Raw genomic sequence first — 57671 nt, forward strand, 5'->3', positions numbered from 1 at the left:
TGACTCTCATGGTGAAGGCCGAGGGCGTCCACAAGTCCTACGGCCCCGCACACATCCTCCGCGGCATCGACCTGGAGGTGAACAACGGCGAGGTGTTCTGCCTCATCGGCCCCTCCGGCTCCGGCAAATCCACCTTCCTGCGGTGCATCAACCACCTCGAGAAGATCAACGCCGGCCGCCTCTACGTCGACGGCGAACTGGTCGGCTACCGGCAGAAGGGCGACAAGCTCTACGAACTGAAGGACAGCGAGGTCGCCGCCCAGCGCCGCGACATCGGCATGGTCTTCCAGCGCTTCAACCTCTTCCCCCACATGACCGCCCTCGCCAACGTCATGGAAGCCCCCATCCAGGTCAAGGGCGAGACCAAGGCCGTCGCCCGCGAACGCGCCGAACGGCTCCTGGACCGGGTCGGGCTGGCCGACAAGGCCGGGAACTACCCCTCCCAGCTCTCCGGCGGCCAGCAGCAGCGCGTCGCCATCGCCCGAGCCCTGGCGATGGAACCCAAGCTGATGCTCTTCGACGAGCCCACCTCCGCCCTCGACCCCGAGCTTGTCGGTGACGTCCTCGACGTCATGCGCGACCTCGCCGAGACCGGCATGACCATGATCGTCGTCACCCACGAAATGGGCTTCGCCCGCGAAGTCGGCGACAACCTCGTCTTCATGGACGGCGGCGTCGTCGTCGAATCCGGCCACCCCCGCGAAGTCCTCACCAACCCCCAGCACGACCGCACCAAGGCATTCCTCTCCAAGGTGCTCTAGCCACACGCAGGAGTGAGGGGCGGTACGGAGAAGACTCCGCACCGCCCCTCACCCATGGCAGGCCCCGGTCGGCCGAACGGCGGCATGTCGCCTTGCGTCGGCCCGGCCGGCGCCGGAGCGTTTTCTCGCCGCGACCGTGCGCCTGATCGGAGACCCGCTGTGGACGCCCCGCCGATGCTGTTCGGTCCGGACCGGTCGGCCGATCGTGTGGTGCGGCCACGGCGCGCGCTCCGCGCGGGGGTCACCCAGGTCGTCGCGGCGGCCGTGGGCTTCGTCCTGGGACTGCTGCTGCCGGAGATCGACGGTGGCTACCAGGTGGCGGCGGAGCGGGTCGTCGACGTGCTGAAGGTCGTCGGGCTGGGCGTGCTGAGCGTCGCGACGCTGATCTTCTCGGTGCTGTTCCTGGTCGTCCAGTGGGCGGCGGGGAACTTCAGTCACCGGCTCCAGCTGTTCCGGACCGATCCGATGGTCTGGCGGCTGTTCGCCCTGGTGGTGGGTGTCCTGGCGTTCTCGGTGACGGCGACGCTGGCGATCGGCACCCACCGCACCGCGTCCGTCGCCGTCCCCGCGACCGCCCTGGTCCTTGCCGCGACGGCCCTCGTACAGGTGCGGCGGCTGCAGCTGAGGGCCCTGAGGTCCATTCAGCTGGCGCACGTCCTCGCCGACCTGCGCGATCGGGGGCGGGAGGTCCTGCGGGCCATGTACCCGCTGCCGGACGGCGGGGACGGTCACGATGTCGTCCCCGGCTCCGGCCCGGCGCGTCCTCTGCCGGACGTGACGTCCACCGTTGTCTGGGCCGGCGACACGACCCTCGTCGCGCAGGTGGACTGGCTGCGGTTGGTACGGGTGGCGGAGCGGGCGGACGCGGTGGTGGTCGTGAAGGTTCCGGTGGGGACCACGCTCTACGCGGGTGACGCGGTGGCCCAGGTCTGCGGTGGCTCGGTGCCCGACGCGGAGGTGCTGCGGGCGGTCGTCGGGGACATGGAGCGCACCTTCCACCAGGATCCGTCCCTCGCCTTCCGGCTCCTTGCCGACATCGGGCTCCGCGCCCTCTCCCCCGCGATCAACGACCCCGCGACGGCCGTCCAGGTCCTCGACGCCGTCGAGGACCTGCTCCGGCCGCTCGCGGGGGCCGAGCTGGGAGACAGGTCGATCGCCGACGCGACGGGCGCGGTGCGGGTGGTGATGCGCCTGCCGCCCTGGGAGGACTTCCTGCGGACCGGGTTCGACGACGTGTGCCGTGCCGCCTCGGACGCGCCGATGGTGCTGTCCCGCGCCCGGCACCTGCTCCTTCGGGTTCGGGAGGTCGCGCGGGAGGAACGCCGTCCGGACCTGGAGGAGCGGCTGGCCTGGGTGGACGCGGAACTCTCCGTCAGGCATCCGGCGTTCCTGCGCGGGGCCGCCGACCGCTGACACGCGGCCCGCCCCGTCCTAGGGCCTGTCCGGTGGATCAGGGCCGGACAGGCCCTAGTCCGCGGGCTTGTCCAGGCGGCCGAGGCGTCGGCGGCCCGTGACCTCCGGGACGGTCCTGCTCTCGCGGAGCCCCTCGGGGGCGGTCTCGTCGGCGCGCCGGTACCAGCGGCCGTACCGCTCGGCGAAGGCCGGGGCGGAGACGCCGTGCAGCAGCACGCTGAGCGCGACCGTGACGGCGACGACCCGGCCCATCAGTTCCGTACCGGGAACGTGCTCCTCCACCATGAGCAGCCCCAGCACGACCGAGGCGAGTCCGCGTGGCCCGAACCATCCGATGTACGCGACCGTCGGGGCCCGCAGCCCGCTGCCGAGGAGGGACAGGGCGACGGGCACCATGCGGACGACGGTCAGGCTGAGCAGGGCGTAGACGACGATCTGCCAGGTCAGGTGCTCCAATGCCGGTCCGAGCAGCACGGCTCCGAAGAGCAGGAGGCTGATCGAGGCCAGCAACCCGCCGAGGTTCTCCGCGAACTCGGGCGTGTCGTCCCGGCCCGCCCGTTCCTCCGCGCGCTCTTCCGCGGCGGCCGGGGCGTGCCGGAGGGCGTGTCCGCAGGCGAAGCCGGCGACCCAGGCGGCGATGAAGCCGCTGCCGTCGACCACGACGGCCAGTTCGTAGGAGGCGACGGCCACGGCGAGGACGTAGACCTGTCGCCACTCCTTCGTGACCCAGCCGCGTGCGCGGGCCGCTCCCAGCAGGCGGCCGCCGATTCCGCCGACGAGCAGTCCCAGCACCGTGCTGAGCACCAGGGCCCGCCAGAAGGTGCCTGCCGCGCCCTCGGCGGCGTAGGAGGTGCCGGGGATCGCGGCGAGGGCGACGACGAAGAACGGGAGCACCATGCCGTCGTTGAGTCCGCTCTCCACGTTGAGTCCCTGCCGGACGAGCGCCGGTACGCGGGGGTCGGACATGGCGCTCTTGCCCAGGGCGGCGTCCGTCGGGGCGAGGATCACGCCCAGGAGGGCGAGTTCCGCCATCGTGAGCCCGGGCAGCAGGGGCCAGGCCAGCAGCCAGCCCGCGACGATGCTGAGCAGCAGTCCGATCCCGAGCAGCCGTCGGGGCAGGAAACCCCCGGAGGTGAGGTCGCGCCGGCGGACGGTCATGGCGTCGGTGAACAGCACGAGGGTCAGGGCGGCTTCGAGCAGCACCATGATCGGCTCGGCGTCCGGTCCGAGGCTCACCAGGTCGAGGACGGCGGGCCCGAGGAGGATGCCGCAGCCCGTGAACACGATCGCCGACGAGACCGGCGTCGGCGCCAGGCGTCGCGATACGAGGGCGTACGCGGCGGTGACACCCGCCACCGCCGCGACCGTCCACGCGCCGCCGCTCATCGCTCCCCTTCCGTCAGGACGCCCGGGCGCCCGTCGTTCACGTTCCGGACGATGCCGCCCCGGCGGCGGCAGGCTGGTCGGTGTCGCCGTGCCAGGTGGGCCAGCCGAGCAGCCGGGGGCGTTCGGTCACCCAGGCGCGGGTGTCCGTGCCGATCTCCGCGGAGATGAGCGCCTCCAGGAGCCGGGAGCAGCGCAGCACGAGGTCGCGGTGGGCCGGGTCGGAGGCGAGGTTGCGGAGCTCGGCCGGGTCCTCCTGCCGGTCGTAGAGGACGACGTCGTTGTCGGCGAACAGTGCGTCGAGGTCCACCGGGCGGTTGGGGCGCAGGGGGGAGAAGTAGCGGCCGAAGGTGTAGCGCTCGTCGGTGTAGCCGCGGAGGAATCCCCGCTTGGTCCAGTCGGGACGCAAGTCCCCCGACTGGATCCGTTCGCCGGCCTCGGGGTCGGCGAACTCGAACCAGAAGTCGGCGTCCAGGGTCGTGATCGACTCGACCGCGGTCAGCACGCCTTCGCGTACCCGGGCCCCCTCGAGGACCGGGAGCAGGGAGTGGCCCCTGAGTCCGGGGTACCGGTCGGCGATCTGCTCCTGGCCCACGCCCGCGCAGGAGAGCAGGGTCGGGACGAGGTCCACCGAGGACGCGAGCGCCTCGGTCCGGCCGCCTCCGGGGACATCGGGGTGGGAGAGGAGGAAGGGCACGTGGAAGTTCTCGTCGTAGACCAGGTTCCCCTTCTGCCGCAGGCCGTGGGAGCCGGCCATCTCGCCGTGGTCGGCCGTGAAGACGACGACGGTGTCGTCGGCCTGCCCGGTGGCTTCGAGGGCGTCGAGCACGAGTTCGACGCTACGGTCGACGTCGCGCAGAGCGTTGAGGTAGAAGTTCAGGCCGTCGTACCAGTGGGTGTCGTCGGCGACGGGTCCGAAGACGGTCTCCAGCATCCGCGCGAACTCGGCCACGGCGGGGGCCGCGCCGGACAGGTCGTCGTGCAGGCTGGCCGGCAGCGGGAAGTCCCAGCGCTTGCGGTAGACGGGGATGTCGGCCGCCGCCTTCGCGACCACCGCGTGGGCGAGCCCGAACGGCAGCCGGACCTGGGGAGAGCCGCCGTAGTCGAAGCTCATGATGTCGTGCGGGTTCACGAAGTTGACGGCCATGAACCACGGCCGGTCCTCGGCCACCACCGGTGCGCGGTTGCGCAGCCACTTCACGGCCTGTCCCGCGATGACCGGGTCGACCTTCAGACCGGCCCAGGCACCGCCGTCGATGTCGCCCCAGTCGTTGAACTCGCTGAACCCGTACGGCTCCAGGGCGTCCGTGGTCGGCCCGGGGCGGTCCGGGGTGATGTACGCGTTCGAGAGGTGCCACTTGCCCTGGTAGGTGCAGTAGTAGCCGGCCGAGCGCAGCATCGTGCCGAGGGTGCCGAGGGCGGGATCGAGCGGGCGGATGTACGGCATGTTGTCGTTGTCGTAGATCTCGGTGATCGGCAGGTGCCGCCCGGTGTACAGCACGGAACGGGCCGAGCTGCACATCGCCGAGGCCGAGTAGAAGCGGTCGAATGCCGTGCCCCGCGCGGCCAGCCGCTCCCGGGCGGGGAGGGAGAAGCCGTCGGGGCGCGGGACGACGGCCCGCTCCTCGTCGGTGACGATCAACAGGATGTTGGGGCGACGTTCCATGGCCACCAGCCCTCCGGCGTGTTCCGCACCGGTGCGCCCTGGACGGACGGGTGCGGAGGCTCGATCAGTGCCCTCGCCCGAATCTACGGCGGGCCGCCGTCCACCGCTCGCGGGGCGGCGCCCGTCCGGCCCCGTACGGGTGACGCTGTCCCTAGGAGCGCAACTCCCGCTCCGCGACGGAACGGAAATCGCGTGCGGGGTGGCCGGTGAGTCGCAGGACGGTGTCGGTGACCCGGTCCTCGGCCCCCCGGGCGATGTTCCGGTCCATGTCGGCGAGCATCGTGGCGAACTCTTCGGGCATCAGGGCGGTGAGCCGTTCGCGCAGTTCCCGGTACGACACCCCCCGGTGGGCCACGGGCCGTCCGGTGACCTCCGCGACGATCCTGGCGATGTCGTCGTAGCCGAGGGCCTCGGGGCCGGTGAGGACGAGATCGGTGTCGGGGGCGTGCGGGTCGGTCAGGGCGCGGACGGCGACGGCCGCGATGTCCTCGGCGTCGACGAAGCCGACCCGGCCGGTTCCGGTGGCGGTGCTGATGACGCCGTCGGTACGGATTCCCTGGGCGTGCACATGGTCGCCGGTGAAGTTCTGCATGAACCAGGACGGCCGCAGCACCGCCCATTCGTCGAAGACGCCCGGCAGCTCCTTGTGCACCTGGCCCACGGCCGGTCCGCCCTCGGGGACGGCGGAGGAACTCAGCAGCACCGCGCGCCGCACGCCGGCGGCGCGGGCCCTGCGCAGGAAGGGCAGGACGACGACTGCGGGATCGGGGTCGCCGACCGGCGGGATCACGTAGACGCGCTCGGCGCCGTCGAGGGCGGCGGTGTGGCTCGCGGGGTCGTACCAGTCGAAGCGGACCGCCTCGGCTCCGGCGACGGGCGTGCCCCGGCGGCCGGCCGCCCTGACGGCGTGGCCCGCGGCGGCCAGCTGCGCGCAGGTGCGGCTGCCCGTGGTCCCGGTGGCGCCGATGACGAGGGTGGTTCCGGCGGTGGTCATCGGCTGCTCCCGGCGAGGTCGACGCCGGCGTCGAGGACGGCGAGGGGGTTCCAGTAGTCGCGGTACGAGGTGAAGCGCCCGTCCTCGGCGGTGACGACGGCGATGTACGTCATGTCGAAGGGCCGGTCGCCGTCGACGAGCCGGCCGATGCCGCGCATCTCGACGACGACGGTGCGCGGGTCGGTGGTCTCGTGGATCCGCAGGTCGGCCTCGGGGAAGTCGTGGAGGTCGATGGTGGCCGGGTAGGGGCGCATGTAGGCGGCGATCGCCTCGCGTCCGTCGAGTCGTGACGGCATGCCCGGGGGCGCGAAGGGGAACTCCATCACGCCGTCCTCTGCCCAGAGGCCGACCCAGCCGGGGATGTCCTTGTCGAGCAGGAGCCGCAGGCTGTGGCGGTAGAGCTCCGCGGGTGGGGTCGACGGGGATACGGACATGGGTATGCTCCGTTCACAGAGAATACGGACCGGCGGTCCGCTTACGAGAACGATACGGACCCCGGGTCCGCTTTTCAATCGGAGGAGTTCGTGACCCTGCCTCAGCCCGAGCGGAGGACCCGCAAGGACGCGGCGCGCAACCGACAGGCCGTCCTGGAGGCCGCCGACGCCCTCTACGCCCGCTCCGAGCACCCCGAGGACCTGACGATGGCCGACATCGCCGCGGCGGCCGGCGTCGGCAAGGGCACGCTCTTCCGCGCCTTCGGTGACCGCGCGGGCCTGCTCCGCGCGCTGTACGAGGCCCGCCTCGAGCCGCTCCGCGAGGCCGTCGAGACGGGCCCGCCACCTCTGGGCCCCGCCACGCCGCCCCAGGACCGCGTCCCGGCCCTGCTCGACGCCCTCGTCCGCTTCAAGCTCGACAACCGCCCGCTCGCCCTGGCCCTGGAGGAGAGCGGGAGCACGACCGGCCCGTACCAGGCCGCGCACTACGACCACTGGCACGACCGCCTGCGGTCCGTCCTGGAGGAGATCCCCGGCCTCCCCCACCCCGGCTTCACGGCCCACGCCCTCCTGGCCGCCACGCGCGCGGACCTCGTCGAACGCCTGGCGACCGAGGACGGCCTCCCGCGCGATGCCCTCCGCGCCCAACTGGCCGCTTACGCCCGCAGGGTCGTGGGCACGCAGGCGTAGCGGCCAGGGCGTCGGCGCCAGGGCCTGTCCGGCCCTGATCCACCGGACAGGCCCTAGAGGCCGATGTCGCGGCGGTTCATGTCGTCGAGGGACTCGCGGCGGACCAGCGTGCGGGCCGTGCCGTCCTTCACGGCGACGACGGGCGGGCGGCCCACCAGGTTGTACCCGGAGGCCATGGACAGGTGGTACGCGCCGGCCACCGGCACGGCGAGCAGGTCGCCCGGGTGGACGTCCTCGGGCAGCGGGACCTCCTCCGCCAGCACGTCCCCGGCCTCGCAGTGGCGGCCGACGACGGTGACGAGGCGTGGCGCGGCCGTCGAGTGACGGCCGATCAGGCGGGGTGTGTAGCGCACCCCGTAGAGCGCGGGCCGGGGGTTGTCGCTCATGCCGCCGTCGACGGCGACGAAGGTGTGCGACCCGGTGCGCTTGACCGAGAGGACCCGGTAGACACAGACCCCGGCCGGACCCACGACCGCCCGGCCCGGCTCGATCGTCAGGCGTGGCACGGCGAGCTTCGCCCTGCCGCAGCCCTCGTGCAGTTCGGCCAGGACGCGGCCCGCGAGCACCCGCACGTCGAGGACGGCCTCGCCGGGCCGGTAGGCGATGCCGTGGCCGCCGCCGATGTTCAGCTGCGGCAGCTCGACACCGTACTGCTCCCTGATCCGCGCCATCAGGCCGATCAGGCGCCGCACCGCGGCGACGTACGGCTTGACCGAGGTGATCTGCGAGCCGATGTGGCAGTGCAGTCCGACGAGTTCGAGCCGGGGCTGGTCGAGCGTCCGGGCGACCGCGTGCTGCGCGGAGCCGTCCGTGATGGAGAGACCGAACTTCTGGTCCTCCGTCCCGGTCCTGACCTTGGCATGACCGCCCGCCGCGACGCCGGGCACGACGCGCAGCATGACCCGCTGGCGGGAGCCCCGCGGCACGATCGCGGCGAGGCGGGCGAGCTCCGAGGTGCTGTCGACGACGATCCGGCCGACACCGAGGCGTACGGCGGTCTCGAGGTCCTCGGGGCTCTTGGCGTTGCCGTGCAGCACGATCCTCTCGGGCGGGAATCCGGTGGTGACGGCGAGCGTCAGCTCCCCCGCCGAGCACACGTCGAGGCCCAGGCCCTCCTCCTGGACCCAGTGGACCATGGCCCGGCACAGGAACGCCTTCGCGGCGTAGACGACGTCGGCCTCGGGGAAGGCCGTGCGGTACGTACGGCAGCGCTCCCTGACCTCGTCCTCGTCCAGGACATAGACGGGGGTGTCGAACCGGGCGGCGGTCTCGGCGAGCGACACACCGGCGACGCTGACGTCCCCGCCGTGCTCGGGACGCGTGGAGCGGGGCCAGACGGACAGGCCGTCGGTCTCGGTCTCGCGCGCGGCGGGGGCCGGCACGAGGGACGACGTCGAGGACGACGTGGTGGAAACGGACACGACGCCTCCTCAGCCGATCAGCAGGTGGACGCAGGAGACGAGGGCGGCGGCGCCCGTCACGGGCAGGACGCCGACGTGCCGCGGGTCCCACGTCCGCCAGGAGTCCTCGGCGTCGCGGGACTTCGGCACCCTGGGGGCGCAGAGCTGCGGGTCGACGGTGAGCGCGGTGACGCCGAGGGGCGCCACGAGCGCGCGCAGCGCGGGCTCCGAGAGCCGTACGCGCGCGTGGTCCGGGCCGAGCGTGGCGGCGAGCCTGGCCTCGGACGTGAAGGCGACGGCCGTGCGGTCGCCCAGAGGAGTACGGAAGAGACGGGCACTCAAGCCCGCGGGTCCCGACCGGACGGGGACGAGCAGAGGTCCGGCCGGGACGCGTTCGAAAGGCTCGGGATCCTCGGAGTGTTCGGTGTCAGACATGGCAGTGCCTCTCGAAGAAGGTGTCGGAGACGGGGTGCCGCCCGGCCGGTCGGCCGCGCGTGCTCCGAGACGAAGCTATGCCCGCCGGGCCGGGGGCCTGCCACCCCGCTGACGCGCGCTTGACGCGATTCCCCACTCCCGTAACGCGCTCCTGACGGGGCCCGGACCGGCTCGACGCCGCGCCCCCGGCGGGGCCCGGTCGGGCCGCACGCCAGGAGCCCGCCTCCGCCTCAGTGCTCGTGCGCACCGCCGGTGGTCTTCGCGGCCGCCGCGCCGTGGGACCCGTGGTCGCCGTGGCCGGGGACCGTTCCGTCCGGCTTGGCGACCAGGAAGAGACCGGCCATGCCCATGTCGGAATGGCTCTGGACGTGGCAGTGGTACATCCAGGCGCCGGCCCCGACATGCTCCCCCGCGACGACCTGGAAGCCGAAGGAGTCCGCCGGGCCGGTGATCTTGTTGTCGATCACCCGGCTCACGTCCTCCGGGCCGGCCAGGAGTCCCGTGCGGTTGTCGGCCCAGCGGTGACCGTGCATGTGGAAGGTGTGGTAGTACTCGCCGTGGGTGATCATGATGATCTCCACCCGGTCCCCCACCGTGGCGAGGAAGTTCGGCGGGTCGGCCGCGGGCCGGTTGTTGATCGTCATGTCGTTGAAGACGATCGTGAACTGCTTGTCCGGCAGGACATCGCCCTTGCGGCGCACCACCAGGCCGCCGTACAGACCCTTGCGGATGCCTCCGGTGCCGTGGTCCGTGCCCACGACGTGGTCGTGGTAGTGCCAGTACCCGGCGCTGCCGGGACGCCAGGTCCCGTCGGGGCGGCGGCCGGGCGTGTGGGTGCGCCAGGTGTACGTGCGGGTGGCGCCCGGCTCGACGTGGCTACCGCCCATCCGCGTGCCGTCGTTGTCGATGTCGTAGTCCACGCCGTGCGGGTGGAGGCTGACGGCGACGTCCATCAGGTTCTCGAACTCGATGTGCAGGGTGTCGCCCTCGACGATCTCGATCAGCGGACCCGGCACGGTGGCCTTGCCCTTCTCCAGGCCGTACGCCATACGGCCGTCGGCCAACTTCTCGGCGTACAGCTTGAGATGGCGTATCTGGCCGCCCGCCGGGGCAGTTCTGGGTGGGGCGGCCGGTGCGGCGCTGGAGGCGGAGGCGAGAGACAACGATGTCACGCCGGTCGCGGCGACGGCCCCGCCGGCGAGCAGGCGGCGGTTGAAGCTACGTCTGTCCATGTCGAATTCTCCGGTCTTCGGGGGAGATTGACGGGTGCGGAGCCCCTGGGGACGGCCCACACGGTAGCGGGGCGGCTGTCGTTTATCCACATCCAGGACAAAGTCGGTCCGGTTGCGGTCATAGCCCTTGGCGAACCGCGCAAAGAGGTCTAGCTTCAACGGCTGTTGTCGTGACCTCAGAGGGATGGGTGACCCATGATGCGCACACCACATCACCGCGCGAGATCAAGAACAGGCTTCGCCGTGGCGGCACTTGGGGCAGGCGTGCTGACCGCCTCCCTGCTCGGCACGGACCCCGCCTCGGCCAGACCGTATCCCGACCCACCGTCGGCCATGGCGCCGACAACGTTGTCTCTCCCCTCGCCACCGGGCGGGGCGAACGTACGGGTGCTCGTCTTCCACGCCTCGGCGACCGCCGAGTCCCCGACGGTCGACGCGGGGATAGCGGCCGTCGAGTCCATCGGCCTGTCCGGCCCGACGGCCGGGCGCTTCCGTACGGAGGCCACCGACGACCCGGCCGTGTTCACCGACGCGAAGCGGCTCGGCCGCTTCAACGCGGTGGTGTTCCTGACCGGCGGCGGCGATGTGCTCGACCCGGAGCAGGAGGCCGGTCTGGAGGCGTACATGGAGGCGGGCGGCGGGTTCGTCGGCGTCCACGAGGCCGCCCGCACCGAGCCGTACTCCTCCTGGTTCACCGGGCTGGTCGGCGCACGGCCGACCGGCGCGCCGAGCAGCACGCAGCGCGCGGTGGTGGAGGTCGGCGACCGGCAGCATCCGGCCACCAAGTCCCTTCCGCTGGAGTGGAAGCGGCCCGACAAGTGGTTCAACTGGGACCGCAACCCGTCCGGCACCGTGCACACCGTGGCACGGGTCCGGGAGGGCTCGTACCAGCCGGCCGCCAAGCCGAACGGCTGGGACCACCCGGTGTCCTGGTGCCGTGACTACGACGGCGGCCGCTCCTTCTACACCGCGATGGGCGGCACCGTCGACAGCTACGCCGAGACGGACTTCCGCGACCATCTGCGCGGCGCGATCGCCTGGACGGCCCGCGTCTCCCAGGCGGACTGCAAGGCGACGATCGACGCCAACTACACCGCAGAACGCGTCACCCAGCCGAACAAGCCCGGCCAGAACGACCAGATCGGCGAGCCGCACGGCCTGGTCGCCGCGCCCGACGGACGGATCCTGTACATCGGCCGCGGCGGCGCCGACGCCGGCGTGCCGGTGGTCACCGACTGGAACAACCCGGACATCGGCAAGGGCAACGGCGAGGTCCACGTCTACGACCCGAGGACCAAGCTGGTCACCAAGGCCGGCGCGCTCACCGTCTTCGGCAACAAGGGCGGCGGGGACGAGCTGATCAAGAACGAGGAGGGGCTGCTCGGCATCGAGCTCGACCCCGACTTCATGACCAACGGCTGGGTCTACCTGCACTACACCCCGCACTCCCGCATCGACCGCGCCGCCCACATGGGCGAGCGCAGGGTCTCCCGCTTCACCCTCGACCTCGCGACCAACAGGCTCGACCTGGCGAGCGAGAAGGTGCTGCTGAGCTGGCCGGTGCAGATCCACAGCTGCTGCCACGCGGGCGGCGGGATGGCCTGGGACTCGAAGGGCAATCTCTACATCGCCACCGGAGACACCAACTCGTCCGGTTCCAGTGGTGGTTACTCGGGCAACAACCCGGCGCCGAACTTCCAGGGCGTCTCCTTCGCGGACGCCCGGCGCACCGCGGGGAACACCAACAACCTCAACGGCAAGATCCTGCGGATCCACCCCGAGGACGACGGCACCTACACCCTGCCCGCCGGCAACCTCTTCACCGGTGAGGAGACCGAGGAGGGCGGCGGGAAGACCCGCGGCGAGATCTACGTGATGGGCGTGCGCAACCCGGCGCGGATCTCCGTCGACAAGAAGACCGACATCCTCTACGCGGGCTGGGTCGGCCCCGACGCGGGCGCGCCGTCGACGACCTGGGGCCCGGCGAAGTACGACACGTTCGCCGCGATCACCAAGGCGGGCAACCACGGCTGGCCGTACTGCATGGGCAACAAGCAGCCCTACCGGGACCGCGGCCCGGCCGATCCGAGCAAGCCGCTGGGCTGGTACGACTGCGACGCGCCGAAGAACGAGTCGCCGAACAACGACGGCCTGGTGAACCTGCCGCCGGTGACGTCCAACACGATCTGGTACTCGCCGCAGGGCGGCGGCGTGGACTACCCGCGGGACGCGAACGGCGTCCCGAGCTACAAGCAGGAGGAGCAGAAGCTGCTGCTGCCGTGGCTCAAGGGCGGTGGGCAGGCCACCATGAACGGTCCGCTCTACCGCTACGACGCCGCGAGCGGGTCGACGGTGAAGTGGCCGTCGTACTGGGACGGCAAGTGGTTCGTCGGTGACTTCTACGACGGGGACCAGCCGCGGCACGCCGTGCTGACCGATCCGAGGACGGTCGGCAGGGGCGGACTGCCGGTGCACGCCGAGTCGTTGAAGAAGATCGTGCCCGTGGGTCAGGGCGGCATCCGCAACCTGATGGACTGGAAGTTCGCCCCGGACGGCTCGCTGTACGTCCTCGACTACGGGCGGGGCTTCTTCACCTCGCACGCCGACTCCGCGCTGTGGCGCGTGACCTACAAGGGCGGCGGGCCCACCCCGGCCGCGGACCAGCTGGCACGGAAGGCGGCGGTGCAGTGACCAGGAGACCGAGTTCGAGACACCGGGGACCGAGCCTGTGGGCGGCGCTCCTCGCGGCCCTGGCGATGGTCGTGGGGCTGACGTCGGCGACCGCCTACGGCCGGAGCGACGACGGCCGCAGGTCGGCCGCGGCGCAGGTGCTGACCTGGAAGGCGGGCGATCCGATCGACCGCTACCTGGAGTTCCCGACCACGGCGGTGGCGGGCGCGACGACCATCGTCTTCGAGAACAGCACGGCCAGCGGCAACACCACCGGCATGCCGCACACCCTGACGTTCGACGTCTCCGACCCCGAGTACAACAACGACGTCCCGCTGAACATCCTGGCCAACCCGAGCGACGCGAACGGCGGCCGGCACACCGCCGAGGTGACGCTGACACCGGGCCGGTACCTCTTCAAGTGCACGATCCCGGGCCACGGCCAGATGCAGGGCATCCTCACGGTCACGGAGGGCGGCGGAGAGGACACCACCGCGCCGGAGACGACCGCGAAGGTCGAGGGCGACCGCAACGGCGACGGCGCGTACGTCGGGCAGGCGACGGTCACCCTCGGCGCGACGGACGCCGGTTCGGGGGTCGACAAGGTCGAGTTCGCGGTCGGCGCGGACGGCCCGTGGCAGCCGTACACCGTCCCGGTCGTCGTCGACCGGGTCGGGGCGCACACGATCCGCTACCGGGCGAGCGACAAGGCGGGCAACACGGCCGCCGAGAAGACCGCCGCGTTCACGGTCGTCGCCCCGCCCACCGACGACACCACCGCGCCGGAGACCTCGGCGACCGTGACGGGCGAACAGGACGACCAGGGCCGCTACCTCGACATGGCCACCGTGACGGTGACCGCGTCCGACACCGGCTCGGGCGTCAACACCATCGAGTACGCGATCGGCGACGGGGCCTGGCAGCCGTACACCGCGCCCGTGATGGTGCACGAGGCGGGCACGCACACCGTCCGCTACAAGGCGACCGACAAGGCGGGCAACGCCGCCGCCGCGAAGACGGTGAGCTTCGCGGTCGTGCCCACGCCCGATCCCGACACGACCGCACCCGAGGTCTCCGCCACGGTCTCCGGGCAGCGCGACTCCGACGGCGCGTACATCACGAGCGCCATCGTGACGCTGTCGGCGACCGACGCGGGCTCGGGCGTCGAGCGGATCGAGTACTCGCTCGACGGCGGCCCCTATCTCGCCTACACCGCACCGGTGTTCGTCGACCGCGTCGGCCGTCACACGGTGCTGCACCGGGCGACGGACAAGGCGGGGAACACGTCCGCGGCCGGCAGTGTCGCGTTCACCGTCGCCGAGGGCGGCGGGGTGCCCGCGCCCCAGTGCCCCGAGTTCGACGAGCGGTCGACGGTCATCGTCGGGACGGTCGACACCGGTGTCCCCAACCGGATGACGAACCGGCGCTGCACCATCAACGAACTCATCGAGGACGAGAAGGACTGGTCCTCGCACGCGCTGTTCCTCAAGCACGTCGACACGGTGGTCGACCGGCTGCTCGCCGACGGTGTCATCGACACCCGCGAGCACAGGAAGATCTACCGTGCCGCCAAGCAGTCGGGCATCGGCAAGCCGGGCCAGACCGAGGGGTACCGCGATCTGTTCGACGGCACGCCCGGCTCCTTCTCCCAGTGGCAGCACGTCGGCGGCGGACGGTTCGACCTGTCCGCGGACGGCGCCATGACCAGCAGCACCACGGTGCCGGGCATGGGCATGCTGTGGTTCCCGCAGCGGCAGTACGGCGACTTCTCGCTCAAGCTCCAGTGGCGCGACGACGCCCCGGGCGCCGCGAACGCCAACGGCGGTGTCTTCGTGCGCTTCCCGTACGTCCACGACAACCCTGAGGAGCCGCGCCCGGAGTGGGTCGCCATCAAGTACGGCCATGAGATCCAGGTTCTCGACCGGCCCGACGGCGACATGTACAAGTCGGGTTCGATCTACGGCTTCGACCGCGTGGGCCTGGCCGGCGCGGGCGTGACGCCCAAGGGCACCTGGAACGACTACGAGATCAGGGTGGAGGGCCAGCACTACTCGGTCTTCCGCAACGGCAAGCTGATCAACGAGTTCGACAACACCGGTGGTCAGCTCTTCCAGCCGCCGCGTGGCGACGACCCGGGCACGGACGGCCGGCGGTACGCCTCCGGCTACATCGGCCTCCAGGTCCACGGCACCACGGACGTCATCTCGTACCGCAACATCCGGGTGAAGCAGCTCTAACCCGGGCCGCACCACGCGGCCCCCTCCCCCGACGGGGAGGGGGCCGCGCCATGCCCGCGCTCAGGAGGGCAGGTTCTGCTCCGCCCAGACGACCTTGCCCACCTCGGTACGACAGGTGCCCCAGCGGCGGCAGAGCATGTTGATGAGCTGGAGGCCCCTTCCGCCCTCGTCGCTGAGGTCCGCGTGCTGGATCTGGGGCAGGTCGGGGCCGGTGTCCGACACCTCCACGACGAGCCGTTCGCCCCGCAGCAGTCGCAGCCGACCGGGGCCGTTGCCGTACCGCAAGGCGTTGCCCACGAGTTCCGACACGACGAGTTCGCAGACGTCGGCGAGCTCGGTCAGCTCCCACTCGGTCAGCTGGTCCGTGACCAGGCGCCGGGCGACGGACGCGGCGCGCCCCTCCCTCGGCAGCTCCCACTCGCGCAGCTCGTCCGGGGTGCCCAGGGTGGTCGTCGCGCCCAGGAGGACGGCCTCGTCGAAGCGGGGTGCGTCGGCCGGGGCGCGCTCGAGGAGACCGCCGCGTTCGAGTGCCTCGGGCGTCAGGCCGCGCGCCGCGGCCCGCAGGCGCTCCAGCTGGTGGTCCAGGTCCGCCCGCCGGGACTTGACGAGACCGTCGCTGTAGAGCACGAGACGGCCGCCCTCCGGCACCTTCAGCCGGATCGGGTCGTAGGGGATCACCCCGGCGCCGAGCGGGGCGCCGACCGGTACGTCGACGAACTCGGCACCGCCGTCCCCGTCGAGGAGGAGCGGGGGCAGGTGCCCGGCGCTGGCCAGGGTGTACGTGGCGTCGGCGGGGTCGAAGACCGCGCAGAGGAACGTGGCGACCTGCTCGTCCTCCAGGTCACGGGTGGCGAGGTCGAGCCGCGCGAGGACGCGTTCGGGCGCCATGTCCAGGGTCATCAGGGTGCGGGCGACCGCCCGCAGCCGGCCCATGGTGGCGGCGGCGGGCAGCCCGTGCCCCATGACGTCGCCCACCATCAGGGCCGTCCGCCCGCCGGGCAGGGCCATGACGTCGTACCAGTCGCCGCCGACGCCGTGGTGCGCGGTCGAGGGGGCGTACTCGGCGTGGACGCGCAGGCCCGGGGTCACCGGGGTCGCGCGCGGCAGCAGGGTGCGCTGGAGCGAGACGACGCGCTCGCGCTCGCGCCCGTACAGCCGGGCGTTGTCGATGTAGACGGCGGCCTGGGAAGCCAGGTGCTCGGCGAGCGCGAGGTCGGTGGAGGAGAACGGCGGGGTGCCGCGGCCGCGTACGAAGTCCGCGCTGCCGAGCAGCAGGCCGCGGGCGATCAGCGGGACGGCCAGGTAGCTGTGCACTCCGGTGGAGCGCATCGTCTCGGCGGCGCTCTCGGTCGGCGCGACCCGGAGGTAGTCGGCGTCCCCCATCCGGCTCACGAGCACGGGCCTGCCCTGTCGCAGGCAGTAGCGGTGGAGCAGCGTCTCGTGGGCCTCTTCGGACCGGACGAAGGTCTCGCCCACGGGCGTGGCCTCCAGGGTGGACAGTTCGTCGACGGCGCACAGGGCGATGGCCCGCATGGGCGGCACGCCCGTGCCGGTCCACCGTGAGCCCTCGTCGCCCCGCAGGACGCTCTCCAGGATGTCGACGGCGGCCCCGTCGGCGAAGCCGGGCACGGTGAACTCCGCCAGCTCCTGGGCGGTGCGCTCCAGGTCCAGGGTGGTGCCGATCCTGGACCCCGCGGAGTTCAGCCAGGCGAGCCGGCCCCGTGTGCTGATCCGGTCCAGGGGGACCTCGCCCGCGCTCGACGCGAGCCGCTTGAGGGCCCCGGCCGAACGGAACAACGCCGTACCGTTCCCGGCCGAAGCACGGCGCGTCAGGCGCCGTCTCCCGTTGCCGCCACTCACTCTTTCGGCCTCCAGACAGGAATTCGACCGCTGTTGGTGCCCAGCATGCACCTCTTCCCCGCCGATTGGGACGATCTCGACGGGCAGCGTTCGCCGACGGCGCGGCTTTCTTCCCCAGCCGGTCAGCCGAAGTCGGGGATCGGGTGCTCGGGAGCGAGTGCCGCCGCGATGCGCTGGGCGATCACATGGGCGGTGTGGCCGTCGGCGGCGGCGGGGCCCTGGGTGGTCGAGACGGCGATGGCGAGGCGCTCGGACGGGAGGTAGTCCATGGACGCGGAGTAGCCGAAGAAGAGGGGGTGCTGGGAGATCCAGTCGCCGAGCACGACGACGCCCATGCCGTAGTGGGTGGCTTCGGTGTTGGCCAGGCAGACGGTCGCCGGGCAGGTGGGGGTCGCGTGGCCGAGGCCGACCGTCCCCGGGTTCAGGAGTTCGCGGTACGAGGACGGGGAGAGCAGTTCGCCCGAGCCGATGGCGGCGGCCGAGCGGGCCAGGTCGCAGATGTCGGTGGTCTGGACGGCTCCGGGGGCGGTCGTCCACGAGGGGTTCCAGAAGGTGGACTCCTCGTAGATGCCCCGGTCGTCGGAGAAGGCGTGCAGCACGGGTTCCGGGATGTCGGGGGTGAAGCTGTTCGTGGTCTCGCGCAGCCCGAGCGGGCCCATGATCTGGCGCCGGAGCAGGACGTCGAGCCGGGTGCCGGTGATCTTCTCCAGGGCGGCGCCGAGGAGGACGAAGTTGGCGTGGGAGTAGTTCCAGTTCGTGCCCGGGTCGTACCAGCGCGGTTGGCCGGTGGAGAGGGCCACCACCTCCTTCGCCGTCCACTGCCGGAACGGGTGACCGTAGACGGTCTGCTGGAACTCCGGGAGGGGGACGTAGTCGGCGAGCCCGGTGGTGGACGCGGCCAGCATGCGCAGGGTGATCCGCTCGCCGTTCGGCAGGTCGGGCAGCCAGCGCGCGACGGGGTCGTCGAGGCCGACCTTGCCCTGGTCGACCAGGCGCAGCAGGGCCGTTCCCATGTAGCTGATGGCCACGTTGCCGTTGCGGAAGTGCATGGCGGGGTCGGCCGGTACACCCGTCATCGACTCGCCGAGCGCGGTGGTGACGAGGTCGCGCCCGTCGACGGTGACGCGCACGATCACCGACTTGAGGTCCATCTCCGTCCTGGCCTGTTCGGCGACGCGCAGGACCTCACGGGCCGGCCCGTCCTTCGCGGGGCGGGAGCTGGTGCACGCACCGCGGCGGTGGCCGTCTCCCGCCGCGGCGTCGGTGGTCGTGACCGTGGCGCCGAGGGCGACGAGCGCGGTGAGCGCGGCGACGAGGGCGCGGCGGGACCGCGTGGTGGATCGGGCTGGGGTCATGGCCGGAGTATCGGCCGGGAGCGCCGGTACGGCGGGGCGGCGGCGGCCGACCCGCACGGACGTCACCCGCAAAGTCGCACGCACGCCCCGGCGGACGATGTCAGCGGACGACGTCGAAGACCTGCTTCTGCAGCCCGTTGGGATAGGCCTCGTACTCGACGAGCTTCAGCCTCTGGACGTCCTTGTCGGTGGTGCTGAAGAGCCGCTTCCCGGCGCCGAGCAGCAGCGGGAAGACCAGCAGGTGGTAGCGGTCGATGAGGCCGGCGTCCGAGAGGGCCTGGTTCAGCGTCGCGCTGCCGTGGACGATGATCGGGCCGCCCTCGGTCTCCTTCAGCGCGGCGACCTCGTCGAGCGAGCGCAGGATCGTGGTGTCGCCCCAGTCGGAGACCAGCCGGTCGTCGGTGAGGGTGGTGGAGACGACGTACTTCGGCATCACCTTGTACTCGGCGAACTCCTCCATGGCCGGCCAGACGGGGCTGAACGCCTCGTAGCTGACCCGGCCCAGCAGCATCGCGGCGGCTTCCCGCTGCTCGCGCCCCTTGATCTCGTACGCCTCCGGGAGGAACTCGGCGTGCTTGAAGGTCCAGCCGGAGTTGCGGTAGCCGGGCTCGCCGCCCGGCGCCTCGACGACACCGTCGAGCGAGATGAAGGCCGTGCTGATCAGCGTGCGCATGTGGTGTCCCTGACGGTCGTGGTCGTGGAGCCGGTCGATGGGCCTCAGCATCACACCTCGCCCCGGGCGACACGGGGACGTCGCGGCGTTGCGTCGCGGCGCTCCGTCCGGCAGCGCTCCGTCTCGCAGGGCCACCGGGCTGCCCGCATACTGGGACCGGAATCCTCCCCCGCAGGAGGGCCTGTGGACCCGAGACTCCGAGGGGTCGCCCACCGTCCCTGGGGCGACGCTCCCGACGGCACGGCGTGGCGACTCGTGCGTGTGCTCCCGTTCGTCCTGCTGGGCCTCGGTGTCGCCTTCCAGCTCGCCACGCCGAAGGAGCTGACCGGCACCCCGCTCTTCGTCTCCGCCCCTCTCATCGCGGCGCCGCTGTTCACCGCGTGGGCGACCGCGCTCTTCGGCGTGTTCGGCCTGGTCGCGATCGTGCTCCTGCACGCGTCGATGCCGACGATGGGCGGCAGCGGCGCGAACCTGGGGCTGCTCACGGAGGCCGCCACCATCGTCTTCGTGACGGCCATCGCCGTTCTCCTGCACCGTGTCGTCCGGCGCAGCCGTGAGCGCCTCGCCACGGCCAGGGGCGTGGCCGAAGCGGCCCAGCGGGCCGTCCTGCCGACTCCACCGAGCCGTGTCGACGGGCTGCGGCTCGGGGTGCGCTACGAGGCCGCCCAGGAGGACACCCTGATCGGCGGGGATCTCTACGCGGCGAGCGCCTGCCCGCACGGGGTCCGGCTGCTCATCGGCGATGTCAGGGGCAAGGGCCTCGGGGCGATCGAGACCGTGTCCGTGCTCCTGGGCGCCTTCTGGGAGGCGGTGGACCGGGAGCCGGAGCTGTGCGCCGTGATGGAGAGCCTGGAGCGCGCGCTGACCCGGGAGGGCGCCCGCCGCAGCGGCATCGACGACCTGGAGGGGTTCGCCACCTGCGTGCTCGTGGAGATTCCGCCCGGTCACGAGGTCGTCCGCGTCGTCAACCACGGGCATCCGGAACCGCTGCTGCTGACCGGCGGCGGCGTCACAGGCCTCACGCCCCGGGAGTTCGCCCTGCCCCTGGGGCTCGGGGGCGCCGACTCCGGCCCGGCCGCCGCGGACGTCTGGCGGTTCCCGCCCGAGGCGACGCTGCTGCTCTACACGGACGGGCTCTCCGAGGCCCGTGACGCCGCCGGAGCCATGTACGAGCCGGCCGAGCGGCTGCGCGGCCGCAGTTTCTCCTCGCCCGACCGGCTGCTGGCCGCGCTCGTGTCCGACGTGCGGCGCCACGCGGACGGCGGTGCGTCGGACGACATGGCGCTGCTGGCCGTGCAGCGGCCCTCGTGAGGTCGGTCCTGGTGGAGCTCAGTTCTTGTCAGGGTCAGTCCTTGTCAGGGTCAGTCCTTGTAGTCGGGGCAGGTCCGGTCGAGCAGGCGCAGCATCGCCGCCCAGGCGAGGTCGTACGCCGCGTCGTCCTGGAAGTCCGCCGAGGCCTCGCCCGCCAGCTGCCGGGCGGTGTACTCGCAGATCTCGGCCGACGGGACGGTGAGGGCCGCGCCGCCCGCCTGCGCCGTGACCTGGATCTCGCAGGCGCGCTCCAGGTAGTACATGCGCAGGAAGGCCTGGGCCGCGCTCTCGCCGACCGTCAGGAGACCGTGGTTGCGGAGGATCAGGGCCGGGTGGCCGCCGATGTCGGCGACCAGTCGCCGCTGTTCGTCGAGGTTGAGGGCGACGCCCTCGTAGTCGTGGTAGCCGACGCGGTCGTAGAACTCCATCGACATCTGGTTCAGCGGAAGCAGTCCGCTCTCCTGCGCGGCGACGGCGCAGCCCGCCTTGGTGTGGGTGTGGAGCACGCAGTGGGCGTCGGGGCGGGCCGCGTGGATCGCGCTGTGGATCACGAAGCCGGCCGGGTTGACGGGGTACGGGGTCGGCTCGACCGGGTTGCCGTCCAGGTCGATCTTCACCAGGTTCGAGGCGGTGATCTCCTCGAAGAGGAGCCCGTAGGGGTTGATCAGGAAGTGGTGGTCGGGGCCGGGCAGCCGCAGCGAGATGTGCGTGAAGATCAGGTCGGTCATCCGGAAGTGCGCGACGAGCCGGTACACGGCGGCGAGTTCGCGGCGCAGCCTCGTCTCCTCGTCCGCGGCGGCGGCCGTGAGCGGGGGAAGGGGTTCGGCGACGGTCATGCGGGGGCTCCTGCGGTGGTGGGGTCGACGACGGGCGTGAGGGGGCGCCCGGTGCGGTGCCAGGCGAGGACGTTCTCGGCGGGGCGGCAGACGTAGCCGCGGCGCGAGGTGTCGGACAGGTAGGCGCTGTGCGGGGAGAGCTGGATCCGGGGGTGGCCGCGCAGCGGGTCGTCGGCCGGGGGCGGCTCGACCGGGAAGACGTCGAGGGCCGCGCCGGCCAGGCGGTGGGAGTCGAGGGCCGCCACCAGCGCGGCGGGGTCGACGAGTTCGCCGCGCGCGACGTTCACGAGGAAGCCGCCGGGGCGCATCCGCTCCAGGAGCGCCGCGTCGACCAGGCGGTTCGTGCCCGGGGTCAGCGGCACGTGGAGGGAGAGGACGTCGGAGGCGGCGGCGAGGGCGCCGAGGTCCTCGTACCGTTCGACGCCGGCGGGCCAGTGGGCGGGGTCGGTGTGCGGGTCGTAGGCCGCGAGGCGGCCGAAGACGGGGGTCGCGAGCGTCGCCAGCGCCCGGGCGATGCGGCCGAGGCCGACGAGTCCCAGCGTCAGTTCGCTCGCGCGGCGCGGGAGCTGGGGCTGTCCGGCGAACTCCGCGTTCCAGCCGCCCGCGCGGACGACGGCGTCGGCCTGCGGCAGCCGCCGCAGCAGCGACAGCGCGGAGGCGAGCGCGTGCACGGCCACGTCCTCGGTCGCCACGTCGGGCAGGTTCGTCACCCACAGGCCCCTGCGGCGGGCCTCCTCCGTGTCGACCATGTCGTACCCGGCGGACATCGTGGCGAGGATCCGCACCCGGGGCAGCCGGTCGAGCAGCGCGGCGTCGATCCGCGCGTAGCCGACGACGAGGGCGTCGGCGTCGTGGGCGGTCTCGGCCAGGACGTCGGGGTCCCGGCTCCCGGCGACGCGGACCTCGAAGCCCGCGTCCGCGAGCAGCCGGATCCCCGGCCGCGGGTCCAGGTCCTCGGTGTCGGTGAACACGGCAACGGGACGGCTCACGGGACTCCCCTCTTCACTCTGATGGACGATTCGTTCGCCTGAATCGCCAACAAATTACGTTTCGGCAGTTTGGGATGTCCAGAGCAGCCGATACCGGAATCATGTGACGCGTGTCACGATCGATTCAGCACCGTCGACCGGTGCCGGAGAATGACGTCGGAACCCGCCCCGAGTCCCGAACGAGGGAGAACACCCTGTGGACCTGGACCCCATCGATCTGGCCATCGTGCGCGAGCTGCAGGCCGACGGACGCCTCACCTACGAGGCGCTCGCCCAGCGCGTCGGGCTCTCCCGGCCGGCGACCCGTGCCCGCGTGCAGCGCCTCCTGGAGCCGGGAACCGTGCGGGTGGTCGCCGTCGTCCACCCCGCGATCCGCGGGCTGACCGCGTCCGCGCACCTCTCGATCGACGTGCACGGCCCGGCGGAGCCCGTGGCACGGGCGATCGCCGCCATGCCGCAGGCCCCCTTCGTCACCCTCACCGCCGGCCGGGCCGCCATCATGGCCGAGCTGCGCACCCCGGGCTTCGACGCGCTCGACCGGACGATCGAGGCCGTGCGCTCGGTCCCGAACGTGGCGTCGGTCGACCCGCTCATCAGCACCCGCCACCTCAAGGACCCGTACCTGATGGCGGACGACCCGACGGTCTCGGAGCTCGACGAGACCGACCTGCGCCTCCTCGACGCCCTGGAACAGGACGGGCGGCTGCCGTTCGCCGACCTCGCCGAGCGCGTCGGCCTCTCCCCCGGCGCCACCCGGGCGCGCACCCTCCGCCTCCTGGAGGGCGGCGTGGTCAAGGTGCTGGCCCTGATCCGGCCCGAGGTCCTGGGCCTCGGGCTGCTCTGCGGCTTCGCGGTACGCGTGGAGGGCGCGCGTGAGCCGGTCGCCCGGCAGCTGGCGGACTGGGAGCAGGTCTCCTTCCTGTCGGCCTGCGTCGGGCGCGCGGAGCTGGTCGGCACGATCACCGCCGAGTCCCTCGGATCGGCGCGGGCCACGCTCGACGCCGCCCGCGCCCTGCCGGGCGTACGGGGGGTGGAGAGCTGGGTCCACCTGGACCTCGTCAAGGAGCGCTACGACCTCGGCACCCCAGCGACGTAGCAGTCCGGACACCCGCCCCCGGCGGCCCGGACACCCACCGCCCGGCGGCCCGGACACGCACGTCGCGGCGGCACCGTCGGCCGCGACACCCCCGCCACAGACGATCCGTAGGTGAATCGATCTCAGACTTACGAAGAGTTTTTTCTGTTCACCTCTGGCCAACGCGTCGTTCGTTCCTTATCGTCCTCACGAACGATTCAGCCGTTCTGGCACCCTTGGCCGAAAGCAGGCTCCCCTCATGCACCACCCCCTCCCCCGGACCCGCGCCGAGCGCACCCTCCTCGTCACCGGTGCGGCCGTCGCCGTGCCCGGCACCGACGTGCGGGCCGAGGCCCTCGCCGTCCGCGGCGACCGTGTCGTCCACGTCGGCACGGCCGCCGACGCCCGCGCCGCGCTCGGCGGCAGCCCCGACGAGCACCTGGAGCTCGACGGCGGCCTGGTCCACCCGGGCTTCGTCGACGCCCACTGCCACCCGGTCATGTACGGCCAGGCGCTCGCCTGGGTCGACTGCCGCCCCGAGCGCGTACCGGACATCGACACGCTCGTCGCCGTGCTGACCGAGGCCGCCCGCGAGCTGCCGGCAGGCGTCCCGGTCCGCGGCTTCGGCTACGAACACCGCCGTCTCGCCGAGCGCCGCCACCCCACGTGCCACGACCTCGACCGGATCGCCACCGACCGCGAGGTGTACGTCATGAACGCCTCCGGTCACGGCGGCGTCGTCAACTCCCACACCCTGCGCGCCTGCGGCATCGCGGCCGGCACCCCGGACCCCGAGGGCGGCTCGATCGGGCGGTTCGCCTCCGGCGAGCCCGACGGGCAGCTGTGGGACGCCGCCTGCGACCTGCTCACCGGCCCCGGCGGCGTGAAGATCGGCAACCACGGCCCGAACTTCCACCTCTCCGAGCCCGACGCGATCATGGCCGACCATCTGATGCGGGCCCAGGAGACCTTCCTGGCCGCCGGGGTGACGACGGTCGGCGACGCCCAGGCCTCGCGCCGGGAGATGGAGACCTATCTGCGCGCCCGCGCGGACGGCTCGCTGCGCATGCGCGTCTCGGCGTACCTCACCTCCGCCCTGCTCGACACCGCCCTCGACCTCGGGGCGGTGCGCGGCTTCGGCGACGACCTGTTCCGCGTGCAGGGCGTGAAGTTCTACGCCGACGGGACGCTCGGCGGCTGGACCGCGTACTTCCCCGAGGGCTACGCGGCCGACTGCTGCCACCACGGGCAGCTCTACCACTCGGCCGAGGAGTACGCCGAGATCATCGCGAAGGCGCACCGGGCCGGGCTCCAGACCGCCACCCACGCGCAGTCCCCGTTCGCGATCGGCATGGTCCTCGACGCGATCGAGAAGGCCCAGGCGGACGTTCCGCGCGCCGACATGCGCCACCGCATCGAGCACTGCGGCCTGCCGACCGACGAGCAGATCACGCGCATGGGCGAGCTGGGCGTCGTCCCCGTCATGCAGCCGCAGCACCATCTCCGAACCGGCGACGGCACGCTGACGGCCGTCGGCGACCTCGGCCACCGCTACAACCCGGCAGGCCCCTGCCTGCCCGCCGGTGTCCCGGTCGTGTTCAGCTCCGACGCGCCGGTCGCCCCGCCCGCCCCGCTGGAGGCCGTCTCCGCGGCGGCGACCCGCCGCACCGTGCTCGGCACGGTCCTCGGCGACGCGTCGCTGCGCGTCCCGGTCGCCGACGGCCTGCACGCCCACACCGCCGCGGCCGCCGCGGCCCTGCACCGCGAGCACGCCGTCGGCGCCCTCGCGCCCGGGATGCTCGCCGACTTCGTCGTGCTGGACGCGGACCCGCTGCTCACCGACCCGGCCGCGCTCACCTCCATCGGCGTGCGCGAGACCTGGATCGGCGGCGAGCGCGCCTGGGCGGCCCCGGGCCGCTGACGCCCAACCCCTCGCGAGTCGGCGGCTCCCTCACGGCCACGCCCTCACCCGCGCTCCCCGCACTCCCCGCGCGCCTCTCCCCCGCCGTACCCCCGTCCCCGTCCCCGTTCCCGTCCCCCGCTCCCCGCCCTGCCGGAGGCCCCCGTGTCCCAGTCCCCAGCGGCACGCCCGCAGAACCCGATGAGAGCCGCGCTCGCCGCGCTCGTCGGCACATCCATCGAGTGGTACGACTTCTACGCGTTCGCCACCGCCGCCGCGATCGTCTTCGACGACGTCTTCTTCCCCGCCGACATGCCCCCGGCTCTGCGGACCCTGTCCGCGTTCGGTACCTTCGCGGTCGGCTTCCTGCTCCGCCCTCTCGGCGGCATCGTCTTCGGGCACATCGGTGACCGGGTCGGCCGCAAGAAGACCCTCGTCATCACCCTGCTCATGATGGGCGTCGCCTCCTTCGCCATCGGTCTGCTCCCGACGTACGCCCAGGTCGGCGTCCTCGCCCCGATCCTGCTCATCATGCTCCGCCTCATCCAGGGCATCGCGATCGGCGGCGAGTGGGGCGGCGCGGTCCTCGTCGCCGTGGAGAACGCCCCCAAGGGGCGGGCCACCTTCTTCGGCTCCTTCGCCCAACTCGGCTCCTCGGTCGGCGCCCTGCTGTCCACCGGCGCCTTCTCCCTGATGAGCCTCTGGGGCGACGAGGCCTTCGACAGCTGGGGCTGGCGCGTGCCCTTCCTCGCCTCCGCCGTCCTCGTCGTCATCGGCCTCGTCATCCGGCTGAAGCTGGAGGAGGCCCCGGTCATGGCCGAGATCAAGGCCCGGAACACCGCCACGGCCGAGACGAAGCTCCCGCTCGTGGAGGTCCTCCAGACCTCCTGGCGCACCGTCCTCGTCGGGGTCTTCGCGCTCGCCACGGCGACCGGCGGCTACTACGTGGTGACCAGCTATCTCCTGGCGTACGGCACGGGCGAGCTGGAGCTCTCCGAGTCGATGCTCCTGAACGGCCTCTCCCTGGCCGCCTTCCTGGAGCTCGTCGTGACCCCGGGCCTGTCCTGGCTCGGTGACCGCATCGGCGCGCACAAGGTCGTCGTGGCGGGCCTCGCGGGCGTCATCGTCCTGTCCGTCCCCCAGTTCCTCGCGCTCGGCACCGGGAGCGTGGCCCTGATCTACCTGAGCATGCTGGCGATGCGGCTCGTGATGTCCGCGCTGTACGGACCGATCGCGGCCATCCTCGCCGAGGGCTTCGAGCCCCGGGTGCGCTACACCGGAATCTCGCTCTCCTACCAGGTCTGCAACATGATCTTCGGAGGCTTCGCCCCGCTGGCCGCGGTCTCGCTCACCGCCCTCGCGGGCGGCCACTACTGGCCGGCGGCGGCACCGCTCATGGCCGTCTCCGCGATCGGCATCTGGTGCACGCTCCGGCTGCGCCGACTCGCCACGGGCGCCCCCGAGCCGGACGGCGCGGCGCCGCGGCCGGTGGAGGCGACCGTGCCGGTGGCGTGACCGGCTCCGCTCGGCAGAGGCCGGGGTCATGGGCGTCCGCGCCCGTGGCCCCGGCCGCCGTTCTCCCCGCGTGGCGGATGGGACGTTCACCGTGGCGGATTGGACGTTCCACCGAGGGAGTTCGGCGTCCATGGTCGGGAACACGCATTGTCCGTCGGGGGCTTCGGCGTCTTGGATGGCCGGGATCAGAGGGATCCGACCGCGGCGATCGCGGCGCGTGGGTCCGAGGCAGGCGCGGAAAGAAGCGGATGGCATCCATGCTCGACGGCTGCACGCCCTGGCCCGAGGAGTTCGTCGACCGCTACTGGTCGGTCGGGCTCTGGCGCGGCAACACGCTGGACAACCTCCTGCGCGGCTGGGCCCTGCAGTACGGCCCCCGGACGGCGCTCGTCCACCAGGACACCCGCCTCACCTACGCGGCCCTGAACCGGCGTGTGGACCGCATGGCCGCCGGCTTCCGGCTGCGCGGACTGCGGCCGGGGCAGCGGGTGGTCGTCCAGCTGCCGAACGTTCCCGAGTTCGTCGTCACCGCGTTCGCGCTGATGCGCGCGGGGGCGGTCCCCGTGTTCTGCCCGCTCGCGCACCCCGCCGCCGGGGTGGCCGAGCTCGTGCGGGTCACCCAGGCCGTCGGCTATGTCGCCGCGTCGGACCACCCCTTCTTCGACCACACGGCGCTCGCGGCGGACATCGCGGCCCGATGGCCCTTCCTCCGGCGGGTGTTCACCCTGGAGGCGCCCGAGGACGCGTCCCCGTACGGCGGTCTGACCACCGACCCGTCGGGCTGCCAGTACGGCCCCCTGGCCTCCGTCGACGCCGCCCCCGAGCCGGCGCTCGTGCAGAGCGCCGACCAGGTCGCCTTCTTCCTGCTGTCGGACCGCGGCACCGAGCGGCCCCCGCTCGTTCCGCGCACCCACGACGACTTCGCCTGTCAGGCGCTCGCGGCCGCCGATCTCGTGGCGCTCACCGAGGACGACGTCTGTCTCGTCGTGCCGCCCGCCGAGTCGCCCTTCGCTCTCGGCACCCCCGGTATCGTCGGCACTCTGTCGGCCGGCGGCACCGTGGTCCTGGCCGGCACCGCGGATCCCACCGAGTGCCTGCCGCTCGTCGAGCGGGAGCGGGTCACCGTCACGTCGGTGCCGGCCGAGGTGGCCCGGGCCTGGCTCGACGCGCACGCCGCGGTCCCGGCCGACCTGAGCAGCCTGCGGCTCGTCCAGCTCGACGGCGCGCCCGCGGACCGGGCGACCGCCGAACAGGTCGGCGCCGCCTGGGGCTGCCGACCGCAGCAGGTCTTCGGCATGGCAGAGGGGGTGCTCCTGCTCACCCGGCCCGCCGATCCGGACGGGACCGCGCTCGGCACACAGGGCCGTCCGCTCTCGTCCGACGACCAGCTCCGGATCGTCGACGCCGACGGCGGGAACGTGGCCGACGGGGAGCCCGGGGAGCTCCTCGCCCGTGGGCCGTCCACCCCGCGCGGCTACTACCGGGAGCCGGAGTGGAACGCACGCTCCTTCACCGCCGACGGCTGGTTCCGGACCGGCCGGCTCGCGCGGCGCACGGCGACGGGCGACCTGGAGGTGACCGGACGCCTCGCCGAGCGTGACGCGGGAGACTCAAGCTCTTGACCTGAACACGACATGGACGGTTGACTCCCCTCAGGATCTGGTCCAGACCAGCACTCGAATCACGCACCCGAATCGAGGCCCCCCATGTCCCTGCTCTCGCGCGCCCGCCCCCGCGCCGTACGGCTGGCGGCACTCGCCACCGCCGCGGTGACGCTCGCCCTCGGCTGGGGCCCGGCCACCTCCACCGCCCCCGGGACCGCTCAGCAGATCGCCCCGGCGGCGGGCGTCCAGGCCGTCACCTTCGAGGACACCTTCGACGGCCCGGCCGGCGCCGGGGTCGATCCCGGCAAGTGGCAGACCGAGACCGGGGACAACGGCGGCAACAACCACGAGCGCCAGTGGTACACGCCCGGCGCCGCCAACGCCGCCCTCGACGGCGAGGGCAACCTGGTCATCACCGCCCGCCGCGAGAACCCGGGCAACTACCAGTGCTGGTACGGCCGGTGCGAGTACACCTCGGCACGGCTGAACACCGCCGGGCGGTTCACCCAGACGTACGGGCATGTCGAGGCCCGGATGAAGGTGCCGCGCGGGCAGGGCATGTGGCCCGCGTTCTGGATGCTCGGCCACGACATCGGCCAGGTCGGCTGGCCGAACAGCGGTGAGATCGACATCATGGAGAACGTCGGCTACGAGCCCTCCACCGTCCACGGGACCCTGCACGGCCCCGGCTACTCGGGCGGCGGTGGCATCGGCGCCGCGTACACCCTCCCGGGCGGCCGCGCCTTCGCCGACGACTTCCACACCTTCGCGGTCGACTGGTCGCCGGGCGCCATCACCTGGAGCGTGGACGGCCAGGTCTTCCAGCGGCGCACCCCCGCCGATCTCGGCGGAAAGCAGTGGGTCTTCGACAAGCCCTTCTTCCTGATCCTCAACCTCGCGGTCGGCGGTGACTGGCCGGGGAACCCGGACGGTTCGACGCCCTTCCCGAACCACCTGGTCGTCGACCACGTCCGGGTCACCACCTCGGACGGCGGAGGCGGCGGCCCCACCGGAACCTTCACCGGACTCGCCGGCAAGTGCCTGGACGTGGCGGGCGCGCAGACCGCGAACGGCACCCAGGTCCAGCTCTACACCTGCAACGGCACCGCCGCCCAGCGCTGGACCCTGCCCGGCGACGGCACGGTACGGGCCCTCGGCAAGTGCCTGGACGTCGACGCCGCCTCCACCGCCCCCGGGGCCAAGGTCCAGCTCTGGGACTGCAACGGCAGCGGCGCCCAGCGCTTCGCCTACAACGGCACCACCCGGGACCTGGTGAACATCCCGGCCGACAAGTGCGTGGACGTCCGCGACAACAACCCTGCGGACGCGACCCCCGTCCAGACCTGGTGGTGCAGCGGCAACGCCAACCAGAAGTGGACCTTCACCAGCTGACACCCCCGAGGCCCGGACGCCCTCCCCGGCATGCGAGCCACGGCGGAAGTCGCGAGACTGGTCCCATGGCGCACAAGGCATTCCTGGAGGGCGGCCCGGCCGACCTGCCGGCCCGGGTCGTCCCGATCGAGACCCCCGGCCAGGACCTGAAGATCCCGTACCGGGGCGGCTACGAACACTTCAGGGAAACCCCCCGCCGCGAGGACACGGCGGAGGGCACCCTGCGGGTGTACGAGTGGTGGGAGCGGACGGAGATCGCCGAGTAGGACCGGGCCACCGCCCCTACCGCTCCCCCAGCGGTACCGCTACGGGCGCCGACCTCGTGGCCGGAGCATCATCTGCTGCTCGTCCGGGCCCCCCGCGGGTCGGTCCGGCGGTATCCGCGTGGCGAACAGCTCCCTTCCGTTCTCGGGGCCGAAGGTCATGAGCCCGATGAGCCGGTTGTCACTCTCGGCGATCAGCGCGGAGCCCGAATCCCCGTGCTGGAGCACGGCGGGTACGCCGGGGGTCGTCGACTCGTATCTGCCCCGATGAGGTTTCTCCAGTAGCTCCACCCCGTCCGGGGCCACCTGTCCTCGACGTCGAGTACGGCGTGGACCGTTTCGACCGTCGACCTCTGGACCTCGCCCGTCCTCGCCCCGATCCATCTCACCGTCTCGTCCGTCCTCGGATCTCTCCGGATCCGGATGAAGTCCTCTTCCTTGTGGAGGTCGTGGATGGCGTGCGACGTCAGACTCCGAGCGCCGGAAAGCACCGGAGGGACCACACACCAGGCGAAGTCGAACTCGTTGCAGAACGGATTCCGATGGACCCTGTCGCCGTAGTGGGACGTCACCAGGAAGGTCCCGTCACACACTCCGATCACCTGCGCTTCGACGTGCACGTCGAAGTCCGGTGCGGGTTGGTAGACATGGCACCCCGGCCGGTACCCGGTGCCCGGCCCGGAGGCCACGGTGCCGATCACATGGGCGTTGGTGAGGAGGCAGCGCTGGTCCTGGTAGTAGGTGGTCAGGCCCAGGGTGCCGTAGGGCAGTCCGACCATGGACATCCCGCGCTTCCCCTCGGGGTCGAACACGGCCGTGATCTGAAAGCCGCCGGGACACGGTCGCTGCTCGGAGCAGAGCCTGCCCATCGGCCTGATGACGCCGGTCTCGATCACATCCGTGGGCATGGAGACCGACCTGACCGATCCGTCCGGCTGGACGACATCGACGTCCACCGCGGGCGGCACGAGGAGATCCCGGTCCGTCAGGGCGTCCGGGCGCTTCTTCTCCATGACTCCGACGACGATCGCGGGCTGCCCCGTCCGTCGGCCGCCCACCCGCTTGACGGCGGTGTCGAGCATCACGATGTTGGGATAGGTGATCCAGTGCTCGACGACGCTGTGGGCCTCATCGAGGGGAACCGGTCCTGCGCTCATCGCCCACAGCCTCCTCACCCCTGAGGAGTCGCGCCATCCGCGGGGACATCGGCATCGTCTTCTCCAGCGGACGCGGCGGAAGCGCGAGGGGGTCGCGCGGACCGTCGATCACCGCGGGGTCCTCGGACCCGTAGATGAACGAGGACAGGGCCGTCCCCGTCGCGTCGAAGATCGTGACGACGTTGGTGAGTCCCCAGTACAGGTACATCTGGGCGCTCTCGCCTGCCGTGTTGTCGAAGGACTCCGACAGGAAGGACGTCGACTGGGTGTTCGTGGTGACCTGTTGAAAGGTGCTGGAGCCGGCGCTGACCGACGCCGACAGGCTGGTCGAGATCGGCCCCCAGCCCGCACTGGCGCTGACACCGACCGAGGTCGCCAGGTCCGCCTGCTGCGAACTCGTCGCCTCGATCCCCGAGCTGGTCGTGTAGCTCTCCGTCCGCACCTCTCCCTTCGCGATGCTGTACGACTGCGGCAGCCGTCGCCAGTACTGCTCCCGGGCCACGGTGTTGCCGTTGACGACTCCGCAGCCGACCACCACCCGTGGGGAGTCGGGAGGAACGATGACGTACGCGTTGGGTGTCGGGGGAATGCCGATGTCGTTGGGATCGAGCAGACAGCTGCAGTCGATCGTGATGTTCCAGTTCGGGCCGTCGGGCTGTGCGTTCATGGCGGGGAAGACGAGGGCGAAGGCGCCGCTGTAGCGGTTGACGAAGACGAAGTACGACCCGAAGTCGAGCGGTGTGGTGTAGGTCCGCCATTGTTCGCCCGGCTCCAGGTCGATGGCGGGGTTCCCCGGCCCGAAGGTGTTTCCCTGGGGCACCACGCCCAGCCACACACCGGTGTCGGAGACCAGGTAGCCGCCGAGAGGAATCTCCGTGGTGTTGGCGAACGTGAATCGACCCGTGTTCCCGGTGATCTGTGACGTCAACGTGCCGTCCAGCGCTTGCTGGTACATCTGGTTCATCCGCATGGCTTTCTCCCCGCCTGCGTCAGCGCGTCATGTGTGCGGAATCAGGGAGTTCGTAGGGGCCGCCGATCACGACGGGCTGTGTTCCCGTGACGACGGATCCGTACGTGGTGGTACAGCCCCAGTCGTAGACGGTCACGATGTCGGCCAACTGCCAGTACAGCATCATCTCGGGGGACTTGGCGTCCGTGTCGAGGCTGTACTTCTCGGAGACGTAGGAGGTCGTCTGCTCGGTCACCATGAGCTGCTGGAAACTCGTGGAGGCGGCGCTCAGGGAACCCGACACGGACGCGGACACCGGCCCCCAGCCGCCACCGACGGCGGCACTGACCGACGCTTCGAGCGTGTCGAGCCGAGAAGTCGTGTTCTGTCTCCCCGAAGACAACGTGTAGGACGACTCCTTCGTCTCACCCGGCGCGATGCTGTACGAGTTCGGCAGCCGCTGCCAACACTGTTCGCGCACCACGAGGTTGGGGGACAGGAAATCCGGAGGACCGACGACACCGCATCCGACGACGATCCGTGGCGAGTCCGTGGGAATGACGATCCCGGCGTCGGCGTCCGGTTCAGGTATCGCCCCGATGTCGTTCGGTTCCAGGAGGTCCCAGTCCGTGATGTAGACGTCGGTGGTGCCGTCGGTCGGGGTCTCGAAGACCGCGACGAAAGCGCCACTGAAGGCGTTGGTGAACAGCCAGTAGCACCCCTGGGTCGGGTACCGGACGGGCGTCGACACACCACCCTCGTATCCGGGCCTGCTCGCACCCTGCACGGACTGACCCGGCTGTCCGGGGTAGAACGCCTGGTTTCTCGCGTTCCAGCCCCATCGAGTACCGTCGTTGGCCACCTCGTACATGGAGAGCCATACAGGGGTCATGTTGTGGAATGTCAGCGACATGTCCAAGGGTGTGTTTCCTGACGACTTCAGCGTTCCGTCGATGGCCATCTGGTACGTGTCGTTCATCTGCATCGTCGTCTCCGCTCCGCCGTCCGGGAAGCTGACTGTCGGGGTTGCCTGTCGGGTCGACCGACCGGAGGAGAGATGCCAGGGCGCTGCCCGGTGACCTGTCGTACCGTCGCGGACATCGGAAACGCGCGTGCCTGCCGAACAGTCAGGGCTTCCGGTCGCTGCGTGCGAGAAGCGCACGTCCTCCACCAGTGAACACCTGCCGGGGCGTCCCCTCAAGCGGAACGCCACGGACCTGCCTCGGCGCCACGCCGGTCGTAGGGCTCGCGCCGACCGGGTAACGGGTTGCCCGGGGGCGCCGGTTGAGGATCCAATGTCCGCCATGGCCACCAAGATCCAGCCGCACACGATCGGCGCTCTCGTCCCCCTGACCCGACCCGGCTGGGTCGAGGCGGGGCACCACCTGCTCGCCGGGCTCGAACTGGGCGTCGGTGAGGTGAACGCGGCGGGCGGGGTCGCCGGACGACCGCTCGAACTCGTCGTCCGCGACACCGCCGCCGATCCGCGGCGGGCCGAGGCCGCCGTGGACGAACTGGCCGAGCTGGGCGTGGCCGCCCTGGCCGGCGAGTACCACAGCGTCGTGGCCCGCGCCGTCGCCGCTCGGGCGGACGCGCTGGGGGTGCCGTTCCTCTGCTCGTCGGCCGTACTCGACGCGCTCACCGACCATCCGACGGACCGGGTGGCCCGACTGGCCCCGGCCCAGTCCCACGGCTGGCGGATCTACGCGGACTTCCTCCTCGGCGCGGGCCACACCCGCATCGCCGTCGCGGCGGAACCGAGCGTCTACTGGGCGTCAGGCACCCGCATCCTGCGGGACCACGTCGCGCCGCGCGGCGGCACCGTCGTCGAACTCGACGCCCGCACGCTCACCCCCGAGGCCCTGTGCGACGCCCTCGTCGCCCAGCGCGCGACGGCGCTCCTCCTCCTGGTCGGTCACCCGGAGCCGGCGGTGCCGATCGTGACGTCCGTACGCGACGACCCGCGCCTCGCCGACCTCCTGATCGGCGCGCCCGCCGGACAGCCGGAACTCCCCTCCTGGGAGGCGTCCCTGGGCAGGGCCGGCGCCGGCATCCCCTTCCTCCGTTACCTGCCCGAGCGCCTCGGCCCCCTCGGCGCCCGCGTCGACACCGCCCTGCGCGACCGGCTGGGCGAAGCGCCCTCCTTCGTCGCCTTCGAGGGCTACGACACGATCACCGTCCTCGCCGAGGTCCTCCGCTCCCACGCGACGGACCGGGCCGGCATCGCCGCGTCCTGGCCGCACGTCACGGCCGAGGGCACCCGCGGCCCGATCCGCTTCTCCCGCACGCCGGGGATCGGCGTCCGGCAGTGGACCTGGCCCCCCGTCCAGGTCGTCGACCGCGATCCGACGGATCCAGGCCGCTTCCGTGTCCGCCACACCGGCTGATCAGGGAGCGGAACGCAGCGGCGCTGCCTGCCATGTCGTCCCCGGCGGCTGAAGGAGCGGCGAGGGCTCGGGGCCGGGGGCGGCGGTGACGACGACTCCGGCGGCCGTGGGGTCTCGGCCGGCCGGCGGGTGCGCTCGCCGGCCGACGCGCCCGGCGGAGGATCGCGGTCGTGAGGTCGGCGTGCCGCAGGTCTCCATGGGAACGGGAGCCTGGCTGCCGCCCGGAAGACGATCAAGAGCGCTGTTGTCAGACCCTCGTGCCACGGTGGACCCATGGTGACGGAGAGCGGCCGTGGGTGGCAGGGCATGGGGTGGGACTGGACGGATCACGAGGAGGTCCGAGGGCGGCTGGAACGGGGGGCGGATCCGGAGGAGTGGAGTGGCGGGCGACCCTTGCACCGGGCGGCGGTGTTCGGATCGCCCGCGGTCGTCGGGGAGTTGGCGCGGCGGGTCGCGGACGTGGACGCGCTGGAGAACGGGGTGACGGCGCTGTGGGAGGCCGTCGTCTCCAGGAAGCCGGAGAACGCGCGGGCGCTCGTCGCCGCCGGGGCAGATCCGTGGCGGCCCTCGCTCGGTGGCTGGTCGCCGGGGCGGTTGAGTCTGGCCGGGCCGACACCGGGGCTGTTCGCGGTGCCGGACGGTGTGCGGCTGAGCGATGCCGAGCGGGCGGCCGGTGAGGAGGCCGCGCGACTTGTCGCCGCGCTGGGAACGTTCCACTACGACGGCACGGGACTGGCCTGCGTGGCCGGCATCGATGCCGCCGAAGCGGTCAGGCGGCTGGAAGCGACGCCTGCGGACGAGGAGTTCGGCGACGAGGTGATGGAGGATCCGTACGCGTACGACATGGAGGAGACCCAGTGGCTCATCGGGGTGACGACCGTGCCGGGCGGCTGCGTCGTGACCCAGCCGTGGGGGTACGCGCCGCAGATGCCGGGCGTGCTGCGGCGGCTCTCCGCGGGGACCGTCTGCTACGGCCTGTACGCCAACCCCAAGAGCGGCAACCAGGGCAGCATCGCCCGCGACGGCGTCGTCGAAGGATGGGACCTGCACCCGGGCGGCGGCCCTGACGAGGGCGACACCGCCGAGCAGGTCCTGGCCTCGTATCTCTACCGGCTCAAGGCGGTGGCCTACACGTGCGCTCAGGCGGGAGTGCGTCCCGACGACGCCCGCGCGGTCGTCGGACCCGCCGATCGGTGGGTCGAGCTGCCGCCTCGGGACTACTGGGACCGCTGACCGCCGCGTTGTGCGCGGCGCACCCCTGACGGGCCCGCGGGCTACCTGCCGTTCGTCGGCGGGTAGCCGGGGCGGGCCGGGATCGGCGCCGCGCCCTGGGCCGAGGGCAGGGGCGGCAGGGACGGCCGGTGCAGCCAGGCCCGCAGCAGGTCGTCCACCGGCTCGTCGGCGTAGCGGGCCACGTGGGCGGTGAACCCGGCGGTGGTCACCACGCCGTTGCGGTGGACGGTCGCCCAGTCGCGCAGCATCCGGAAGAAGGCGGTGTCGCCGAGGGCGCAACGGATCGCGTGCACGGTGAGCCCACCGCGTTCGTAGAGCCGGTCGTCGAACATGAGCTTGCGGCCCGGGTCGGCGAGGACCAGGTCCTGCGGCCGGGTGGCGAGCAGCCGGTGCGCGACGGCGGCCAGCTCCTGCGCGGAGCGGCCGCCCGAGCGCTCCGACCAGAGCCACTCGGCGTACTTGGCGAGGCCCTCGTTGAGCCAGATGTGCCGCCAGTCGGCGATCGTCACGCTGTTGCCGAACCACTGGTGCGCGAGTTCGTGGGCGATCAGGCGCTCGGAGCCGCGCGCGCCGTCGACGTGGTTGGCGCCGAAGAGGGAGAGGCCCTGGGCCTCCACGGGGACGTCGAGGTCCTCGTCGGCGACGACGACCGTGTACTCGCCGAAGGGGTAGGGCCCGTACAGCTCCTCGAAGAGCCGCATCATCGCGGGCTGCCGCGCGAAGTCGCGGGAGAAGCGGGGCAGCAGGTGCGGCGGCACATGGGCGCTCTGCGGCACACCGCCGAGCCCGGGGTCGCCGAGCAGCACCGTCTGGTGCATGCCGATGGAGAGGCCGACGAGGTAGCTGGAGGTCGGCGCGGACTGCTCGTACACCCAGGTGGTGGTGGAGGACTTGGTGGTACGGGTGAGCAGCCGGCCTCCCGCCACCACGGTGTACGCGGACGGGGTGTTGACCGAGATCTGGTACGAGGCCTTGTCGGCCGGGCGGTCGTTGCAGGGGTACCAGGAGGGCGCGCCGACGGGCTGGCTCGCGACGAGGGCGCCGTCGGTCAGCTCCTCCCAGCCGAGGCCGCCCCAGGGGCTGCGCACCGGCTTGGGGTTGCCCGCGTAGTGCACCTCGACGGTGAACGCGGCGCCGGCGGGCAGCGGCTTGGCCGGCCGGAGGCGGAGCCGGCCGGCGCGGTGGGTCCAGTGCGGGGCCTTGCCGTCCACGAGGATCCGGCCGACCTTGAACTCGCCCAGGTTGAGCTGGAACTCGGTGAGCGGGGCCCGGCCCGCTATGGCGCTGATCCGGGCCGTCCCGGCCAGCCGGTTCGGGCCGGGACGGTACTCCAGCGCCAGTTCGTACCGGTGCACGCGGTACCGGGAGTCGCCGTTGGCCGGAAAGTACGGGTCCGACGCCGTTGTCTGCTGGCCGCTCACTGCCGCTTACGCTCCCTGCCCTGTGCTGTGCTCGTACCGCCCGTCAGGGCCGCCACGCCTCGATCGGATTGCCCAGCCAGCGGGTGTCGGCGGGGACTGACTCCCCGGCCATCACGAGCGAGGCGGGACCCAGTGTGCTGCGGGCCCCGACCGAACTGCCGGGCAGGACGATTCCGCCCGGGCCCAGGGTGGCGCCCTCGCGGAGGACCACAGTATCCGTCCTCAAGATCCGGTCATGGAAGAGGTGGGTCTGCAGGACACAGCCCCGGTTCACGCTGGCCGCGGCGCCGAGCACCACCAGGTCGGTCTCCGGGAGCCAGTAGCTCTCGCACCACACGCCCCGGCCGATCCGGGCTCCGAGGCCGCGCAGCCACAGGGTCATCACGGGCGTACCGGGCACCGAGCCGATCAGCCAGGGCACGGCGAGGACCTCGACGAAGGTGTCGGCGAGTTCGTTGCGCCAGACGAAGCCGCACCAGAGGGGGTGCTCGCCGGTCCTGTGCCGGCCGACGAGCAGCCACTTCGCCGCCGCCGAGACGAGGCACGCGGCGACCCCGGCGGTGAGCAGGACCGCCCCGGAGAGCAGCGCGGCGCCGGTGATCCCGAGCCCGTCCGTCGCGGCGACGGCGCACAGCGCCGCCACGGTCAGGACGGCGAGCGCGGAGGAGCAGAACACCGGGACGAGCCGGCACAGCTCGACGAGGCCGCGCGCCCACAGCAGCCGGGCGGGCGGGTCGTAGGTACGGCTCTGGTCGGAGTCGGCGGCGGAGCGGGGAAGCTTCACGGGCGGCAGGCCCAGGTAGGAGCTGCCCTTCTTGGCCTTCTTCGGGGTCGCGGACAACACCCCGACCAGGCCGTCGTCCGGCACCGTGCGGCCGGGCGCGGTCATGCCGGAGTTGCCGAGGAACGCGCGGCGGCCGATCTCGGAGTGGCCGATCCGCACCCAGCCGCCGCCCAGCTCGTAGGGCGCGGTCAGGGTGTCGTCGGCGAGGAACGCGCCCTCGCCGACGGTGGTGAGGCTGGGCAGGGCGAGCACCGTGGACACCTCGGCGCCCCGGCCGATCTTCATGCCGAGCAGCCGCAGCCACACGGGGGTGATCAGCCCGGCGTAGAGCGGGAAGAGGGTCTCCCGGGCCAGGTCCATCAACTGGGTCACGGTCCAGGCCTGCCAGGCGACCCGGCTGTGCGTGGGGTGGCTGCCGGTGCGCAGCCCGATGCTGAGGAGCCGGACGGAGACCAGGACGAGCGTCGCGTACGCGAGTCCGTAGGCGAGCGCCGCGGGGACGACCGCGATCAGCGCCCCGGTCAGGGCGTCGGCGAGTCCGGCGCCTGCGGGCACGAAGCGGCTGACGACGAGCAGCGCCGGCAGAGCGGCGAGGACGGGAAGGAGGGTCAGGCCGAGGCCGGTCGCGCCGTAGAGGGCCCGCCAGTGGACCGCGCGCGGCGGGCGCTCCTTGGGCCAGTTGCGCTTGGCCTTGCCGAGCTTGACGGCGGGCGCGCCGGCCCAGCGCTGGCCGGTCGGGATCTGTCCGGCGACGGCCGAGCCCGGGGCCACCTCGGCCCGCTTGCCGACCCGGGCGCCGGGGAAGAGCATGCTGCGGGTGCCGACCACGGCGCCCGCGCCGACCTTGACGGGGCCGATCTCCAGGCGGTCGCCGTCCAGCCAGTAGCCGGAGAGGTCGACCTCGGACTCGACGGCGCAGCCGCGGCCGAGCTTGAGCAGGCCGGTGACCGGCGGCAGCGAGTGCAGGTCCACCTCGGGGCCGACCTTGGCTCCCAGGGCGCGGGCGTACCGCTCCAGCCAGGATCCGGTGAGGGAGGTCGCGCCGACGTACTCGGCGAGCCGCTCGGCGGTCCACAGCCGCAGGTGGACGCTGCCGCCGCGCGGGTGGCGGCCCGCCTTCACGCCGCGCAGCAGGAGGCGTGCGCCGCCGGCGGCGATCGCGATCCGGCCCGGCGGGCTGAAGAGCAGGGCGGCCCCGGCGGCGATCAGCCACCAGGAGGCGGTCGGCGCCCACGGGTAGGGCCCGAACCAGTGCAGGACGTTGCCGAGGGCGAGCAGGGCGACCGTCCAGCGCAGACCGATCACGGTGAACAGGGGCAGCAGCAGGGCCGACTGCGTGAGCCCGGCCCGCAGCGGTACGGGGGCGATGGTGCGGGCCGCGCCGTCGTCCTGGACGGACTTCTCGAGGCGCCGGGCCAGCTTGCGCAGGGTGGGCTGCTGGTAGATGTCGAGGACGGCCGCGCTCGGGTAGCGGGTGCGCAGCCGGGTGGTGAGCTGGGCGGCGGCGAGGCTGTTGCCGCCGATGGCGAAGAAGTCGTCGGTGGCGCCGGTGACGGCCACGCCGAGGGTCTCGCTCCACTGTTCCGCGAGCCAGGCCTCGGTGCCGTAGAGCTGCTCGACGGGTCCGGTGGTCTCCAGGTCGGGCAGCGGCCAGGGCAGCGCGTCCCGGTCCACCTTGCCGGAGGTGCGGGTCGGCAGCTCGGCGACGGGGGCGAGCAGGGGCACGAGGGCGGCGGGCAGCTCGGCGCGCAGCCGCTCGACGGCGGCCGCGTGGTCCCAGCCGTCCTGGGTGACGAGGTAGCCGACGAGGAGCTGGTTGCCGCTGCGCGCGGTGCGGACGGCGGCGGCGGCGCCGGCGACGCGGGGCAGCGCCTGCAGGGCGGCGTCCACCTCGCCCAGCTCGATCCGGCGGCCGCCGAGCTTGATCTGCTCGTCGCCCCGGCCGAGGAAGACCAGCCCCTCGGGTTCGGCGCGGACGAGGTCGCCGCTGCGGTAGGCGCGGTCCCAGCCGAGGGACTCCAGCGGGGCGTACTTCTCGGCGTCCTTCTCCGGGTCCAGGTAGCGGGCGAGGCCGACGCCGCCGATCACCAGCTGGCCGCTGCCGCCCATCGGGACCGGTTCGCCGGACTCGTCGACGACGGCCAGTTCCCAGCCGTTCAGCGGGAGCCCGATCCTGATCGGCTCCTCGCCGGTCAGGAGGGAGGCGCAGGCGACGACGGTGGCCTCGGTGGGGCCGTACGTGTTCCAGACCTCGCGGCCCTCGGTGACGAGCCGCTGCGTCAGCTCGGGCGGGCAGGCCTCGCCGCCGAAGATCAGCAGCCTGACCTCGTCGAGGGTCTCGGGCTCCCAGAGAGCGGCCAGCGTCGGCACGGTCGAGACGACGGTGATCTCCTGCTCCACCAGCCAGGGGCCGAGGTCGGCGCCGCTGCGGACCTGGGAGCGCGGGACGGGCACGAGGCAGGCGCCGTAGCGCCAGGCCAGCCACATCTCCTCGCAGGAGGCGTCGAAGGCGACGGAGAGCCCGGCCATGACCCGGTCGCCGGGGCCGATCGGCTCCTCGGCGAGGAAGAGCGCGGCCTCGGCGTCCACGAAGGCGGCGGCGCTGCGGTGGCTGACGGCGACGCCCTTGGGCTTGCCGGTGGAGCCGGAGGTGAAGATGATCCAGGCGTCGTGCTCGGGCCCCGGCCGCCCGGCCGGAGCGGCGTCGGCCGCGTCACGGGTGCCGTCGACGCGCCCGCCGGCCCCCAGCACCGCGCGGACGTCGGCCTCGCCGAAGACCAGCTCGGCCCGCTCGTCGGGGTCCTCCGCGTCGACCGGCACGTAGGCGGCGCCGGCCGCGAGGACGGCGAGGATCGACGCGTACAGCTCGTTGGTGCCCGAGGGGACGCGGACGCCGACCCGGTCGCCGAGGCCGACGCCCGCGGCGGACAGGGCGCGGCGCCTGCGCTCGACCTCGGTGGCGAGCGCGCGGTAGGTCAGCCGGGTGGTGCCGTCGTCGAGGGCCGGCTCGTCGGGGTGGGCCCGGACGGACTCCTCGAAGATGTCGATCAGGGTGCGCGGGGGTGCGGCGGGCCCTGCGGAGAACCGGGCGTGCTTCCCGGTCTCCTCGCCCGCGTCCGCGTCGTCGAGGAGGGTGAGCTCACCGCTGTGAGTTGTGGCTGCCATCGGCCCTCGCGTCTCGTTCCCGGCGTCATCCGGGTCGCCGGGCGGAGCCCGGGTCTGCCCAGGTTGTTCCGTTCCGACGCCAAACAGCCCGCCAGTCTAGTCCGTCGGGGATGAATTTCTCGTCGATGCCTTGCGCGTGGCTGGGAAGGAGCGGTATTGGAGCCCCGCGCACGCCGGTATCGAGGCGGTCGTCGAGGTTCCTGCCGGGGCGTCCTTCGGGACCTTCGCCGCAGTGGCCGTCGCGGCGGTCACCGGGGCGGGTTCCAGGCCTCGGCCGCCCTGTCGAGTTCCTCGTCGAGGGCCATGGCCGCGGTGATCAGGGCGAGGTGGGTGAAGGCCTGCGGGAAGTTCCCGAGTTGCTCGCCGGTCGGGCCGATCTCCTCGGCGAAGAGGCCGACGTGGTTGGCGTAGGTGAGCATCTTGTCCATCGCGTACCGGGCTTGGTCGAGCCGGCCGGCCCGGGCCATTGCCTCGACGTAGAGGAAGCTGCAGAGGGAGAAGGTGCCCTCGGAGCCGCGCAGGCCGTCGGGGGACGCCTCCGGGTTGTAGCGGTAGACGAGGCTGTCCGTGACGATCTCCCGGTCCATCGCGTCGAGGGTGGCCAGCCAGGAGGGCGCCCTCGGCGAGATGAAGCCGACCAGGGGCATGAACAGCAGGGACGCGTCCAGGACCTCGCTGCCGTAGTGCTGGACGAAGGCCCGCCGCTCGGGGTTCCAGCCGCGCTCCATGACCTGGGTGAGGATCGCGTCCCGCTGCTCGATCCACCGCGGCAGATCGGCGGGGCGGGCGTACTGGGTGGCCAGGCGGATGCCCCGATCGAGGGCGACCCAGCACATCACACGGCTGTACGTGAAGTCCTTGCGGCCGCCGCGGGTCTCCCAGATCCCCTCGTCGGGCCGGTCCCAGTGGTCGGCGAGCCAGTCGAGGAGCGCGGCGAAACCCTTCCACGCCTCGTAACCGGCGAGCTCGGCGAGGTCCGCGGAGTGGGTCATCGCGTAGGCGAACTCGCCGTAGACATCCAGCTGGAGCTGGTCGGCCGCCCCGTTCCCGGCCCGTACGGGAGCGGAGTCGCGGTACCCGGAGAGGTGGTCCAGGATCTCCTCGGGCAGCTCGGGGTCGCCGTCGATCCGGTACATGATCTGCATCGGTTCGCCGCCGGGCGGCCGGGGCCCGCGGAAGCGTGCGCCGAGCCAGCGGCGGAAGGCGTCGGCCTCGTCGAGGTATCCGAGGTCGAGCAGGACGCGCATGGAGAGGGAGGCGTCGCGGATCCAGGTGTAGCGGTAGTCCCAGTTCCGCTCGCCGCCGATCTGTTCCGGCAGGCCCATGGTGGGCGAGGCGATGGGGGCTCCGGTGGGGGCGTAGATGAGCAGTTTCAGGGTGATGACCGAGCGGTTGACCATGTGCTGCCAGCGGCCCCGGTAGCGGCAGCGGCGGATCCAGGCGTGCCAGTACGCGTGGGTCTCCCGCTGCTCGGTCTCCAGCTCCGACGCGGTGACGGGGGCGGGTGCGGCGGCGCCGGGCGAGGCGGTCTCCAGGACGATCCCGGCCCGCTCGCCCTGGTGGAGGGTGACGGTGGCGCGGACGTCCTGGCCGTCGGCGTCCAGCGGGACGGAGCTGCTCAGGTGGACGTCGAGGCCGGGGCCGTGGAAGGTGGCGGCGGTGCCGTCGAGGGTGAGGGTGTGCGGGGCGCGGCCGTAGTCGAAGCGCGGTCGGCACTGGACGTCGAAGGTGAGCGTCCCGCGGACGACGCGCAGGACGCGGACCAGGCGGTGCCGGTCGGTGGCCTCCTCCGGGCGCTCGGCCACCGGCATGAAGTCGACGACCTCGCCGACCCCTTCCGGGGTGAGGAAGCGGGTGATCAGGACGGCCGTGTCGGGGAGGTAGAGCTGGCGGACCGTCACGTCGTCCAGGACGGGAGCGATGGTGAAGTGGCCGCCGCGTTCCTCGTCGAGGAGGGAGGCGAAGATGCTCGGCGAGTCGAAGCGGGGGGCGCAGAACCAGTCCACCGCGCCGCCCGCGGAGATCAGGGCGGCGCTCTGGAGGTCGCCGATCAGTCCGTGGTCCGCGATCGGTGGGTAGCCGGGCACGCAGGACCTCGCTTCCGCCGCGTCTGTTCTCTGCGCGTCCACGCAACCCGTCGCCGTCCGGGCCGGCAACTCGGGGGGGCCGACCGGGCGAACGGGCTCGCCGCTCGGTCGGTGCGCGCCCCCTATCCGCCGGTCCGACCAGTCGGTATGTTGCGGGGAGCGCCGAGCCGACCGCCGAGCCTTGGAGGACCCATGCCCGAGCCCGCGATCGAGGGGCGCTGCGACCCGCGCTTCGCCGCCGTACGGGAGGCCTTCGAGGCCAACTTCCGCACCCGGGACGAACTCGGCGCGGGCGTCACGGTCCAGGTGCGCGGCGAGACCGTGGTCGACCTGTGGGGCGGCTGGGCCGACGCCGCCCGTACGCGTCGCTGGGAACGGGACACCGTCGTCAACGTCTGGTCGACCACCAAGGGCGTGACCGCGCTCTGCGCCCATCTCCTCGCGGACCGGGGTCTGCTCGACCTGGACGCGCCGGTCGCCTCGTACTGGCCCGAGTTCGGCGCGGCGGGCAAGGAGACGCTGCCCGTGCGCTTCCTGCTCTCCCACCGCGCGGGCCTCTCGGGCCTGCGCGAGCCGCTCACCCTCGCGGAGTTCTACGACTGGGAGGTGACGACCGCCCGGCTCGCCGCGACGGAGCCGTGGTGGGAGCCCGGTTCGCGGTCCGGCTACCACGCGATGACGTACGGCTTCCTGGTCGGTGAGGTGATCCGGCGCGTGAGCGGACGGCTGCCGGGCGCGTTCCTGCACGAGGAGATCACCGGGCCGCTCGGCATCGACTTCACGATCGGCCTGCCGGACAAGGAGGCGGACCGGGTGGCCGAACTGGTGCACCCCCGGGTCGCGTCGGACGCCGAGCAGGCGGCCGTCTTCGCCCAGCTGGCACCCGCGGCGCGGGCCGCCCTGGCCAACCCGCCGGTCGGGGCCACCGAGGCCAACAGCGCCGCGTGGCGGGCCGCAGAGGTACCGGCGGCCAACGGTCACGGGACGGCCCGCGCGGTCGCCCGGCTCTACGGCGCGTTCGCCGAGCGCGGCCCGTCGGGCGGAGACCGGATCCTCTCCGAGGCGGCCGCGGAACGGGCCCGCGAGGGCCAGGGGTCCTGCCGGGACCTCGTGCTCGGCGCGGGCTTCGCCCACGACACGGAGTGCGCCCTCGGCCTCTGGCTCAGCGGCCCCAACGCCTCCTACGGCCCGAACCCGCGCGCCTTCGGCCACGACGGCTTCGGCGGCTCCTGCGGCCTCGCGGACCCGGAGGCGGGGGTCTCGCTCGGCTACGTCATGAACCGCATGGGCCCGCGCATCGCGGACGACCCGCGCAAGATGGCGCTGGTCGAGGCGGTGTACGCGGCGCTCTGACGCCGGGTCGCCGAACCGCCCGGCCCCGCACCGGGAAGGGACTGCCGTGGGACAGTACGTCCTGACGGAATCGAGGGGCGGGGGATCTTCTCACCATGACGCGAGCCGAGGTGCTGCTCATCGGGGGACGTGCCGGGGTCGGCAAGACGACGGTCGGCTGGGAGGTCTCCGCCCGCCTGCGGGCGGCGACGGTGGCCCACTGCGTCCTGGAGGGCGACTACATGGGTCAGGCCCATCCGGCACCGGAGGGCGACCCGCAACGGGTCGCGCTGGGCGAGCGCAATCTGACGGCGATCTGGTCGAACTACGCGGAGCTGGGCTACCGACGGCTGATCTACACGAACACGGTGAGCGTGCTGGCCGAGAACACGGCCATGTTCCAGCGCGCCATGGGCGCGGACGTGAGGATCGTCCGGGTCCTGCTCACCGCGTCCGACGACACGGCCGGCGTGCGGCTGAGGGGCCGGGAGCTCGGCTCCGAGCTGGAGCAGGAGCTCCTGGGCAGCGCGCGCAAGGCCCGTCTCCTGGACGAGCGGGCGCCCGAGGACACCCTCAGGGTGGCCACGGACGGCCGCTCGGTGCCGGACATCGCGGGCGAGGTGGCGGCAGCCACCGGCTGGCTGCCGCCACCCGACGCACGGCGCGCGTGACGGGCCCCGCGCAGGCGCGTGGGCGGGCGCCCGCCCGGTCAGGGGGCGTCGATGATCTTGCCGTTCTCGTCCAGCGTGTGGGTGCGCCAGTAGACGTCCCACGTGTCGTCGACCTTCAGCGGGACCTTGCCCTCGGGGTAGCGCACATAGCCCTCCGGCGGCTGCTCCTCGTTCCGTACGCACGCGGAGCCCGTACCACCCACGGTCATCACCGGGTACTCGCCGGTGTTGCAGATGTCCTCCTCGTACGCGCAGCCCGTGAGGACCCGGGCCGCCGCGACCGCCGCGACGGCGGCGAGGGCGAACTTCCTTACGGCGGTGGGGCGGTGGGCGCTTCTGGGGGTGGACATCGTGCTCTCTCTCCTGTCGGTCGGCGTGGGCACCACCCTCGCCGACCGGGAACGCCGCGCCATGAGTACGCGTACTCGGAGACCCCGTGCGGTGCACTCACCACGCAACCGGCAACGCCTTCAGTCCGCTGAAGAACTCCCGGGACCGCCAGCGCAGTTCCCGCTCCGGGACCGCGAGGCGCAGGCCGGGGAGGCGGGTGGTGACGCGTTCGAGGGTGATCTGGAGCTCCAGGCGGGCCAGATGCGCGCCCAGGCAGTAGTGGATACCGTGGCCGAAGCTGATGTGCGCGGCGCCGGGCCGGTCGAGGACCAGCCGGTCGGGATCCGGGAAGACGGCCGGGTCGTGGTTGGCGGCGGCCTGGGAGACGACGACGGCCTCGCCCGCGCGGATCAGGACGCCGCCCAGTTCCACGTCCTGCCGGGCGTAGCGGGGCAGGGTGAGGCCGTTGAGCAGGGGGACGTAGCGCAGGAGCTCCTCCACCGCGCGCGGGATCAGCTCGGGCCGCGCACGCAGGGTCGCCTGCCACTCGGTGCCGTCACCCCGCGCCTCGGAGGGCAGCAGCAGGACCGCGAAGAAGTTGGCGATCTGGTTGGTCGTCGTGACGAAGCCCGCGATGAGCAACTCCCCCAGCAGTCCCGTCAGTTCCTGCTCGGTCAGGGCGCCGTCCCGGTGCGCGCGGACCAGGAGGGTGAGCAGGTCGTCGGCGGGGGCCCGTCGGCGCTCCTCGATCCAGCCGTGCATCCGGGTGAAGAAGTCCTTGCCGTGCTGTTCGAGGGCCTCGGGCGTCTCGCTGCCGGAGCAGATGACGTCCGCCCAGGCCCGGACGGCGGGCATGTCGGCGGCGGGGACGCCGATCAGTTCGCAGATGAGGGTCATGGGCAGTGGGAAGGAGAGGTCCTCCACCAGGTCGGCCGGGGGTCCGGCGTCCTCGATCCGGTCGAGCAGTTCGTCCGCCACCGTAACGATGCGGGCGCGCAGGCCCTCCATGCGGCGTGCGGTGAACTCCTTGGCCAGCAAGGCTCGCAGCGGGGTGTGGCGGGGCGCGTCGAGGGCGATGAGTCCCCCGCCGGCCCTGGGCATCGGGTCGATGCGGGGGTGGTCGCGGCGGAGCGCCTCGGCGAGGGAGAACCGGGCGTCCGAGAGGACGGCGCGCACGTCCTCGTAGGAGGTGGCGAGCCAGGCCTCGTCGCCGTACGGGAGGCGGACCCGGGTGAGGGGGCCGCCGCGCAGGGGCGCGTACCCGGTGGAGAGGCCGAGCCCTTCGTCGGTCCAGAAGGGGTACGGGAGCGGGGTCGCGGTCATCAGGTGGTGCCTTTCTCGGCGAAGGGGGGCCGCGGGCGCGGGCCGACCGGGACGAGGACGTGGGTGGGCGGGGGTGCGCTGGTGTCGACGTCGGCGGTGAAGCCGAGGCCGTCGTCCCGGCAGACGAACTGCATGACCTGGCGTCCGGCGGCTGCGGCCCGGATCAGGCCGCCGGTGGTGGCCCACACCCCGGAGAGGTAGAAGTTCCGCAGGCCCGGCAGGACGGGGCCGTTCTTCTTGACGAGTTCCTCCATCGCCTCGCCGCTCTCCACGAAGGGCTGCCAGCCGAGGAAGGTGCCTTCGTAGCTGCCCGTGTAGCGGATCTGGGTGAGGGGCGTGCTGGTGTCCCGTACGGCGATGGAGTCCTTCAGGCCCGGGTGGCGGGCTTCGAGGAAGTCGACGACGGCGTCCCTGGTGCGGCGTTTGGCCACGGCGTACGCCTTGCCCCGTCGCACCGGCAGGGTGTGCAGCTCCGTGCCGCGGCGGGGTCGGCTGAGTCTTTCGGGGCCTTCGGCCAGTTCTCGCCAGGGTGCGGTGTCGGAGAAGTAGGTGGCGTAGATGACGGTCGTGTCCTGGGGGGACAGCTCGGGGTAGAACCGGCTGCGGAACTGGATGTTGAGGCTGGGGTGCCGGAGGCCGACCAGCCGGCCGGCGGTCTCCTCGTCGAGGAGGTGGGTGGTGGTGGGGTCGGCGTCCGGGAAGGGGCGGCGAAGGCCGAGGAAGACGCTGACGTAGCCGGGGAAGACCATCCCGGGCCGCTGGATGGTCTCCCGGAAGAGCGTCGCGTACTCCTCGTCCAGGTAGCGCCCGTCGAGGAGCTTCAGGAGCGTGCTGGGGCCGTCGCAGGCGGAGACGACGATGTCGGCGTAGTGCTCCTCGCCGTTCGCGAGCCGGACGCCGATCGCGCGGTGGTCCTTGACGAGGATCTCCTCGACGAGGGCGTTGTAGGTGATCTCGCCGCCGAGCCGCAGATAGCGCTGCTCGATGGAGCGGGCGAGGCCGAGGGAGCCGCCCTCGGGGACGCCCGCCGACCGGTGGGCCTGCGCGGCCATCTGGAAGTAGAACGGCAGGACCGGGAAGCCGGGGTGCTTCTCGTACAGGATGTAGTTGAACGCCTCCCTCAGGAGCGGGTCCTCGAAGCGGGTGGAGTACTCCGTCATCAGCACGGACATCGAGGTGCGGAAGAGGTTGAAGTACGGCACGAAGCCGGCCAGCATGCGCCAGCGCTCGCGGCGGCTCATCAGCGCCACGGGCTTGAGGAAGGGGTAGGCGGGCAGGCAGGTGATGAACTTGCGCAGGCCCGCGCAGAAGGCCCTGATGGGGCGGGCGTCGGCGGGCGAGAGTTCCAGCAGATGCGCTTCCAGGCGGTCGGGGTCGCAGTAGAAGTAGACGGCCCTGCCGTCCGCGCCGCGCACGGTGTTGAAGACGTCGAAGTGGCGCATCTCCTTGCCCTGGAGCGCCCCGAGTTCGAGCCAGATCTGGTGCATCTCGTTGCCGGGGCCGTTGCCGAGGAGCCAGCTGACGCAGGCGTCGAAGGTGTAGTCGCCCCGGTCCCAGCCGGTGCAGCAGCCGCCGGGGATCTCGTGCATCTCGAAGATCCGGGTGCGGTAGCCGTTCATCCGGGCGTACGCGCCGGTGGAGAGGCCGCCGAGCCCGCCCCCGATGATGATCATGGTTTCGCGGCGTGTGCCCTGTGTCTTCGTCACGGCGGTCACCTGACCCTGCGGGATTCGAGCTGGGGCAGCCGGCCGAGCCGGTCCGGGTGCCAGGGGGTGGTGTCGGTGGACTCCCAGGCCCGGAACTCCAGACCGAGGTCCCGGCAGAGGTACTGGGTGACGAACCGGCCGCTCGCGGCGGCCCGGATCAGGCTGCCGCCGCCGAACCACTGGCCCGCGAGGGAGAGCCCGGCGAGACCCGGCAGCCGCATCCGGTCCTTGTTGATGAGGGCGGTGATGACGTCGTCGGCCGGGGTGAAGGACTTCCAGCCGAGGATGGAGCCGCCGCGCACGCCGGTGTACCGCTCGGTCGTCACCGGGGAGGCCACGTCGACGACCTCGATCGCCCGGCCGATGCCCGGGTGGTGGCGTTCCAGGAAGCCCCGGACGAAGTCGGCGACCTCCTGTTTGCGGGCCCAGTACGCCCGCCGGTCGGTGCGGCGCAGGTGCTTCCAGGAGTCGTAGTCGCTGAAGTACGTGCAGTGCACGACGGACTTGCCCGGCGGGGCGAAGCCGTCGGAGTAGCGGGAGCGCATCTGCACGACGAGGCTGTTCTGCAGGACGCCCGGCAGGGCCTTGCTGTCCTCCTCGGAGAGCAGGTAGGTGACGCTGTGCCGGGCGGCGGGGTCCAGTTCGTCCTTCAGGCCGACGAAGGCGGAGACGACGCCGGGGTAGACGACGTCCGGGCTCTCGGTCATCTGCGCGAACAGCTCCTCGACCCGTGGACTGGTGTAGCGGCCCCCGAGCAGTCCGTGGAGGGTGGTCTCGCCGTCACAGGCCGCCACCACGTGGTCGGCGAAGTGGCGTTCGCCGCCACGCAGTTCGACGCCGATCGCGCGGTCGTTCTCCACCAGGATCCGCTCGACCCTGGCCCGGTAGTCGACGCGTCCGCCCAGTCCGGTGTAGCGGTCCTCGACCGAGCGGGCCAGGCCCAGCGAACCGCCCTGCGGGAAACCGGCGTTGAGGTGGTAGGCGCTGGCCATGTTGAACAGGTACGGCAGCAGCGGGAAGACCTCGTGGTCCTGGAAGAAGATGAACGGGAACGCGCGGCGCAGCAGCGGGTCCTGGAACCGTTCGCAGAAGGTCTCCATCCGGGTGACCGCCGTCCGCCACAGCAGCAGGAAGGAGGGCAGGACCGCGCGGAGCGTCGCGAGGCGCTCGCGCGGGGACTGGAGCGGCGAAGGAGTCAGGAACGGGTAGAGGTTGATCCGGGTGAAGCGCCGCAGGTCCCGGCAGAACGCCCGGATCGGGCGGGCGTCGGCCGGCGAGAGCTCCAGGAGGTGGGCCTCCAGCCGGTCGGGGTCGTTGTAGAAGGTGACCGAACGGCCGGTCTCGTCGGTGACCGTGTTGAACATCTCGAAGTTCGCGATGCTCTTCCCGTCCAGCGCGCCGAGTTCCCGCCAGACCCGGGCGGCGTCGTTGCCGCGGCCCGTGCCGGTGAGCCACTCGATGCAGTAGTCGAAGACGTAGTCCTGGCGCGACCAGGCGGTGCAGCAGCCGCCGGGCAGCACGTGCCGCTCGAAGATCCGCGTCTCGGCGCCGCTCATCTGCGCGTACACCCCGGTGGAGAGGCCGCCGATGCCGCCGCCGACGATGATCACCCGGGGCCGCTCGCCCGGCGCCCTGTCCGCGCGCCGCTCCCACACGGGCCGATTCTCACGCGACATCGGTCTCCCCCTCCGTCGTCGGGACGGCGAGGAAGGTCAGGCCTTCGCGCGCGGCGGCGGCGATGTCGTCGTCGAGGGCGGCCCTGGCGAGCGCCGCGTTGCGGGCCGCCGGCTTCTCGTCGAGCATCTCGGCGTGCAGTCCGGAGCCGCGCACCAGCCGGTTGCCGGTGGTGGAGGCGGCGGCCCAGCTGCCGCGCTGCCCGGCCGCGTACAGCTCGGCCTTGGCCTCGTCGGCGATCACGGTCACGGCCGCGGTCACCGTCCCGAGGTTCGGGGTACGGCCGCAGTACTCCAGATAGTCCCTGGCCTGTGCGAGCGTCTGCGCGGTGACCGTCTCGGAGCCGGTGTGCCGGCGCAGATGGTCGCGGAGCTCGTGCTCGAACGCCTCGACGTGCTCGGTGGCGATGCCGTACGCCTCGGTGATCCGGTACGAGTCCAGGATCACCACGTGCGACACCTCGCGGCCCCGCCGCTCCAGCTCCTTGGCCACCTCGAAGGCGAGGTTGCCGCCGAGGGAGTAGCCGAGGAGCGGGCACGGCCCGGTGGGGCTGAGTTCCTCGACGAGATCGGCGTAGCGGGCTGTCTTGTCGCCGTCGACGTGGTTGAAGGCGATCAGCTCGTACGAGGGCAGGTGCGCGGCGAAGTGACGGTAGACGAGGCCGTGGCCGCCGGCGGGCGGGAAGCAGAACAGGGCCGGGCCCGCGCCGGTGTTGAAGGTGAGATGCGGCAGGGTTCCGGAGACCTGGCCGGTGACGACGGACTCGACCGTCCGGGCCATCCCGTGCAGGGTGGTGACCTTGAAGAGCAGGCCGACCGGGAGGGCGATGCCGAACTCCTTCTGGAGGTGGTGGATGAGTTCGATGAGCGTGATGGAGCTGCCGCCGGAGGCGAAGAAGTCGCTGCCCAGTCCGATCCGTTCGATCCCGAGCACCGCCTTCCATTGGGCGGCGACCCGCTCCTCGTAGAGCGTCACGGGCGGTTCGTGGTCCTCCTCGGCGGCGCCGTCCAGGGGCGCGGGGAGCGCCGCCGGGTCGACCTTGCCGTTCGGGGTCAGGGGCAGGGAGTCCAGGACCGTGAGATGGGCCGGGATGAGGTACGTGGGCAGTTGGGCGGCCAGCCGTCGGCGCAGGGCACGCGGGTCGGGTGTGCCGCCGTCCGTCCCGACGACGTACGCGCAGAGCACCGGCTCGCCCGCCGGGCCGGTGCGGACCGTCACGAACGCCTGGGCGATGCCGTCGGCTTCGAGCAGCAGCGACTCGATCTCGCCCGGCTCGATGCGGTGGCCGCGCAGCTTGATCTGGGCGTCGGCGCGACCCATCAGGTGGATCCGGCCGCGGTCGTCGCGGCGGGCGAGGTCGCCGGTGCGGTAGAGCCGTTCGGGGGCGGCGTCGGGCCCGCGGTCGAGGGTGAGGGTGACGAAGCGCCGGGCGGTCTGCTCGGGGTCGCCCGCGTAGTCGAGGGCGAGGCCGGGGCCGCCGGCCCACAGTTCGCCGACGACACCGGGCGGGACGGGCTCGTGGCGGGCGTCCAGGACGTGCAGGACGCAGTTGGGCAGAGGGGCGCCGACGGGGACGGTGCCGTGGGGGTCGAGGCCGTCGGTGGGGCCGTCGAAGCAGGCGCTGTCGACGGTCGCCTCCGTGAGGCCGTACGAGTTGATCACGCGGGTCTCCGGGCCGCAGAGCCGGCGCAGCCGCTCGTACTCCGCGACCTTCCAGGTGTCGGAGCCGACGATCATCAGGCGCATGAAGTCGAGCCGGTGACCGCCCTCCTCGCAGTGGACCGTCAGGGCGCGGGCGGTGGCGGGCACGAACTCGGCGCAGTCGACCCGCTCGGCCGTCATCGCCTCGTACAGCCGTGCCGTGTTGAGCAGCAGCTCACGGTCGGCGAGGACGAGCCGGCCGCCGGAGCACAGCGCGCGGACGAGGTCGCCGGTGAACACGTCGAAGGAGACCGCGGCGAGCTGGAGATGGACCCCCGGCTGGGTGGCGAGGCCGTACTCCTCGCGCCAGGCGGCGTGGACGGCGGCGAGGGCACCGTGCGAGACGCGGACGGCCTTGGGCCTGCCGGTGGAGCCGGAGGTGTGGATGACGTAGGCGGGGGTGTCGGGATCGTGGGGCAGCTCGTCGAGGGGCTCGTCCGGGCCCTCGGCGCACACGTCGGTGAGGAACTCCGTACCGAGGGCCGCGAGCCGCTTCGGGCCGTCGGGCTCGGCGACGACCAGCGCGGCGCCCGCGTCGACCGTCATGGCGGCGAGCCGGTCGACCGGGTGGCCGGGGTCGAGCGGCAGGTAGGCGGCCCCGGCGCGCCAGACGCCGAGGAGGGCCACGATCAGCTCGGGCGACTTCGGCAGGCAGACGGCGACCACGTCCCCGGCGCCGAGCCCGCGCGCCCTGAGCCGGCCGGCGAGCGCCGCGGAGGCCCGTTCCAGCTCGGCGTACGTCAGGTGGCGCGCCGCTCCCCCGGTCCCGGCGGCGGGCACGGTCACGGCGACCGCGTCGGGCGTGCGGGCCGCCGCGTCCTCGAACAGCCGGTGCACGGGCCGGTCCTGGGCGATCACCGGCCCCCGGGCGCCCGGGCCGTGCAGGAGTTCGCGGCGCTCGTGGTCGCCGAGCATGTCGAGCGCGGCGACCGGACGGTCGCCGGGCGCGCGGGTGAGGGCGTCCAGGAGCGTGCGGTAGTGGTCGGCCATGCGGCGGACGGTGCTGGGGCGGAACAGGTCGGTGTTGTATTTCAGGACGCAGTGGAAGCGGCGCTCGCTCTCGTCCTCGTAGGCCGAGAGGGTGACATCGAACTGCCCCTCTTCCTCAGGGAGTTCGATGTAGTCCAGGTGGTAGCCGTACTGCTGTGAGGACACCTTGTGGGCCAGCAGGATGAACATGGCCTGGAAGACCGCCGAGCGGCTCGGGTCGTGCTGGAGGCCCAGCTTCTCGACGAGCAGCACGAAGGGGTACTCCTGGTGGTCCAGGCCCCCGAGGACGGTCCTGCGGACCTGGGCGAGCAGCTCGCCGACGGTCGGGTCGCCGGCCAGGTTCACGTGCAAGGGCAGCGGGTTGACGAAGTAGCCGTAGACGGAGCCGAGTTCCTCGTCCGTGCGGCCGGTCACGGGGCTGCCGACGACGACGTCGTCCTGTCCGGAGTGGCGGTGGAGCAGGAGGTGGTACGCGCAGAGCAGCACCATGAAGGGGGTGACTCCGTGCTCGCGGGCCAGGGTGTGCACCCGGGCGCTCAGCTCCTCGTCGAGGACGAAGAACTCGGACGCTCCGTTGTGCGTCTGCACGGCCGGCCTGGGTCCGTCCGTGGGCAGGGCGAGCGGCGGGATCTCGGCGGGCAGGGCGCCGCGCCAGTACTCCAGCATGCGGTCGGCGTCCGGGGAGGCCAGGAAGCGGTTCTGACGGTTGAGGAAGTCGAGGTACCGGGCCGGGACGGGCGGCAGCTCGGCCGGCCGGCCCGCGCGCATGCCCTCGTAGAGCGCGAGCAGCTCCTCGATGAAGGTGAAGGTGGAGATGGCGTCCGAGACGATGTGGTGGACCGCCTTCATGATCACCCAGCGGTCGGGGCCGCGCCGGAAGAGCCGGAACCGCATCAGCGGATCACGGGCGAGGTCGTAGGGCTCGCGGTACTCCGCGACGATCAGCTCGCGGATCTCGTCCCAGGGCAGCCCCTCGACGTCGAACACCTCGAAGTCCGGCTCCATGGAGTCCGAGACGGTCTGGACCGGGCGGCCGTCGTCGAGGACGAAGTTCGCCCGCAGGACGGGGTGCCGGGCGACGAGCGTGCGCACGGCGTCGGCCATCAGCTCGGGCTCGATCACCGTACGGACCTCGACGGCGCCGCCGATGTTGTAAGCGTGTCCGTCGGGGTTGAGCTGCTTGAGGAACCAGAGGGCCTTCTGGTTCTGCGTGAGCGGGTGCCGGTTCGGGTCCTCGTACAGCTCGACGGTGACCGCCCCGCTCTCGGTCCCGGCCTCCCGCGCCGCCAGGGTCTCGGTGGCGGCGTGCAGCTGGGCGATCAGCTCCCGCACGGGGGCGCCGCTGAGGAGGGCGACGACGGGCAGCGCGACACCGGTCTCCGCCTGGATCCGGGCCCTCAGCTCCATGGCGAGGAGCGAGTCGAGACCGAGTTCGCCGAGCCCGGCGTCCGGGTCGATCCGCTCGGCACCCACCCGCAGGACCGTCGCGGCGGGGGCCAGGAAGTACTCGGCCACGAGCCGGGCCCGCTCGTCCTCGTCGCCGGTGGCACGGAACCGGGCGAGATAGCCGCCCTGCCCGTCGGCCCCGCCCGGTCCCGCGGCGGACGCGGCGGCTTCGGCCGCGAGACCCGCGACCAGCGGGGGCGAGGTGGGGTACCAGGCGAGGAAGGTCTTCCAGTCGCTGATGGTGGCGATCAGCAGCTGTGCCCGGTCCTGCCCGAACACCCGCTCCAGGACGGCCGTTCCGGCGGCCGGGGAGAGCGAGCTCATGCCCCGGACCAGGCGGTAGTGCTCGACGAGGCTCAGCTCCTCGATCATGCCGGTCGCCCACGGGCCCCAGTTCAGGCTGAGCGCGGGCAGGCCGCGGGCCCTGCGGTGGTGGGCGAGGGCGTCGAGGAAGGCGTTGCCCGCGGCGTAGTTGGTCTGGCCGGTGGTGGTGAGCAGCGCGGCGACCGAGGAGAAGAGGACGAAGTGGTCGAGCGGCTCGTCGCGCAGCAGGTGGTGCAGGAGCCAGGCACCGGCCGCCTTCGGCGCGAGGACGGCGTCGAAGGCGGCGCGGTCCATGTCCTGGACCGGGATGTCCCGCACGTGCCCGGCGAGATGGAAGACGCCCCGGACGGGAAGGGCGTCCCGGTCTCGGCGGTCGGCCAGCCACGCGGTGAGCGCGGCCTCGTCGGCGATGTCGAGGGCGGCGTGGACGGGATGGGCGCCGAGCGCCTCCAGCTCCTTGACGAAGCGCGCCCCTGAGCCCGCCGGGGAGTCCGGGTCGAGGGCCCGCCAGCCGGCGCGGTCGGGGAGTTCGGTGCGGCCCACCAGGATCAGGTGCCGGGCGCCCTGGCGGACGAGGTAGCGGCAGAGCAGTCGGCCGAGGGCGCCGAAGGCCCCGGTCACCAGGTAGGCACCGTCCGGGCGGAGCCGGGGCGCCAGGGGGCGGGTGAGGCCCTCGGGTCGGACGAGACCGCTGACGAGCCGGCGTCCTGCCCGCAGCGCGACCTCGTCCTCGGGGGATTCGGGTCCGTGGGGTGCGAGGACCTCGCGCAGGAGGGCGTGGGCGTCGGCTTCGGGGTCGGGGTCGGGGGTGGACGTCGTCCCTTCCAGGTCGATCAGCTTGCCCGGGTGGGCGATCAGTTCCTGGTGCCGGAGCACGCGGCCGATGCCCCAGACCGGGGCGCCGAGGGGTTCGACCAGGTCGCCGGGGGCCGCCGCCTGGGTGCCCCGGGTGACCAGGTGCAGGGACCCGGGTGCGGCGAGCTGTCCGGGGTCGTCCCGGAGCGCCTGCGCGAGCGCGACGACGGAGTAGGCGCCCAGCGCGCCGTGCTCGTCGAGGTGCTCGCGGGCGGTGGCGTCCAGTGCGGGCAGGTCCAGGTTCCACAGGTGTACGACGGTGTCGACGCCGCGCCCGTCGCGCGCGGCCAGCTCGGCGAGGAGCCGGCGCAGATCGTCCGCGTTCCCGGGCACCACCTCGGAGCGGCCGCCGTCGCCCGTCCCGCAGGCGTACGCGTCGCCCGGCCGGACGAGATGGCAGGAACCGCCGCGCGCGGTGACGAGCCGCTCCAGGGCATCGGCCACTCCCCCGGGCCGGTCGGCGAACAGCAGCCAGTTCTCGGGGCCCGGTGTCTCGGTCTGCTCCAGCGGTGCCTCGTGCCAGGCGAGTTCGGCGAGCCAGCCGTCGATCGTCGCGAGTCCGACCGTCGCCGAGGCCTGTTCGACGTCCGCGGCACGGAAGCCGTGGACGTGGCCGACGCGTTCGCCGTCCTCGGTGTGGAGGACGATGTCGCCGATCAGTTCGTCGTCCGCGCGCCGGGTGAGGGTGGCGTGGGCCCACAGGGGCCGGTCGCCGATCGGTGTCGTCCGCACCTCGTCGATGGAGAGCGGGAGCAGGATCCCCGTACCGGATGTACCGGATGTACCGGATGCACCGGACGTGCCGGCTGCGGTCTCGTCCGGGAGTCCGGCCACGAGCAGCGCCTGGAAGCAGGCGTCGAGGAGGACCGGGTGGAGCTGGTGGCCCGCCGCGCCGCCGCCGACGCTCGCGGGCGGCCGGATCAGCGCGAGCGCCTCGCCCAGCCCGTCCTCGCCGCGCCCCCGCCAGGCCTCGGCGATGCCCTGGAACGCGGGGCCGTAGTGGTAGCCGCGCGCCCCGAGGGTCTCGTAGCAGGCGGCGGAGTCCATGGGCCGCTCCGCGCGATCCCGGATCGCCGCCAGGTCCTCGGGCGTTCGGCGGGGCGCGGGCGCCCCGGCGCGGACGACTCCGACGGCGTGGACGGTGGCGGCGTCGGCGCCGCCGGTCGCCACGGTGAACGCGGCCGACCGGGCGGAGAGCGACAGCTGGACGGCCTTGGGGGCGTCGTCGGGCAGGAAGAGGGCCTTGCGCAGTTCGATGTCGCCGAGCACGACGTCCTCGGCGCCGGTCACCGCCCGGACGGCCTGGGTGGCCATCTCGACGTATCCGGCGGCGGGGAACAGGGTCCGCCCCTGGATGCGGTGGTCGGCGAGGTAGGGCTGGGTCTCGACGTCCAGCGCCACCTCCCAGGTGGGTTCGGCGGTGTCGAGCCGGCGGCCGAGCAGCGGGTGGTCCTGCCGGCCGAGGCGCACGTCCGCGACCGGCTCCGGTTCGGCCCAGTAGCGGTCGCGCCGCCAGGGGTAGCGCGGCAGGGGCACCGAGCGGCCACGCGGATGGAGGGCGTGCCAGTCGACGGGGCAGCCGAGGGTGTGGAGCGCGGCCAGGGAGGTGGTGAAGCGGAGGGCCTCGTCCTCGGCGCGGCGGATGGAGGGCAGCGTGGTCGCGGTCGCCTCACCGGTCTCGGCCGTCTGCTGGAAGCACTCCTTGATGGAGTGGCCGAGCACCGGGTGGGGACCGATCTCCAGGAAGGTGCGGTACCCGTCGGCGGCGAGGGCGTCGACGGCCGCGCGGAAGCGCACCGTGTCGCGCACGTTGTGCCACCAGTAGGCGGCGTCCAGCTCGGGGCCTTCGGCCCGGCCTTCCCTGCCGGTCAGCTGGAGCGGCAGCCGGGCGCGGCGGGGTGCGATGTCGGACAGTTCGGCGAGCAGTTCGTCCTTGATCGCGTCCATCGCGGCGGAGTGGTACGGCACTTGTACGTCGAGGAGCTTCGCGAACACGCCGTCGGCGCGCGCGGACGTGGCGTACGCGCCGAGCGCGGCCTCGTCGCCGG

39 protein-coding genes (1 of these 39 running past the window's edge) are annotated in these 57671 nt (G+C 72.6%); 16 read left to right on the forward strand and 23 right to left on the reverse strand.

Annotated features, from left to right (window positions below; all coding sequences use genetic code 11):
* Positions 1-8: 8 nt before the first annotated feature.
* Together AB0E14_RS18335 and AB0E14_RS18340 are read left to right on the forward strand one after the other, a co-directional pair.
* On the forward strand, positions 9-761 hold the full coding sequence (locus AB0E14_RS18335) for an amino acid ABC transporter ATP-binding protein (RefSeq protein WP_362418636.1): 753 nt from the start codon (positions 9-11) through the stop codon (positions 759-761).
* Positions 762-920: 159 nt separating this feature from the next.
* Positions 921-2174, forward strand: coding sequence for a DUF2254 family protein (locus AB0E14_RS18340; protein ID WP_362418438.1), 1254 nt, complete (start codon positions 921-923; stop codon positions 2172-2174).
* 54 nt (positions 2175-2228) lie between these two features.
* Here the strand turns inward: AB0E14_RS18340 and AB0E14_RS18345 are convergent, their stop codons facing one another.
* The 4 genes from AB0E14_RS18345 to AB0E14_RS18360 all read right to left on the reverse strand — a co-directional run bounded on the left by AB0E14_RS18345 (position 2229) and on the right by AB0E14_RS18360 (position 6651).
* Complete coding sequence (locus AB0E14_RS18345; RefSeq protein WP_362418441.1) at positions 2229-3560, reverse strand: cation:proton antiporter; 1332 nt, start codon at positions 3558-3560, stop codon at positions 2229-2231.
* Between the two features lie 37 nt (positions 3561-3597).
* Positions 3598-5223: a sulfatase-like hydrolase/transferase gene (locus AB0E14_RS18350; RefSeq protein ID WP_362418444.1), complete on the reverse strand. Its 1626-nt coding sequence runs from the start codon at positions 5221-5223 to the stop codon at positions 3598-3600.
* 151 nt (positions 5224-5374) lie between these two features.
* A complete protein-coding gene (locus tag AB0E14_RS18355; RefSeq protein WP_362418447.1) occupies positions 5375-6217 on the reverse strand; it encodes an NAD(P)H-binding protein in 843 nt (280 codons plus the stop codon).
* On the reverse strand, positions 6214-6651 hold the full coding sequence (locus AB0E14_RS18360) for a nuclear transport factor 2 family protein (protein ID WP_362418450.1): 438 nt from the start codon (positions 6649-6651) through the stop codon (positions 6214-6216). The genes AB0E14_RS18355 and AB0E14_RS18360 overlap by 4 nt, the downstream gene beginning before the upstream one ends.
* Before the next feature lie 90 nt (positions 6652-6741).
* Here AB0E14_RS18360 and AB0E14_RS18365 point away from each other — a divergent pair, with 90 nt between their 5' ends.
* On the forward strand, positions 6742-7341 hold the full coding sequence (locus tag AB0E14_RS18365; RefSeq protein WP_362418453.1) for a helix-turn-helix domain-containing protein: 600 nt from the start codon (positions 6742-6744) through the stop codon (positions 7339-7341).
* A 53-nt stretch (positions 7342-7394) separates the two neighbouring features.
* Here AB0E14_RS18365 and lysA read toward each other — a convergent pair whose 3' ends face one another.
* The 3 genes from lysA to AB0E14_RS18380 form a co-directional block, all read right to left on the reverse strand.
* Positions 7395-8684, reverse strand: a complete 1290-nt coding sequence (lysA, locus tag AB0E14_RS18370) for a diaminopimelate decarboxylase (RefSeq protein WP_362418639.1) — start codon at positions 8682-8684, stop codon at positions 7395-7397.
* 87 nt (positions 8685-8771) lie between these two features.
* On the reverse strand, positions 8772-9176 hold the full coding sequence (locus AB0E14_RS18375; protein ID WP_362418456.1) for an SAV_915 family protein: 405 nt from the start codon (positions 9174-9176) through the stop codon (positions 8772-8774).
* Between the two features lie 230 nt (positions 9177-9406).
* Positions 9407-10408: a multicopper oxidase domain-containing protein gene (locus AB0E14_RS18380; protein ID WP_362418459.1), complete on the reverse strand. Its 1002-nt coding sequence runs from the start codon at positions 10406-10408 to the stop codon at positions 9407-9409.
* A 195-nt stretch (positions 10409-10603) separates the two neighbouring features.
* On the opposite strand from AB0E14_RS18380, the gene AB0E14_RS18385 reads away from it, so the two are divergent.
* Positions 10604-13099: a ThuA domain-containing protein gene (locus AB0E14_RS18385; protein WP_362418462.1), complete on the forward strand. Its 2496-nt coding sequence runs from the start codon at positions 10604-10606 to the stop codon at positions 13097-13099.
* A gap of 65 nt (positions 13100-13164) precedes the next feature.
* Entirely contained in the window at positions 13165-15315 is a 2151-nt protein-coding gene (locus tag AB0E14_RS18390) for a family 16 glycoside hydrolase (protein ID WP_362418642.1), read from the forward strand.
* Between the two features lie 60 nt (positions 15316-15375).
* On the opposite strand, the gene AB0E14_RS18395 is transcribed toward AB0E14_RS18390, so the two are convergent.
* The 3 genes from AB0E14_RS18395 to AB0E14_RS18405 all read right to left on the reverse strand — a co-directional run bounded on the left by AB0E14_RS18395 (position 15376) and on the right by AB0E14_RS18405 (position 19203).
* The gene (locus AB0E14_RS18395; protein ID WP_362418465.1) at positions 15376-17175 is read right to left on the reverse strand and encodes a SpoIIE family protein phosphatase; all 1800 of its coding nucleotides are present in this window, start codon (positions 17173-17175) and stop codon (positions 15376-15378) included.
* Positions 17176-17297: 122 nt separating this feature from the next.
* Positions 17298-18530: a serine hydrolase domain-containing protein gene (locus AB0E14_RS18400; protein ID WP_362418468.1), complete on the reverse strand. Its 1233-nt coding sequence runs from the start codon at positions 18528-18530 to the stop codon at positions 17298-17300.
* A gap of 100 nt (positions 18531-18630) precedes the next feature.
* Positions 18631-19203: a dihydrofolate reductase family protein gene (locus AB0E14_RS18405; RefSeq protein WP_362418645.1), complete on the reverse strand. Its 573-nt coding sequence runs from the start codon at positions 19201-19203 to the stop codon at positions 18631-18633.
* A gap of 183 nt (positions 19204-19386) precedes the next feature.
* Here AB0E14_RS18405 and AB0E14_RS18410 point away from each other — a divergent pair, with 183 nt between their 5' ends.
* Entirely contained in the window at positions 19387-20514 is a 1128-nt protein-coding gene (locus AB0E14_RS18410) for a PP2C family protein-serine/threonine phosphatase (RefSeq protein WP_362418471.1), read from the forward strand.
* Positions 20515-20564: 50 nt separating this feature from the next.
* Here AB0E14_RS18410 and AB0E14_RS18415 read toward each other — a convergent pair whose 3' ends face one another.
* Positions 20565-21350 (reverse strand): class II aldolase/adducin family protein, encoded by a 786-nt coding sequence (locus AB0E14_RS18415; protein ID WP_362418474.1) that lies wholly within the window; start codon positions 21348-21350, stop codon positions 20565-20567.
* Positions 21347-22339, reverse strand: a complete 993-nt coding sequence (locus AB0E14_RS18420) for a C-terminal binding protein (RefSeq protein WP_362418477.1) — start codon at positions 22337-22339, stop codon at positions 21347-21349. The genes AB0E14_RS18415 and AB0E14_RS18420 overlap by 4 nt, the downstream gene beginning before the upstream one ends.
* A 196-nt stretch (positions 22340-22535) precedes the next feature.
* On the opposite strand from AB0E14_RS18420, the gene AB0E14_RS18425 reads away from it, so the two are divergent.
* From AB0E14_RS18425 to AB0E14_RS18450, 6 genes are all read left to right on the forward strand, one after another.
* On the forward strand, positions 22536-23435 hold the full coding sequence (locus tag AB0E14_RS18425) for an Lrp/AsnC family transcriptional regulator (RefSeq protein ID WP_362418480.1): 900 nt from the start codon (positions 22536-22538) through the stop codon (positions 23433-23435).
* 238 nt (positions 23436-23673) lie between these two features.
* Complete coding sequence (locus AB0E14_RS18430; RefSeq protein ID WP_362418483.1) at positions 23674-25335, forward strand: amidohydrolase family protein; 1662 nt, start codon at positions 23674-23676, stop codon at positions 25333-25335.
* Positions 25336-25479: 144 nt separating this feature from the next.
* Positions 25480-26829 (forward strand): MFS transporter, encoded by a 1350-nt coding sequence (locus tag AB0E14_RS18435; protein WP_362418486.1) that lies wholly within the window; start codon positions 25480-25482, stop codon positions 26827-26829.
* A gap of 248 nt (positions 26830-27077) precedes the next feature.
* Positions 27078-28451 (forward strand): AMP-binding protein, encoded by a 1374-nt coding sequence (locus AB0E14_RS18440; protein ID WP_362418489.1) that lies wholly within the window; start codon positions 27078-27080, stop codon positions 28449-28451.
* 84 nt (positions 28452-28535) lie between these two features.
* Positions 28536-29825 (forward strand): family 16 glycosylhydrolase, encoded by a 1290-nt coding sequence (locus AB0E14_RS18445; RefSeq protein ID WP_362418492.1) that lies wholly within the window; start codon positions 28536-28538, stop codon positions 29823-29825.
* A 65-nt stretch (positions 29826-29890) separates the two neighbouring features.
* Positions 29891-30091 carry a DUF5988 family protein gene (locus tag AB0E14_RS18450; RefSeq protein WP_362418495.1) on the forward strand — a complete coding sequence of 67 codons (201 nt, stop codon included), beginning with the start codon at positions 29891-29893 and terminating at the stop codon, positions 30089-30091.
* 191 nt (positions 30092-30282) lie between these two features.
* Here AB0E14_RS18450 and AB0E14_RS18455 read toward each other — a convergent pair whose 3' ends face one another.
* From AB0E14_RS18455 to AB0E14_RS18465, 3 genes are read right to left on the reverse strand one after another with little or no spacing between them, the layout of a single operon-like run.
* Positions 30283-31245 carry a hypothetical protein gene (locus tag AB0E14_RS18455; RefSeq protein ID WP_362418498.1) on the reverse strand — a complete coding sequence of 321 codons (963 nt, stop codon included), beginning with the start codon at positions 31243-31245 and terminating at the stop codon, positions 30283-30285.
* Positions 31217-32215, reverse strand: a complete 999-nt coding sequence (locus AB0E14_RS18460; protein WP_362418501.1) for a hypothetical protein — start codon at positions 32213-32215, stop codon at positions 31217-31219. The genes AB0E14_RS18455 and AB0E14_RS18460 overlap by 29 nt, the downstream gene beginning before the upstream one ends.
* A 19-nt stretch (positions 32216-32234) precedes the next feature.
* Positions 32235-33365: a hypothetical protein gene (locus AB0E14_RS18465; RefSeq protein ID WP_362418504.1), complete on the reverse strand. Its 1131-nt coding sequence runs from the start codon at positions 33363-33365 to the stop codon at positions 32235-32237.
* A 133-nt stretch (positions 33366-33498) separates the two neighbouring features.
* On the opposite strand from AB0E14_RS18465, the gene AB0E14_RS18470 reads away from it, so the two are divergent.
* Together AB0E14_RS18470 and AB0E14_RS18475 are read left to right on the forward strand one after the other, a co-directional pair.
* Complete coding sequence (locus AB0E14_RS18470) at positions 33499-34581, forward strand: ABC transporter substrate-binding protein (protein ID WP_362418507.1); 1083 nt, start codon at positions 33499-33501, stop codon at positions 34579-34581.
* Between the two features lie 273 nt (positions 34582-34854).
* Positions 34855-35814, forward strand: a complete 960-nt coding sequence (locus AB0E14_RS18475; protein WP_362418510.1) for an ankyrin repeat domain-containing protein — start codon at positions 34855-34857, stop codon at positions 35812-35814.
* A gap of 41 nt (positions 35815-35855) precedes the next feature.
* Here AB0E14_RS18475 and AB0E14_RS18480 read toward each other — a convergent pair whose 3' ends face one another.
* The 3 genes from AB0E14_RS18480 to AB0E14_RS18490 all read right to left on the reverse strand — a co-directional run bounded on the left by AB0E14_RS18480 (position 35856) and on the right by AB0E14_RS18490 (position 43271).
* Positions 35856-37235 carry a M1 family metallopeptidase gene (locus tag AB0E14_RS18480; protein ID WP_362418513.1) on the reverse strand — a complete coding sequence of 460 codons (1380 nt, stop codon included), beginning with the start codon at positions 37233-37235 and terminating at the stop codon, positions 35856-35858.
* A 43-nt stretch (positions 37236-37278) separates the two neighbouring features.
* Entirely contained in the window at positions 37279-41184 is a 3906-nt protein-coding gene (locus AB0E14_RS18485) for a Pls/PosA family non-ribosomal peptide synthetase (protein ID WP_362418516.1), read from the reverse strand.
* 248 nt (positions 41185-41432) lie between these two features.
* Positions 41433-43271 (reverse strand): glycoside hydrolase family 15 protein, encoded by a 1839-nt coding sequence (locus AB0E14_RS18490; RefSeq protein ID WP_362418519.1) that lies wholly within the window; start codon positions 43269-43271, stop codon positions 41433-41435.
* A gap of 192 nt (positions 43272-43463) precedes the next feature.
* Between AB0E14_RS18490 and AB0E14_RS18495 the strand changes: the two genes are divergently transcribed.
* Both AB0E14_RS18495 and AB0E14_RS18500 read left to right on the forward strand, forming a co-directional pair.
* The gene (locus tag AB0E14_RS18495) at positions 43464-44624 is read left to right on the forward strand and encodes a serine hydrolase domain-containing protein (RefSeq protein ID WP_362418522.1); all 1161 of its coding nucleotides are present in this window, start codon (positions 43464-43466) and stop codon (positions 44622-44624) included.
* A gap of 95 nt (positions 44625-44719) precedes the next feature.
* Complete coding sequence (locus AB0E14_RS18500) at positions 44720-45274, forward strand: hypothetical protein (protein WP_362418525.1); 555 nt, start codon at positions 44720-44722, stop codon at positions 45272-45274.
* Between the two features lie 38 nt (positions 45275-45312).
* Here the strand turns inward: AB0E14_RS18500 and AB0E14_RS18505 are convergent, their stop codons facing one another.
* The 5 genes from AB0E14_RS18505 to AB0E14_RS18525 all read right to left on the reverse strand — a co-directional run.
* Positions 45313-45624 (reverse strand): hypothetical protein, encoded by a 312-nt coding sequence (locus AB0E14_RS18505; protein WP_362418528.1) that lies wholly within the window; start codon positions 45622-45624, stop codon positions 45313-45315.
* 97 nt (positions 45625-45721) lie between these two features.
* A complete protein-coding gene (locus tag AB0E14_RS18510; protein ID WP_362418531.1) occupies positions 45722-46927 on the reverse strand; it encodes a cytochrome P450 in 1206 nt (401 codons plus the stop codon).
* Positions 46927-48600, reverse strand: a complete 1674-nt coding sequence (locus AB0E14_RS18515) for an NAD(P)/FAD-dependent oxidoreductase (RefSeq protein ID WP_362418648.1) — start codon at positions 48598-48600, stop codon at positions 46927-46929. Before AB0E14_RS18515 ends, AB0E14_RS18510 begins: the two co-directional genes overlap by 1 nt.
* A 38-nt stretch (positions 48601-48638) precedes the next feature.
* The gene (locus tag AB0E14_RS18520) at positions 48639-50309 is read right to left on the reverse strand and encodes an NAD(P)/FAD-dependent oxidoreductase (RefSeq protein ID WP_362418534.1); all 1671 of its coding nucleotides are present in this window, start codon (positions 50307-50309) and stop codon (positions 48639-48641) included.
* Positions 50299-57671: the 3' portion of an amino acid adenylation domain-containing protein gene (locus AB0E14_RS18525; RefSeq protein ID WP_362418537.1), read on the reverse strand. The gene runs 2209 nt beyond the window's last position; 7373 of the gene's 9582 nt are visible here — the last part of the coding sequence; its start codon lies beyond the right edge, outside the window; the stop codon is at positions 50299-50301. The genes AB0E14_RS18520 and AB0E14_RS18525 overlap by 11 nt, the downstream gene beginning before the upstream one ends.

It is taken from the genome of Streptomyces sp. NPDC047981, assembly GCF_040653315.1.
Lineage (GTDB): Bacteria > Actinomycetota > Actinomycetes > Streptomycetales > Streptomycetaceae > Streptomyces.

Coding starts and splice junctions, on each gene's coding strand:
- AB0E14_RS18380 (WP_362418459.1), bottom strand. CDS start 10,408: ATGGACAGACGTAGCTTCAACCGCCGCCTGCTCGCCGGCGGGGCCGTC.
- AB0E14_RS18400 (WP_362418468.1), bottom strand. CDS start 18,530: ATGACCCCAGCCCGATCCACCACGCGGTCCCGCCGCGCCCTCGTCGCC.
- AB0E14_RS18375 (WP_362418456.1), bottom strand. CDS start 9,176: ATGTCTGACACCGAACACTCCGAGGATCCCGAGCCTTTCGAACGCGTC.
- AB0E14_RS18510 (WP_362418531.1), bottom strand. CDS start 46,927: ATGACCGCGACCCCGCTCCCGTACCCCTTCTGGACCGACGAAGGGCTC.
- AB0E14_RS18470 (WP_362418507.1), top strand. CDS start 33,499: ATGGCCACCAAGATCCAGCCGCACACGATCGGCGCTCTCGTCCCCCTG.
- AB0E14_RS18520 (WP_362418534.1), bottom strand. CDS start 50,309: ATGTCGCGTGAGAATCGGCCCGTGTGGGAGCGGCGCGCGGACAGGGCG.
- AB0E14_RS18415 (WP_362418474.1), bottom strand. CDS start 21,350: ATGACCGTCGCCGAACCCCTTCCCCCGCTCACGGCCGCCGCCGCGGAC.
- AB0E14_RS18360 (WP_362418450.1), bottom strand. CDS start 6,651: ATGTCCGTATCCCCGTCGACCCCACCCGCGGAGCTCTACCGCCACAGC.
- AB0E14_RS18345 (WP_362418441.1), bottom strand. CDS start 3,560: ATGAGCGGCGGCGCGTGGACGGTCGCGGCGGTGGCGGGTGTCACCGCC.
- AB0E14_RS18460 (WP_362418501.1), bottom strand. CDS start 32,215: ATGCGGATGAACCAGATGTACCAGCAAGCGCTGGACGGCACGTTGACG.
- AB0E14_RS18405 (WP_362418645.1), bottom strand. CDS start 19,203: ATGCGCACGCTGATCAGCACGGCCTTCATCTCGCTCGACGGTGTCGTC.
- AB0E14_RS18385 (WP_362418462.1), top strand. CDS start 10,604: ATGATGCGCACACCACATCACCGCGCGAGATCAAGAACAGGCTTCGCC.
- AB0E14_RS18450 (WP_362418495.1), top strand. CDS start 29,891: ATGGCGCACAAGGCATTCCTGGAGGGCGGCCCGGCCGACCTGCCGGCC.
- AB0E14_RS18505 (WP_362418528.1), bottom strand. CDS start 45,624: ATGTCCACCCCCAGAAGCGCCCACCGCCCCACCGCCGTAAGGAAGTTC.
- AB0E14_RS18350 (WP_362418444.1), bottom strand. CDS start 5,223: ATGGAACGTCGCCCCAACATCCTGTTGATCGTCACCGACGAGGAGCGG.
- AB0E14_RS18475 (WP_362418510.1), top strand. CDS start 34,855: ATGGTGACGGAGAGCGGCCGTGGGTGGCAGGGCATGGGGTGGGACTGG.
- AB0E14_RS18495 (WP_362418522.1), top strand. CDS start 43,464: ATGCCCGAGCCCGCGATCGAGGGGCGCTGCGACCCGCGCTTCGCCGCC.
- AB0E14_RS18430 (WP_362418483.1), top strand. CDS start 23,674: ATGCACCACCCCCTCCCCCGGACCCGCGCCGAGCGCACCCTCCTCGTC.
- AB0E14_RS18455 (WP_362418498.1), bottom strand. CDS start 31,245: ATGAGCGCAGGACCGGTTCCCCTCGATGAGGCCCACAGCGTCGTCGAG.
- AB0E14_RS18355 (WP_362418447.1), bottom strand. CDS start 6,217: ATGACCACCGCCGGAACCACCCTCGTCATCGGCGCCACCGGGACCACG.
- AB0E14_RS18390 (WP_362418642.1), top strand. CDS start 13,165: ATGGTCGTGGGGCTGACGTCGGCGACCGCCTACGGCCGGAGCGACGAC.
- AB0E14_RS18500 (WP_362418525.1), top strand. CDS start 44,720: ATGACGCGAGCCGAGGTGCTGCTCATCGGGGGACGTGCCGGGGTCGGC.
- AB0E14_RS18515 (WP_362418648.1), bottom strand. CDS start 48,600: ATGATCATCATCGGGGGCGGGCTCGGCGGCCTCTCCACCGGCGCGTAC.
- AB0E14_RS18335 (WP_362418636.1), top strand. CDS start 9: ATGGTGAAGGCCGAGGGCGTCCACAAGTCCTACGGCCCCGCACACATC.
- AB0E14_RS18485 (WP_362418516.1), bottom strand. CDS start 41,184: ATGGCAGCCACAACTCACAGCGGTGAGCTCACCCTCCTCGACGACGCG.
- AB0E14_RS18445 (WP_362418492.1), top strand. CDS start 28,536: ATGTCCCTGCTCTCGCGCGCCCGCCCCCGCGCCGTACGGCTGGCGGCA.
- AB0E14_RS18440 (WP_362418489.1), top strand. CDS start 27,078: ATGGCATCCATGCTCGACGGCTGCACGCCCTGGCCCGAGGAGTTCGTC.